Source organism: Serratia sp. CY83965 (assembly GCF_052166375.1).
Taxonomy (GTDB): domain Bacteria; phylum Pseudomonadota; class Gammaproteobacteria; order Enterobacterales; family Enterobacteriaceae; genus Serratia; species Serratia marcescens.
In genome coordinates, this window is the sequence record NZ_JBJNOV010000010.1 from 113,758 (window position 1) to 171,163 (window position 57,406).

At 61.4% G+C, this 57,406-nt stretch carries 49 protein-coding genes and 1 riboswitch (1 of these 50 cut by a window edge); of the genes, 25 read left to right on the plus strand and 24 right to left on the minus strand.

Features of this window, described 5'->3' with window-relative positions; all coding sequences use genetic code 11:
- Window positions 1-239: 239 nt before the first annotated feature.
- From ACJ8PL_RS18395 to ACJ8PL_RS18430, 8 genes are all read left to right on the plus strand, one after another.
- The gene (locus ACJ8PL_RS18395) at window positions 240-1,556 is read left to right on the plus strand and encodes a M20 family metallo-hydrolase (protein ID WP_016930115.1); all 1,317 of its coding nucleotides are present in this window, start codon (window positions 240-242) and stop codon (window positions 1,554-1,556) included.
- Complete coding sequence (locus tag ACJ8PL_RS18400) at window positions 1,553-3,004, plus strand: M20 family metallopeptidase (RefSeq protein WP_115436530.1); 1,452 nt, start codon at window positions 1,553-1,555, stop codon at window positions 3,002-3,004. The genes ACJ8PL_RS18395 and ACJ8PL_RS18400 overlap by 4 nt, the downstream gene beginning before the upstream one ends.
- A 100-nt stretch (window positions 3,005-3,104) precedes the next feature.
- Window positions 3,105-4,631: a p-aminobenzoyl-glutamate transporter gene (abgT, locus tag ACJ8PL_RS18405; RefSeq protein ID WP_028127596.1), complete on the plus strand. Its 1,527-nt coding sequence runs from the start codon at window positions 3,105-3,107 to the stop codon at window positions 4,629-4,631.
- 178 nt (window positions 4,632-4,809) lie between these two features.
- Window positions 4,810-5,736, plus strand: a complete 927-nt coding sequence (locus ACJ8PL_RS18410; RefSeq protein WP_110147417.1) for an aminoimidazole riboside kinase — start codon at window positions 4,810-4,812, stop codon at window positions 5,734-5,736.
- 194 nt (window positions 5,737-5,930) lie between these two features.
- Window positions 5,931-7,340 (plus strand): carbohydrate porin, encoded by a 1,410-nt coding sequence (locus ACJ8PL_RS18415; RefSeq protein ID WP_049299938.1) that lies wholly within the window; start codon window positions 5,931-5,933, stop codon window positions 7,338-7,340.
- Window positions 7,341-7,403: 63 nt separating this feature from the next.
- A complete protein-coding gene (locus ACJ8PL_RS18420; RefSeq protein ID WP_033639379.1) occupies window positions 7,404-8,774 on the plus strand; it encodes a sucrose-specific PTS transporter subunit IIBC in 1,371 nt (456 codons plus the stop codon).
- Entirely contained in the window at window positions 8,774-10,249 is a 1,476-nt protein-coding gene (locus tag ACJ8PL_RS18425; protein ID WP_442531333.1) for a glycoside hydrolase family 32 protein, read from the plus strand. Before ACJ8PL_RS18420 ends, ACJ8PL_RS18425 begins: the two co-directional genes overlap by 1 nt.
- A 21-nt stretch (window positions 10,250-10,270) precedes the next feature.
- Window positions 10,271-11,314 (plus strand): LacI family DNA-binding transcriptional regulator, encoded by a 1,044-nt coding sequence (locus ACJ8PL_RS18430; protein WP_016930122.1) that lies wholly within the window; start codon window positions 10,271-10,273, stop codon window positions 11,312-11,314.
- Window positions 11,315-11,369: 55 nt separating this feature from the next.
- Here the strand turns inward: ACJ8PL_RS18430 and exbD are convergent, their stop codons facing one another.
- Both exbD and exbB read right to left on the minus strand, forming a co-directional pair.
- Window positions 11,370-11,792, minus strand: a complete 423-nt coding sequence (gene exbD / locus ACJ8PL_RS18435) for a TonB system transport protein ExbD (protein WP_004937307.1) — start codon at window positions 11,790-11,792, stop codon at window positions 11,370-11,372.
- 3 nt (window positions 11,793-11,795) lie between these two features.
- Window positions 11,796-12,776 carry a tol-pal system-associated acyl-CoA thioesterase gene (exbB, locus tag ACJ8PL_RS18440; RefSeq protein WP_072270933.1) on the minus strand — a complete coding sequence of 327 codons (981 nt, stop codon included), beginning with the start codon at window positions 12,774-12,776 and terminating at the stop codon, window positions 11,796-11,798.
- Between the two features lie 431 nt (window positions 12,777-13,207).
- Here exbB and metC point away from each other — a divergent pair, with 431 nt between their 5' ends.
- Both metC and ACJ8PL_RS18450 read left to right on the plus strand, forming a co-directional pair.
- The gene (gene metC / locus ACJ8PL_RS18445) at window positions 13,208-14,404 is read left to right on the plus strand and encodes a cystathionine beta-lyase (protein WP_016930124.1); all 1,197 of its coding nucleotides are present in this window, start codon (window positions 13,208-13,210) and stop codon (window positions 14,402-14,404) included.
- A gap of 145 nt (window positions 14,405-14,549) precedes the next feature.
- A complete protein-coding gene (locus ACJ8PL_RS18450) occupies window positions 14,550-15,212 on the plus strand; it encodes a DedA family protein (RefSeq protein WP_004937300.1) in 663 nt (220 codons plus the stop codon).
- Between the two features lie 10 nt (window positions 15,213-15,222).
- Here the strand turns inward: ACJ8PL_RS18450 and ACJ8PL_RS18455 are convergent, their stop codons facing one another.
- The gene (locus ACJ8PL_RS18455; RefSeq protein ID WP_016930125.1) at window positions 15,223-16,143 is read right to left on the minus strand and encodes a LysR family transcriptional regulator; all 921 of its coding nucleotides are present in this window, start codon (window positions 16,141-16,143) and stop codon (window positions 15,223-15,225) included.
- A gap of 108 nt (window positions 16,144-16,251) precedes the next feature.
- Between ACJ8PL_RS18455 and ACJ8PL_RS18460 the strand changes: the two genes are divergently transcribed.
- Window positions 16,252-17,280 (plus strand): zinc-dependent alcohol dehydrogenase family protein, encoded by a 1,029-nt coding sequence (locus ACJ8PL_RS18460; RefSeq protein WP_079450160.1) that lies wholly within the window; start codon window positions 16,252-16,254, stop codon window positions 17,278-17,280.
- 7 nt (window positions 17,281-17,287) lie between these two features.
- Here ACJ8PL_RS18460 and ACJ8PL_RS18465 read toward each other — a convergent pair whose 3' ends face one another.
- Window positions 17,288-18,175, minus strand: a complete 888-nt coding sequence (locus ACJ8PL_RS18465; RefSeq protein WP_156866316.1) for an AraC family transcriptional regulator — start codon at window positions 18,173-18,175, stop codon at window positions 17,288-17,290.
- 226 nt (window positions 18,176-18,401) lie between these two features.
- Between ACJ8PL_RS18465 and yqhD the strand changes: the two genes are divergently transcribed.
- From yqhD to ACJ8PL_RS18480, 3 genes are all read left to right on the plus strand, one after another.
- Window positions 18,402-19,565 (plus strand): alcohol dehydrogenase, encoded by a 1,164-nt coding sequence (yqhD, locus tag ACJ8PL_RS18470; RefSeq protein ID WP_016930127.1) that lies wholly within the window; start codon window positions 18,402-18,404, stop codon window positions 19,563-19,565.
- Window positions 19,566-19,850: 285 nt separating this feature from the next.
- The gene (gene dkgA, locus ACJ8PL_RS18475; protein WP_060445081.1) at window positions 19,851-20,675 is read left to right on the plus strand and encodes a 2,5-didehydrogluconate reductase DkgA; all 825 of its coding nucleotides are present in this window, start codon (window positions 19,851-19,853) and stop codon (window positions 20,673-20,675) included.
- 142 nt (window positions 20,676-20,817) lie between these two features.
- The gene (locus tag ACJ8PL_RS18480; RefSeq protein WP_016930129.1) at window positions 20,818-21,423 is read left to right on the plus strand and encodes a transglycosylase SLT domain-containing protein; all 606 of its coding nucleotides are present in this window, start codon (window positions 20,818-20,820) and stop codon (window positions 21,421-21,423) included.
- A gap of 63 nt (window positions 21,424-21,486) precedes the next feature.
- On the opposite strand, the gene ACJ8PL_RS18485 is transcribed toward ACJ8PL_RS18480, so the two are convergent.
- Together ACJ8PL_RS18485 and ACJ8PL_RS18490 are read right to left on the minus strand one after the other, a co-directional pair.
- A complete protein-coding gene (locus ACJ8PL_RS18485) occupies window positions 21,487-23,655 on the minus strand; it encodes a YgiQ family radical SAM protein (protein ID WP_004937285.1) in 2,169 nt (722 codons plus the stop codon).
- Window positions 23,656-23,735: 80 nt separating this feature from the next.
- Window positions 23,736-24,470, minus strand: coding sequence for a GntR family transcriptional regulator (locus ACJ8PL_RS18490; protein WP_284065585.1), 735 nt, complete (start codon window positions 24,468-24,470; stop codon window positions 23,736-23,738).
- Between the two features lie 657 nt (window positions 24,471-25,127).
- Between ACJ8PL_RS18490 and ACJ8PL_RS18495 the strand changes: the two genes are divergently transcribed.
- Window positions 25,128-26,525, plus strand: coding sequence for a purine-cytosine permease family protein (locus ACJ8PL_RS18495; RefSeq protein WP_004937281.1), 1,398 nt, complete (start codon window positions 25,128-25,130; stop codon window positions 26,523-26,525).
- Complete coding sequence (locus ACJ8PL_RS18500; protein WP_234213175.1) at window positions 26,522-27,454, plus strand: PfkB family carbohydrate kinase; 933 nt, start codon at window positions 26,522-26,524, stop codon at window positions 27,452-27,454. The genes ACJ8PL_RS18495 and ACJ8PL_RS18500 overlap by 4 nt, the downstream gene beginning before the upstream one ends.
- A gap of 33 nt (window positions 27,455-27,487) precedes the next feature.
- On the opposite strand, the gene ACJ8PL_RS18505 is transcribed toward ACJ8PL_RS18500, so the two are convergent.
- Together ACJ8PL_RS18505 and xapA are read right to left on the minus strand one after the other, a co-directional pair.
- A complete protein-coding gene (locus ACJ8PL_RS18505) occupies window positions 27,488-28,738 on the minus strand; it encodes a nucleoside permease (protein WP_028128309.1) in 1,251 nt (416 codons plus the stop codon).
- 81 nt (window positions 28,739-28,819) lie between these two features.
- A complete protein-coding gene (xapA, locus tag ACJ8PL_RS18510; RefSeq protein ID WP_079450159.1) occupies window positions 28,820-29,641 on the minus strand; it encodes a xanthosine phosphorylase in 822 nt (273 codons plus the stop codon).
- Between the two features lie 137 nt (window positions 29,642-29,778).
- Between xapA and ACJ8PL_RS18515 the strand changes: the two genes are divergently transcribed.
- Window positions 29,779-30,690, plus strand: a complete 912-nt coding sequence (locus ACJ8PL_RS18515; RefSeq protein ID WP_049278926.1) for a LysR family transcriptional regulator — start codon at window positions 29,779-29,781, stop codon at window positions 30,688-30,690.
- A 17-nt stretch (window positions 30,691-30,707) separates the two neighbouring features.
- Here the strand turns inward: ACJ8PL_RS18515 and ftsP are convergent, their stop codons facing one another.
- From ftsP to parC, 3 genes are all read right to left on the minus strand, one after another.
- On the minus strand, window positions 30,708-32,123 hold the full coding sequence (gene ftsP / locus ACJ8PL_RS18520; protein ID WP_004937270.1) for a cell division protein FtsP: 1,416 nt from the start codon (window positions 32,121-32,123) through the stop codon (window positions 30,708-30,710).
- A gap of 132 nt (window positions 32,124-32,255) precedes the next feature.
- On the minus strand, window positions 32,256-32,990 hold the full coding sequence (locus ACJ8PL_RS18525; RefSeq protein WP_004937266.1) for a 1-acylglycerol-3-phosphate O-acyltransferase: 735 nt from the start codon (window positions 32,988-32,990) through the stop codon (window positions 32,256-32,258).
- A gap of 246 nt (window positions 32,991-33,236) precedes the next feature.
- Entirely contained in the window at window positions 33,237-35,510 is a 2,274-nt protein-coding gene (gene parC / locus ACJ8PL_RS18530; RefSeq protein WP_016930135.1) for a DNA topoisomerase IV subunit A, read from the minus strand.
- Between the two features lie 325 nt (window positions 35,511-35,835).
- Between parC and ACJ8PL_RS18535 the strand changes: the two genes are divergently transcribed.
- Window positions 35,836-36,417 carry an NAD(P)H-dependent oxidoreductase gene (locus ACJ8PL_RS18535; RefSeq protein ID WP_016930136.1) on the plus strand — a complete coding sequence of 194 codons (582 nt, stop codon included), beginning with the start codon at window positions 35,836-35,838 and terminating at the stop codon, window positions 36,415-36,417.
- Window positions 36,418-36,450: 33 nt separating this feature from the next.
- On the plus strand, window positions 36,451-36,759 hold the full coding sequence (locus ACJ8PL_RS18540) for a putative quinol monooxygenase (protein WP_004937258.1): 309 nt from the start codon (window positions 36,451-36,453) through the stop codon (window positions 36,757-36,759).
- Window positions 36,760-36,767: 8 nt separating this feature from the next.
- On the opposite strand, the gene ACJ8PL_RS18545 is transcribed toward ACJ8PL_RS18540, so the two are convergent.
- The 6 genes from ACJ8PL_RS18545 to nudF all read right to left on the minus strand — a co-directional run bounded on the left by ACJ8PL_RS18545 (window position 36,768) and on the right by nudF (window position 42,185).
- Window positions 36,768-37,664 carry a LysR substrate-binding domain-containing protein gene (locus ACJ8PL_RS18545; protein ID WP_016930138.1) on the minus strand — a complete coding sequence of 299 codons (897 nt, stop codon included), beginning with the start codon at window positions 37,662-37,664 and terminating at the stop codon, window positions 36,768-36,770.
- An 82-nt stretch (window positions 37,665-37,746) separates the two neighbouring features.
- A complete protein-coding gene (gene parE, locus ACJ8PL_RS18550) occupies window positions 37,747-39,642 on the minus strand; it encodes a DNA topoisomerase IV subunit B (protein WP_025304305.1) in 1,896 nt (631 codons plus the stop codon).
- A gap of 46 nt (window positions 39,643-39,688) precedes the next feature.
- Window positions 39,689-40,273: an esterase YqiA gene (gene yqiA / locus ACJ8PL_RS18555; RefSeq protein ID WP_015379081.1), complete on the minus strand. Its 585-nt coding sequence runs from the start codon at window positions 40,271-40,273 to the stop codon at window positions 39,689-39,691.
- On the minus strand, window positions 40,273-41,100 hold the full coding sequence (gene cpdA / locus ACJ8PL_RS18560) for a 3',5'-cyclic-AMP phosphodiesterase (protein ID WP_004937250.1): 828 nt from the start codon (window positions 41,098-41,100) through the stop codon (window positions 40,273-40,275). The genes yqiA and cpdA overlap by 1 nt, the downstream gene beginning before the upstream one ends.
- Before the next feature lie 27 nt (window positions 41,101-41,127).
- Window positions 41,128-41,553, minus strand: a complete 426-nt coding sequence (locus ACJ8PL_RS18565; protein WP_004937244.1) for a DUF1249 family protein — start codon at window positions 41,551-41,553, stop codon at window positions 41,128-41,130.
- Window positions 41,553-42,185 carry an ADP-ribose diphosphatase gene (gene nudF, locus ACJ8PL_RS18570; protein WP_016930141.1) on the minus strand — a complete coding sequence of 211 codons (633 nt, stop codon included), beginning with the start codon at window positions 42,183-42,185 and terminating at the stop codon, window positions 41,553-41,555. The genes ACJ8PL_RS18565 and nudF overlap by 1 nt, the downstream gene beginning before the upstream one ends.
- 347 nt (window positions 42,186-42,532) lie before the next feature.
- Between nudF and hasF the strand changes: the two genes are divergently transcribed.
- Complete coding sequence (hasF, locus tag ACJ8PL_RS18575; protein ID WP_016930142.1) at window positions 42,533-44,032, plus strand: multidrug efflux transporter outer membrane subunit HasF; 1,500 nt, start codon at window positions 42,533-42,535, stop codon at window positions 44,030-44,032.
- Window positions 44,033-44,183: 151 nt separating this feature from the next.
- Complete coding sequence (gene dhaR / locus ACJ8PL_RS18580; protein WP_079450157.1) at window positions 44,184-46,133, plus strand: dihydroxyacetone kinase operon transcriptional regulator DhaR; 1,950 nt, start codon at window positions 44,184-44,186, stop codon at window positions 46,131-46,133.
- Here the strand turns inward: dhaR and dhaM are convergent.
- The 4 genes from dhaM to ACJ8PL_RS18600 are packed head-to-tail and all read right to left on the minus strand — an operon-like array spanning window position 46,130 to window position 50,436.
- Window positions 46,130-47,560, minus strand: coding sequence for a dihydroxyacetone kinase phosphoryl donor subunit DhaM (dhaM, locus tag ACJ8PL_RS18585; protein ID WP_079450156.1), 1,431 nt, complete (start codon window positions 47,558-47,560; stop codon window positions 46,130-46,132). The genes dhaR and dhaM overlap by 4 nt on opposite strands.
- A gap of 11 nt (window positions 47,561-47,571) precedes the next feature.
- Window positions 47,572-48,204 carry a dihydroxyacetone kinase subunit DhaL gene (dhaL, locus tag ACJ8PL_RS18590; protein ID WP_016930145.1) on the minus strand — a complete coding sequence of 211 codons (633 nt, stop codon included), beginning with the start codon at window positions 48,202-48,204 and terminating at the stop codon, window positions 47,572-47,574.
- A 9-nt stretch (window positions 48,205-48,213) separates the two neighbouring features.
- Complete coding sequence (gene dhaK / locus ACJ8PL_RS18595; protein ID WP_016930146.1) at window positions 48,214-49,284, minus strand: dihydroxyacetone kinase subunit DhaK; 1,071 nt, start codon at window positions 49,282-49,284, stop codon at window positions 48,214-48,216.
- Between the two features lie 51 nt (window positions 49,285-49,335).
- Window positions 49,336-50,436, minus strand: coding sequence for a glycerol dehydrogenase (locus ACJ8PL_RS18600; RefSeq protein WP_079450154.1), 1,101 nt, complete (start codon window positions 50,434-50,436; stop codon window positions 49,336-49,338).
- 352 nt (window positions 50,437-50,788) lie between these two features.
- On the opposite strand from ACJ8PL_RS18600, the gene ACJ8PL_RS18605 reads away from it, so the two are divergent.
- The gene (locus ACJ8PL_RS18605; protein WP_004937226.1) at window positions 50,789-51,451 is read left to right on the plus strand and encodes a DUF1190 family protein; all 663 of its coding nucleotides are present in this window, start codon (window positions 50,789-50,791) and stop codon (window positions 51,449-51,451) included.
- A 3-nt stretch (window positions 51,452-51,454) separates the two neighbouring features.
- Window positions 51,455-52,615, plus strand: a complete 1,161-nt coding sequence (locus ACJ8PL_RS18610; protein ID WP_016930148.1) for a glutathionylspermidine synthase family protein — start codon at window positions 51,455-51,457, stop codon at window positions 52,613-52,615.
- Between the two features lie 48 nt (window positions 52,616-52,663).
- Here the strand turns inward: ACJ8PL_RS18610 and ygiD are convergent, their stop codons facing one another.
- On the minus strand, window positions 52,664-53,446 hold the full coding sequence (gene ygiD / locus ACJ8PL_RS18615; RefSeq protein ID WP_097101371.1) for a 4,5-DOPA dioxygenase extradiol: 783 nt from the start codon (window positions 53,444-53,446) through the stop codon (window positions 52,664-52,666).
- A 322-nt stretch (window positions 53,447-53,768) separates the two neighbouring features.
- On the opposite strand from ygiD, the gene ACJ8PL_RS18620 reads away from it, so the two are divergent.
- Window positions 53,769-55,301 carry an alkaline phosphatase gene (locus tag ACJ8PL_RS18620; RefSeq protein ID WP_442531320.1) on the plus strand — a complete coding sequence of 511 codons (1,533 nt, stop codon included), beginning with the start codon at window positions 53,769-53,771 and terminating at the stop codon, window positions 55,299-55,301.
- A gap of 54 nt (window positions 55,302-55,355) precedes the next feature.
- On the opposite strand, the gene ribB is transcribed toward ACJ8PL_RS18620, so the two are convergent.
- Entirely contained in the window at window positions 55,356-56,009 is a 654-nt protein-coding gene (gene ribB / locus ACJ8PL_RS18625) for a 3,4-dihydroxy-2-butanone-4-phosphate synthase (protein ID WP_004937218.1), read from the minus strand.
- A 109-nt stretch (window positions 56,010-56,118) separates the two neighbouring features.
- A riboswitch (FMN riboswitch) is annotated at window positions 56,119-56,279 on the minus strand.
- A 145-nt stretch (window positions 56,280-56,424) separates the two neighbouring features.
- Here ribB and ubiK point away from each other — a divergent pair.
- Window positions 56,425-56,700: a ubiquinone biosynthesis accessory factor UbiK gene (gene ubiK / locus ACJ8PL_RS18630; protein ID WP_004937216.1), complete on the plus strand. Its 276-nt coding sequence runs from the start codon at window positions 56,425-56,427 to the stop codon at window positions 56,698-56,700.
- 51 nt (window positions 56,701-56,751) lie between these two features.
- On the opposite strand, the gene hldE is transcribed toward ubiK, so the two are convergent.
- On the minus strand, window positions 56,752-57,406 hold the 3' portion of the coding sequence (hldE, locus tag ACJ8PL_RS18635) for a bifunctional D-glycero-beta-D-manno-heptose-7-phosphate kinase/D-glycero-beta-D-manno-heptose 1-phosphate adenylyltransferase HldE (RefSeq protein ID WP_004937214.1). It continues 776 nt past the right edge of the window; the window shows 655 of its 1,431 coding nt (coding positions 777-1,431); its start codon lies off the right edge, out of view; it ends in the stop codon at window positions 56,752-56,754.

Below are 57,406 nucleotides of genomic sequence, written 5' to 3' on the forward strand. Positions count from 1 at the left end.
CAAGATATTGGCATCTTATTTAGCCAGATTCCATTGTGTACATTCGGAAAAAACATAATAAATAACCAAATTCTTATTTCGCTTAATTAAGCGCATTTTCTGCGCCAATAAGCGCCATTCACGGCAGTTAGTAACCAAACGCACCTTTTTCTTTGCAATAGCTTCACCGTCTGATTTCAGTTCAGAGCATAACTGCTGCCTGGAGCGATCCAGCGCGCGATAACTTATGAGATATCACTATGACTAATTCGCTTTCGATGTTGGTGGCCGATCTGTACCCGCAATTGCAGGCCTGGCGCCGCGACTTCCACCGCTATGCCGAATCCGGCTGGTTTGAGTTTCGCACCGCCACCCTGGTGGCGGAAGAACTCGATCGGCTGGGTTATCGTTTGCAGCTGGGCCGCGAGGTCATCAAGGCCGAGGCGCGCATGGGACTGCCCTCGTCCGATGAGCTGGAGGCGCAGGAACTGCGCGCCCGCAATCAGGGCGCGTTGGAAAAATGGTTGCCGCATTTTTCCGGCGGCTTCGCCGGCATCGTCGCTACGCTCGATACCGGCCGCCCCGGCCCGACTATCGCCTACCGCGTGGATATGGACGCCCTCGATCTCAACGAATTGCTGGAACCCGAGCACCTGCCGTTCCGTGAAGGATTCGCCTCTTGCAACAGCGGCATGATGCATGCATGCGGTCATGACGGCCATACCACCATCGGCCTGGGGCTGGCGCACGTGTTCAAAAGCCTGGAGTCCCAGCTTAGCGGCACCGTCAAACTGATCTTCCAGCCGGCGGAAGAAGGCACGCGCGGCGCAAAATCGATGGTGGAGGCCGGCGTGGTGGACGACGTCGATTTCTTCACCGCGGTGCATATCGGCACCGGCGTGCCGGCCGGCGAGCTGGTGTGCGGCAGCGACAGCTTTATGGCCACCAGCAAGCTGGACGTTACCTTTCGCGGCGTCGCCTCCCACGCCGGCGCCAAGCCGGAAGACGGTCGCAACGCGCTGCTGGCAGCGGCGCAGGCTGCGCTGGGGCTTTACGCCATCCCGCGCCACAGCGAAGGCAGCTCGCGCATCAATGTCGGCGTGCTACAGGCCGGCACCGGCCGCAACGTGATCGCCGATCGGGCGTTTATGAAGGTGGAGACGCGCGGCGCCACCAATGAGATCAACGCGTTCGTCTATCAACAGGCGCTGAACGCCATCGAAGGCGCAGCCAAAATGCACGGCGTCGCCTGCGACATCGCGCTGATGGGCGCGGCGCAGAGCAGCAAACCGACCCAACCGTGGGTGGATTACATCCGTCGCCAGGCGCAGCAGATAACCGAGCTGACCTCGGTGGTCGATCGCCGCGAACAGGCTGCGGGTTCGGAAGACGCCACCTACATGATGGAACGGGTGAAATCCCGCGGCGGCCAAGCCTCATATGTCATTTTCGGCACCGAGCTGAGCGCCGGACACCATAACGAGAAATTCGACTTCAACGAACAGGTGATGGCGGTGGCGGTGAAAACGCTGGCGTCGCTGGCGCTGAACCTGCCGACATTCGGGAGCGGAGCATGAGCAACTCAGAACTGCAGGCTTTTATCGACGACTACATTGACCAACGCCAGTCCCGCTTCAGCGCGCTGAGCGACGCGATTTGGGACCATCCGGAAACGCGCTTTAACGAGACCTATTCCGCCACGTTGCTGGCCGATGCGCTGGAACAGGAAGGCTTCTCGGTCGAGCGCGGCGTGGGCGACATCGAGACGGCGTTTATCGCCAGCTACGGCAGCGGTCACCCGGTTATCGCGCTGCTGGGCGAGTACGACGCGCTGGCCGGGCTGAGCCAGCGGTCCGGTTGCGCCACGCCGCAGCCGCTGGTGGAAAACGGCAACGGCCATGGCTGCGGCCACAATCTGCTGGGCACCGCGGCGCTGGCGGGCGCCTTCGCCGCCAAGGCGTGGATGCAGCAGAACCGGCTGACCGGCACCCTGCGCTTCTACGGCTGCCCGGGCGAAGAGGGGGGCTCCGGCAAAACCTTTATGGTGCGCGAAGGCCTGTTCGACGACGTCGACGCCGCCCTCACCTGGCACCCGGAAGGCTTCAGCGGCATGTTCAACACCAGTACGCTGGCCAACATTCAGGCGGCGTTTCACTTCAAGGGCGTCGCCGCCCATGCCGCCAACTCGCCGCACCTGGGGCGCAGCGCGCTGGACGCGGTGACGCTGATGAATACCGGCGCCAACTTCCTGCGCGAACATATTGTGCAAGAAGCGCGGCTGCACTATGCGGTCACCCACACCGGCGGCAGCTCCCCCAACGTGGTGCAGGCCGACGCCGAGGTGTTGTACCTGATCCGCGCACCGCAGCTCGACCAGGCGCAGGACATTTACCAACGGGTGATCAACATCGCCAAGGGCGCAGCGCTGATGACTGACACCCAGATGGAAGTGCGCTTCGACAAGGCCTGCTCCAACTATGTGCCAAACCGCAGTCTTGAACGCGCGATGTATCAAAACCTGTGTGATTTCGGTCTGCCCGAGTACAGCGACGCCGAACGCCGCTTCGCCGAGGAAATCCGCCAGACGCTGAGCCGCGACGATCTGCGCAACGCCAAACTCAACATTGCCCGCACCGGCGGTGCAGCCGGGCGCGAGTGGGTGCAACTGCTGGGAGATAAGGTGCTGATGGACGAGGTCGCTCCTTATGTGGAATCCGACGATCTGCTGTACGGCTCTACCGACGTTGGCGACGTGAGCTGGGTGGCGCCGACCGCCCAATGCTTTAGCCCCTGTTTCGCACTCGGCACTCCGCTGCACACCTGGCAACTGGTGGCGCAGGGCCGCACCGCTATCGCCCATAAGGGCATGTGCCTGGCCGGCAAGGTGATGGCGGCGACCGCCGTCGATCTGCTGAGCGACAGCGCCCTGCTGGCGCGCTGCCGCAGCGAGTTTGAGCGCCAGCGCGCCGAACAGCCGTACCGCTGCCCCATCCCGCAGGGGGTGAAGCCATCTCCATTGAAATAGCATGAACAGACAGGGCCCGGAACACCGGGCCACCGAGCATAATTATAAATAAATCAAATAATAACAATCACACAACAGAGCAAACACAGAGGGTAAAATCATGAGTGAGGCCACAACGCCAATCAATAAAAGCCCCGGACGCGTTTTTTACTGGGTGGAACGCATCGGCAATAAGATCCCCAATCCGTTTTTATTGTTCGTCTATTTGATCCTGGTGCTTATGCTGGCCACCGCGCTGTTTTCCTGGCTCGATGTGGCGGTGAAAAATCCGGCCACCGGCGAGCTCATCAAGGTGAATAACCTGATGAGCGTGGCGGGCATGCAGTGGATATTTCCCAATATCATCCATAATTTCAGCAGTTTTGCGCCGCTGGGGGCTATTTTGGCGCTGGTGATAGGCGCCGGCCTGGCGGAAAAGGTCGGCCTGCTGCAGGCGCTGATGTATAAAATGGCCTCGCGCGTCAGCGCCCGCTACGCCAGCTATATGGTGCTGTTTATCGCCTTCTTCAGTCATATATCGTCGGACGCCGCGCTGGTGGTGATGCCGCCGCTCGGCGCGCTGATGTTTGTAGCGGTGGGTCGCCACCCGATAGCCGGACTGCTGGCGGCGATCGCCGGCGTCGCCTCCGGTTTTACCGCCAATCTGTTGATCGTCACCACCGACGTATTGCTTTCCGGCATCAGCACCGAAGCCACCAAAGCGGTGGATGGCGCGGTTCACGTCAGCGTGATAGACAACTGGTACTTTATGGCCACCTCCGTGATCGTGCTGACCATCGCCGGCGCGCTGCTCACCGACAAGTTTATCGAGCCCCGTCTGCCGAAGTGGCAAGGCGGCGCCGAAGACAAAATCGCAGCGCTGACCCCGCTGCAGAACCGGGGGCTGATGATGAGCGGCATCGCCGCGCTGGTGTTTATCGCCATCATCGCCGCTCTGGTGGTGCCGGAGGCCGCGCCGCTGCGTGACCCGAACACCGGTTCGGTGATCCCTTCCCCGTTCATCAAGGGTATTGTGCCGATCATCATCCTGTTCTTCTTCACCGTCGCCATTACCTATGGCGTAGTCACCAAACAGATCCGGCGGCCGGACGATATTCCCCACCACTTGCTCGATCCGATGAAAAGCATGGCGGGTTTCATCGTGATGGTGTTTCCGCTGTCGCAGTTCGTGGCGTTCTTTAACTGGAGCAACATGGGCAAGTTTATGGCCGTCGGTCTGACCGATATGCTGGAAGCCGCCGGCATGAGCGGCGCACCGGCATTTCTCGGCCTGATGTTCCTCTCCGCCTTCCTGTGCATGTTCATCGCCAGCGGCTCGGCGATCTGGTCAATTTTGGCGCCGATCTTCGTGCCGATGTTTATGCTGCTCGGTTTCCACCCGGCGTTCGCCCAGATGATCTTTCGCATCGCCGACTCTGCAGTGCTGCCGCTGGCGCCGATGTCACCGTTCCTGCCGCTGTTCCTCGGCTTCCTGCAGCGCTACCGCAAAGACGCGCAGCTCGGCACCTATTACGTGCTGATCCTGCCCTATCCCGTGGTGTTCTTCAGCGTGTGGATTTTGCTGCTGCTGGTCTGGTATGCGCTAGGCTTGCCAATCGGTCCCGGCGTCTATCCGAAGCTGGGCTAAACGCCCCGCTATCTCGCCCCGCGCTGGTTCGCGGGGCAGATTCCCTCTTCCCCAAGCCCAGCAGAAAGATTGATCTTCCTCACTGACCAAGCGGCTCTGAGGATTATTTCATTGCCTTGCTAAACCGGTTCTTCTATTTTAGCTCACCATCTGACAACGACAAAAACAGGGATTAAGCATGATGAATCGCGTATGGGTGCTGGGCGACGCCGTGATCGACCTGATGCCGGAAAATGCCAACGGTTATCTCAAATGCCCCGGCGGCGCGCCGGCGAACGTGGCGGTGGGTATCGCCCGCTTGGGCGGCGACAGCGCCTTTATCGGCCGGGTGGGGCAAGACAGCTTCGGCGCCTTTCTGCAGCAGGTGCTGAGCGATGAAGGGGTGGATATCGGTCATATGCGACCGGATCCCGAACACCACACCTCCACGGTGGTGGTGGATCTCGATCAGCACGGTGAGCGCTCATTCACGTTTATGGTGCAGCCCAGCGCCGATCTGTTTTTGCAGCCCGACGATCTGCCGGCTTTCCTACGGGGCGAATGGCTGCACCTCTGCTCCATCGCGCTGTCGCAGGAGCCCAGCCGCAGCGCGGCCTTTACGGCGATGGAACGCATGCGGGCAGTCGGCGGCCGGGTCAGTTTCGATCCCAACATCCGCGAAGAGGTCTGGCGTCAGCCGGAAGCGCTGCGCCCCTGCCTACAAAAGGCGCTGCTGCTGGCGGATGTGGTGAAACTGTCGCGCGAAGAGCTGGCTTTCATCAGCCACCTTGACGATGTGGAGAACGGCATCCGCTGGATGATGCAAACCTATCCGCTGCGCCTGCTGCTGGTGACGCTGGGCGGCGACGGCGTCTGCGTACACGATGGGCATCGCCTGCGCCATTTCCGCGCGCCGTCGGTCGTGCCGGTCGATACCACCGGCGCCGGCGACGCGTTTGTCGCCGGGCTGTTAGCGGCGCTGGCGCGCCTTCACGCATTGCCGCAGGACGCGCAGTGGCCGGCGGTTATCGCCCAGGCTCAGGCCTGCGGCGCGCTGGCCACCACCGCCAAGGGCGCCATGACCGCCCTGCCTCACGCCGAAGAGCTGGCCGCTTTTCTGCGTTGATCCCCTGCATCCACGGCGATCCCCTGGGCGCCGTGGTCTTTTAACCCGCGATTTGCGCGCTCGATCACAATAGCTGAATCGGGTTAGCAAACTTGATTGCCAGTCCGCTCCTCGATCGTTATCTTTCGCCATGAAAAACCGGTTTAGCAATTTAGCAAAAAATAATAACAACCCTTCCCGGATGATAGACGATGATGAAAAAACTCAGCTATTTGGCGATAACAACAGGGCTTTTCCTCTCCACGTCTGCCGCTGCAGCCTCCGGCGACGGCGGCATCGAGGCGCGCCTCAACGCGCTGGAACAACGCCTGGCGCAGGCGGAACAGCGCGCCGCTCAGGCTGAAACTCGCGCCACCGCGGCGGAACGCCGGGCGCAACAGCTGGAACTGCGCACCGCCAGCACCGAAAGGCAAACCGCGCAGGTCGTGCAGCGCGCCGCCGCGCTTGAAACGCAATCCTCTCCGACCAGCGCGCTGAAACTGAACGGTTTCAACGATCTGAAACTGTACGGCGACGTGGAGTTCAATCTGGACGGCGCCAGCCGCAGCGGCCAGCTGACGTCGCTGAAAGGCAGCGACCACAAGGACTGGAAACCCGGCAACAAAGAGCGCTGGGACATCAATGGCCGCATTCTGGTCGGGCTGGACGGCTACCGCCGCAATCCGGACGGCAACTTCTCCGGCTTCAGCGTCCAGCCGCTGGCGGACATGAGCGGCAAAATGAACCTGGACGACGCCGCTTTCTTCTTCGGCAATGAAAAGAACTGGCAAACCAAAATCGGCCGCTTCGAAGCCTACGACATGTTCCCGCTGAATCAGGATACCTTCATTCAATACTCCGGCAATACCGCCAACGACCTGTACGCCGACGGCTTCGGCTATATCTACATGATGAAAGAAGGCCGCGGCCGCAGCAGCAGCGGCGGCAACCTGATGCTGAGCAAATACGCCGGGGATGTCTATTTCGAACTGAACACGCTGGTGGAAGACGGCACCTCGCTGTTCCAGGACAACAGCTACCACGGCAATGCGCTGGAAAATAAGAAAAACGTCGCCTATTTGCGCCCGGTGATCGCCTGGAAGAAAGACGCCTTCAGCATCGCGGCGGCGATGGAAAGCAACGTGGTGAATAACGCTTACGGCTATCAGGACAGTCAGGGCCGCTTCGTCGACCAATCCAAGCGCAACGGCTACGGCATGACGATGAGTTGGAACAACAGCGCCGCCAACCCGGATAACGGCGTGGTGGCCAACCTGAGCACCGCCTATCTGGATGCCTCAGGCGAGCAAGACTTCACCGCCGGCGTCAACGTGCTGTGGCGGCGCTTCGAACTGGGTTATATCTATGCCCATAACAATATCAAAGAGTTCAATACCGCCGGGATCGCCGCCGATATCCACAACCCGCTCAGCGAACCGGGCAACTACGACATCCACACCGTTCACGCGTCGTATCAGATACCTAACATTATGAATATGAAGAATTTCAACCTGTATTTAGGCGCCTATGTGTCGCTGCTGGAAGCCAACGCCGACAACAAGATCGCCAACGGCGACAACGACCAGCGTTACGGCATGCGCGCCAGATTCAAGTATTTCTTCTGACATCGATTCACGGCGCTGCGCCGCAAACTGCGCGGCGGCATTTTTATTTAGCAAGGGGACAACATGGACATTACCGCAACCGCCAACGCGCTGTTGCCGCTGCTCGGCGGTAAAGAGAACATCGCCAGCGCCGCCCACTGCGCCACGCGCCTGCGCCTGGTGCTGGTGGACGACAGCAAGGTGGACAAAGAGGCCATCGGCAAACTGGACGGCGTTAAAGGCTGCTTCAGCAACGCCGGTCAGATCCAGGTGATCTTCGGCACCGGACTGGTCAACAAGGTGCATGCGGAATTCATCAAGGCGGCGGGCGTCAGCGAATCCAGCAAGGCCGAAGCCGCCGATATCGCGGCGAAAAAGCTCAACCCGCTGCAGCGCATCGCGCGCCTGCTGTCGAACATCTTCGTGCCAATCATCCCGGCGATCGTCGCTTCCGGCCTGTTGATGGGGCTGCTCGGCATGGTGAAAACCTACGGCTGGGCCGATGCCAACAGCGCGCTGTTCATCATGCTGGATATGTTCAGCTCGGCGGCGTTCATTATCCTGCCGATTCTGATCGGTTTCACCGCCGCACGCGAATTCGGCGGCAATCCCTATCTGGGCGCCACGCTCGGCGGCATTTTGACGCATCCGGCGCTGACCAATGCCTGGGGCGTCGCCGGCGGGTTCCACACCATGAATTTCTTCGGTCTGGACATCGCCATGATCGGCTACCAGGGCACGGTATTTCCGGTGCTGCTGACGGTGTGGTTCATGAGCCTGTTGGAAAAACGTCTGCGTAAGGTGATCCCCAACGCGCTCGATCTGATCCTGACGCCGTTCCTGACGGTGGTGATCTCAGGCTTTGTCGCCCTGCTGTTTATCGGCCCCGCCGGCCGTGCGCTGGGCGACGGCATCTCCTTCGTGCTCAGCACGCTGATCGCTCATGCGGGGTGGTTCGCCGGGTTGCTGTTCGGCGGCCTCTATTCCGCTATCGTCATTACCGGCATCCACCACAGTTTCCACGCGGTAGAGGCCGGGCTGCTCGGCAACCCCACTATCGGCGTCAACTTCCTGCTGCCGATCTGGTCGATGGCCAACATCGCTCAGGGCGGCGCCTGCCTGGCGGTCTATTTCAAAACCCGCGACGCCAAAATCAAAGCCATTGCGGTGCCTTCGGCCTTTTCCGCCATGCTCGGCATCACCGAGGCGGCGCTGTTCGGCATCAATCTGCGCTTCGTGAAACCATTTCTGGCGGCGCTGGCGGGCGGCGCGCTCGGCGGGGCCTGGGTGGTGGCCAACCATGTCGGCATGAACGCGGTCGGGCTGACGGCGATCCCCGGCATGGCGATCGTGCAGGCCAGTTCTCTGGTCAGCTATATCATCGGTCTGGCGATCGCGTTTGGCAGCGCCTTTGTCCTCTCTCTGCTGCTGAAATACAAAACGGACGCGCAATGATGGAAGAACTCAGCTTAATCAAACAGGCAATGCGGGCGGTCATGAACGGCCAGCCGCTCGCGCTGCGCGATCCGCACCGCCCGGCCTGGCATCTGGCGCCCAGCGTTGGCCTGCTGAACGATCCCAACGGCTTTATCCAGCACAACGGCGTTTATCATCTGTTTTATCAGTGGAATCCGCTGGGTTGCGATCATCGCAACAAATGCTGGGGACACTGGCAGTCGGCCGATTTGCTGCGTTGGGAGCACCAGCCAATCGCCCTGGCGCCCAGCGCCTGTTACGACAGCCACGGCTGTTACTCCGGCTCGGCGGTGGCGGCGGAAGGCAAAATCACGCTGATCTACACCGGCAACGTGAAATTCCCAGACGGCTCACGCACCGCTTACCAATGCCTGGCTCAGGAAAGCGAACGGGGCGAATACCGCAAGCTCGGGCCGGTGCTGCCGCTGCCGGAGGGCTACAGCGGTCACGTACGCGATCCGAAAGTGTGGCGTCATCAAAATGACTGGTACATGGTGCTCGGCGCGCGTGACTTGCAGGATCGCGGTAAGGTGCTGCTGTTTCGTTCCAGCAATCTGCGTGACTGGCAATCGCTGGGCGAGATCGCCGGTTCCGGTCTGAACGGCTTAGAGGAATTCGGCTACATGTGGGAGTGCCCGGATCTGTTCACGCTGGACGGCGCTGATGTGTTGATCTGCTGCCCGCAGGGGCTGGCGCCGCAGCCGGAACACTATCTCAACCGTTATCAGGCCGGCTATCTGCTCGGCAAGCTGGATTACCGGCAGGCGGCCTTCAGCCACGGCGAATTCCGCGAGCTGGACGCCGGCTTCGAGTTCTACGCGCCGCAGACGACGCTGGCGGAAGATGGCCGCCGCCTGCTGTTCGGCTGGATGGGCGTGCCCGAGCAAGATGAAGAAGCCCATCCGACGCGCCGTTACGGCTGGATCCACACCATGACCTGCCCGCGCGAGCTGTCGCTGCGGCATGGCCGCCTCCACCAGCGCCCGGCGCGCGAGCTGCAACAGCTGCGCGGTGAGCGAGCAGGCTGGCAAGGCCGCCTCCACCAGCGCCCGGCGCGCGAGCTGCAACAGCTGCGCGGTGAGCGAGCAGGCTGGCAAGGCCGCGCCGATGACGCCCCCGCCTATGCGCTGGAGGCCGCGGAGTTGCAAATGACGCCGCAGGGCGCGTTCAGCGCAACCTTTGGCGACGCGATGACGCTGAACTGGGACGGCGAAAGGCTGCAGCTGACGCGCACTTCCCTGACCGACGGCCGGCCGGAGCACCGTTACTGGCGCGGCTCGGTCACGCATCTGCAACTGCTGTTCGATCGTTCCAGCGTGGAAATTTTCATCAACCGCGGCGAGGCGGTGATGAGCGCGCGCTACTTCCCGGCTGGTGAGCCGCAACTGCGGCTGTGCGGGAGCGCGCCGCTGGCGTTGGAATACTGGCCGCTGACGCCATGCATGCTAGAATGACGCATCCTCCGATGACTTCAGATGGCGTCAGTGAAAAAAAATAAACGCATTACCATCAGTGACATCGCCACGCTGGCCGGGGTGTCGAAATCGACCGCCAGCCTGGTGCTGAACGGCCGCAGCAAGGAATATCGGGTGTCCGACGACACCCGCGATCGCGTTCTGGCGCTGGCGCACGAACACCATTATCAGCCCAGCATTCACGCCCGCTCTTTGCGCTCCAACCGCAGCCACACGCTGGGGCTGGTAGTGCCGGAGATGACCAACTACGGCTTTGCGGTGATTTCGCGCGAGCTAGAAACGCTGTGCCGTGAAGCCGGTCTGCAGCTGCTGATCGCCTGCACCGATGAAAACCCGGCGCAGGAGATGATGGCGGTGAACAGTCTGGTGCAGCGGCAGGTGGATGGCTTGATCGTCGCCTCCAGCCAGTTGAACGACGCGGAATACCAGAAGATCAACGCCGGGCTGCCGGTGGTGCAGATGGACCGTCTGATCGCCGGCTCCGAACTGCCGCTGGTGATCACCGATTCGGTCAATTCGACTGCCGACCTGGTGGAAAAGGTCGCGCGCCAACATCCGGATGAGATCTATTTTCTCGGCGGGCAGCCGCGCATTTCGCCGACCCGCGATCGCCTCGCCGGCTTCCAGCTTGGCCTGGAGCGCGCCGGCATCACATGCAAACCGGAATGGATCATCAACGGCAACTATCACCCCAGCTCAGGTTACGAGATGTTTGCTCAGCTGTGCGCACAGCTGGGGCGTCCGCCTAAAGCGCTGTTTACCGCCGCCTGCGGCCTGCTGGAAGGCGTATTGCGTTATCTGACTCAGCATCAGCTGATGGAGAGCGACATTCACCTGTGCAGCTTCGACGATCACTACCTGTTCGACTGCATGACGCTGAAGATAGACACGGTCGCGCAAGACTGCCTGGCACTGGCGCAACATAGCTTCGACCAAGTCACCGCGCTTATCGACGAACGGCCGCTGGAACAGAGCGCGCTTTATCTGCCGGGCCGTATCCACTGGCGTCATGCCGGTTCCCGGGCTTTGTTAGCCGGGGAGTGATATCTCAGAATCAATAAAAAAGGGCGCCTGAGCGCCCTTTATCGTTTTGCTGCCGCTACTTGGCGGCGCCCTCCATGCCCACCAGCCCCACTTTCAGGTAGCCGGCTTTACGCAGGGTGTCCATCACGCTCATCAGCGTTTCATAGTCCACGCTCTTGTCCGCCTGGAAGAAGATGGTGGTTTCTTTGTTAGCCTGGGTACGTTGATCCAGCACCGAAGTCAGCTGATCGGCATTCACCGGCTGATCGCCGACGTAGAGCTGCTTGTCGGCCTTCACCGACAGGAACACCGGTTTTTCCGGCCGCGGCTGCGGCTTGGCGGAAGAAGCCGGCAGATCGACGCGGATATCTACCGTTGCCAGCGGCGCGGCCACCATAAAGATGATCAACAGCACCAACATGACGTCGATAAACGGCGTCACGTTGATTTCATGCAGTTCGCCGCTGTCGTCCAGATCTTCATTTAAGCGCATCGCCATGACTCACCCCGCCCGCAGTTGGTGCGCGTGCTGTGAGCGCTTGGCTTCCGCCGTCGCGGCCAGATCCAGATCGCGGCCCTGCAGCAGCATGACCTGCGCCGCCACGTCGCCCACCTGCGCACGGTGGCCGCTGATGACGCGGGCGAAGATGTTGTAGATAACGACGGCAGGGATCGCCGCCACCAGGCCCAGCGCGGTCGCCAGCAGCGCTTCCGCGATGCCCGGCGCCACAACCGCCAGGTTGGTGGTCTGCGAATGGGCAATGCCGATGAAGCTGTTCATGATGCCCCACACGGTGCCGAACAGGCCGACGAACGGCGAGATGGCGCCGATGGTGGCGAGGAAGCCGTTGCCGCGGCCCATGTTGCGGCTGTAGGCCGCCACGCGGCGCTCGAGGCGGAAGCCGGTGCGCTCTTTGATGCCGTTGTTGTCGTTGGATTCCGCAGACAGCTCCAGCTCGTTTTGCGCATCGTTCAGCAATACCGCGCTGACGCTCTCCGGGGCGAAGTTTTGCGCCAGCTCGGAGGCTTCATCCAGCGAGCGCGCTTCGGCCAGCGCCAACTGCTCGCGGCGCAGACGGCGCTTGGCGCGCAGCAGTTCGCTGCCTTTGGAGAACAGAATGGTCCAAGTCACGATCGAGGCCAGCACCAGGCCGATCATTACCGCTTTCACCACCGCGTCGGCGTGCTGGTACATGCCCCAAACGGACAGGTCCATGCCGCGGGTTTCCGGTGGCTGGATCGTTGGCGCCGGATTCACCGGCGTGATGCTCTCCGGCGCGGCGGCTGCCGCAGGTGCAGGCGCGGTGGTCGGCGCAACGCTTTCGGCAACGGCCGGATTGCTCGCCGGCGCGGCCTGCGCGCTGCCGGCCAGCCCCACGACCAGCACCATAGAAGCCATCAGGCTGCGGCCGAAGGCCTTGCCCCACTGCGCCCGGCCCTGGCCGAACGATCCTTGATTTAAATTCTTGCCAGCCGTTTTCACGCTGTGCCTCCACCCATTACCGATCAAAATTAAGGAATAATTCAGCGTGCGATCATATCAAACCAACCGGGGATTGATAGTAGTTCTCATTATTATTTACCAAATAAACGAGAAAATTTTAGCCAGCCCCGCCACAAAGCGCCAATCTGCGTCCGTTCACCGCCAACTGCCCCTTTTATAGGGTTATTTCGTTACTTTTCTCCCACAACGACGCAACAACGCCGCGCTGCCGAACGGCGTCTTGACCGATGAATGGGCTTCTCTCTCGCACCACGGCAGAAGGATGAGGCGAGAAATGCGCGCCCGACAGACAATTATAGCCGTTTCTATATCTGGAAGTTAAAACGTCTGGATGGCTATATTAACTCATGTTAACGTAAGGGCTATCGCAAACGGGCACGTGCAGAGCAACCAGAGGTGAGCCAGGTACCATGACGTCAAAACATATCGAAACCACGCTGATCGGCGCCGGCCGCAGCCAGCGTTACACCCAGGGCTCCGTCAATCCCGTCACGCAACGCGCCTCTTCTTTGGTCTTCGACTCCGTCGCTGCCAAAAAACACGCCACCGCGCAACGCGCCCACGGCGAGCTGTTTTACGGCCGACGCGGCACCCTGACCCACTTCGCCCTGCAGGATGCAATGGTGGAGCTGGAGGGCGGCGCCGGCTGCGTGCTGTACCCCTGCGGCGCGGCGGCGGTGGCCAATGCGATCCTGTCGTTCGTCGGCGCCGGCGATCACCTGCTGGTCACTGGTTCGGCGTACGAACCGACCCAGGATTTCTGCACCCATATCCTCGGCCGCATGAACGTCAGCACCACTTATTTCGATCCGCTGATCGGCGCCGATATCGCCACGTTGATCCAACCCAACACCCGCGTGGTGTTCCTGGAATCCCCCGGCTCCATCACCCTGGAAGTGCAGGACATTCCGGCGATGGTGCAGGCCATTCGCGCCGTGGCGCCGGAGGTGGTGATCATGATCGACAATACCTGGGCGGCGGGCGTGCTGTTCAAGGCGTTGGATTTCGACATCGATATCTCCATTCAGGCCGGCACCAAATACCTGATCGGCCATTCCGATTACATGCTCGGCACCGCCGTCGCCAACGCGCGCTGTTGGGATCAACTGCGCGAGTACTCCTATCTGATGGGGCAGATGGTGGATGCCGACACCGCCTACATGGCGAGCCGCGGCCTGCGTACCCTGAGCGTGCGCCTGAAGCAGCACGAACGCAGCAGCATTGAGGTCGCCAACTGGCTGGCCGAACGGCCGGAGGTGGCGACGGTCAATCACCCGGCCCTGCCCAGTTGCAAAGGCCACGCGTTCTATCGCCGCGACTTCAGCGGCTGCAACGGGCTGTTCTCCTTCGTGCTGAAAGAGCGGCTGGATGAGGCGCAGCTGGCCGCCTACCTGGACAACTTCAGCCACTTCAGCATGGCCTACTCCTGGGGCGGCTTCGAGTCGCTGATCCTGGCCAACCAGCCGGAAGAACTGGAAGCGATCCGCCCGGCGGGCGGCGTCGATTTTTCCGGCACGCTGGTGCGGTTGCATATCGGTCTGGAGAACGTCGAAGACCTGATCGCCGATCTGGCGGCCGGCTTCGATCGCCTCAACGGCGTGCGCTAAGGCGGATTCCGATAATTTTCTTCGTCTCGTTTAATGTCGGCTTAAGCTATTAGCGGTACACTAACCGGGTAACTGTCAGATACGGTAACCGCCGCATCCTGGAGAACGTGACCCCGGGCGCAACCGGCATGCAACAGGACATAAAATGGATGTATTACGAGAGATTATTCATGCGCTTTGGCAGCAGGACTTCATCGCCCTCGCCGATCCAAGCGTAATTTGGGTGGTTTACGCCGTACTTTTCACCACTCTGTTTTTGGAAAACGGACTGCTGCCCGCCTCCTTCCTTCCCGGTGACAGCCTGCTGCTGCTGTCGGGCGCGCTGATCGCCAAAGGCGTGATGGGCTTTGCCCCCACTCTGCTGATACTGACCGCCGCAGCCGGCCTCGGCTGCTGGCTGAGCTATATCCAGGGCCGCTGGCTGGGCCACACCGGCCTGGTGAAGAGCTGGCTGCTGCAACTGCCGGCACAGTACCACCAGCGCGCGCACAACCTGTTCAACCGCCACGGGCTGACGGCGCTGCTGATCGGCCGCTTCCTCGGTTTCGTGCGCACCCTGCTGCCGACCATGGCCGGCATTTCCGGGCTCAACAGCTCGCGCTTCCAGGTATTCAACTGGCTGAGCGCGGCGATCTGGGTCTGCGCGCTGGTCGGCCTCGGCTACGCGTTCAGCCAAATCCCTCTGGTGAAACGCTATGAAAGCCAGGTGATGACCGGCCTGATGCTGCTGCCGCTGTTGCTGCTGTTCGTCGGCCTGCTGGGCGCCATGCTGGTGATCTGGCGTAAAAAACGCGCCGCCTCTTCCTGAACCGGGCGCGCTACAGCGCCTTCTCGACCAACGCCAGACTGGCAGGCAGTTTGTTCACCAGCGTATCCACCGCCAGCCGCACCTTCAGCGGCAGGTGGGGCGTGTGCGGCCACACCGCATGCGCTTCAAAGGCGGCGCCCGGCCGATCGCGCAGCAAGCGCACCAGCGCCCCGCTCAACAACTGCTCACGCACCAGCCAGCACGGCAGCCAGGCAATGCCGAAACCCGCCGTGGCCGCATCCGCAATCGCCTGCAGGTCGTCCATTTGCAGCCGGTTATTCGGCATTACGTCCTGCGGCTTGCCGTCGCTATCCAATACCAACCAGCTGCGCCGCGCGCCGGCGCGCATATAGGTCACCGCCTCATGCTGCGCCAGTTGCTCGATGCTGAGCGGTTCGCCGCACCGCTGCAGATAGGCCGGCGAGGCGCACAGCGCCATGCGGTGATCGCCGATGCGGCGCGCCACCAAGCCGCTGCTGTTGGCCAGCGTACCGTTGCGAATCGCCATATCGAAGCCGTCCTCAATCAGGTCCACCACCCGATCGCTGAACGACAGTTCCAGCTCCAACCCAGGATGCTCGCGCGTCAGTTCGGTCAGCAGCGGCGCAATGCACATGCGGCCAAACAGCACCGGCATCGACACCCGCAGCCGGCCGCTGACCTGTCGTTTCCCCGACTCCAGCAGCGTTTCCGCGCCACGGATCTCCTCCAGCGCCCGCAGGCAGCGCTCATAAAACAGCGCACCGTCGTCGGTCAGGCTCTGGCTGCGCGTGGTGCGATGAAACAGCCGCACCCCCAGCCGCTGTTCCAGCCGGGCGATGGTTTTGCCGACCGCCGAACGCGAAAGATGCAGCCGACTGGCCGCCAACGCAAAACTGCCCGCCTCCACGGCGGTAACGAATACCGAAATGCCGCTCAACCGATCGCTCATGATTTGTCGCTCTGAAAGAAACAATCTGCGGAAATCTTATCGCCACTGGCGAACCTCTATCAACGATATTATCGGCAGGTCTGTTAATCGCTGACTTTGGAGAACATCATGACCAATACAATGCAACGCTGGACGATGAGCGCCCTGGGGCGTGAGCACCTACAGCTGAGCGCAAGCGCCATCCCACAGCCGGGGCCGCACGAAATCAGAGTGAAAGTGAAGGCTGTCTCACTCAATTACCGTGACAAACTGATGATTGAAAGCGGCATGGGGCTCACGCTGCCGCAGCCGTTCACGCCCGCCTCGGACATGGCCGGCGAGGTCGATGCCATCGGCCCCGGCGTCAGCCGCTTTCAGCCCGGCGCGCGCGTCATTTCCACCTTCAGCCCCGGTTGGCTCGACGGCGAGCAAAAACCCTACGGCGATGCGCGCCGGGTGCCTTATCACACCCTCGGCGGTTTTTATCAGGGCGTGCTGGCGGAATACGTGATAGTGCATGAAGATTGGCTGGTGGCGGCGCCGGCGTCGCTGGACGATGTTCAGGCCAGCACCTTGCCGTGCGCCGGGCTGACCGCCTGGTTCGCACTGGTGGAGCAAGGCAGGCTGCGCGCCGGCGACTCGGTATTGGTGCAAGGCACCGGCGGCGTGGCGCTGTTCGCGCTGCAGATCGCCAAAGCGCACGGCGCCGAGGTGTACGTCACTTCCGGCAGCGACGAAAAATTGGCGCGCGCCAAGGCGCTGGGCGCCGACCGCGGCATCAATCGCCTGCATGGCGACTGGGTGGAGAAGGTCTATCAGCTGACCCAGGATCGCGGCATCGACCATGTGGTGGATACCGTGGGCGGCACCAACCTCGGCAATTCGGTGCGCGCCGTGGCGGTGGGAGGACGCATCTCGGTAATAGGCATCCTGGAAGGCAACGAAATTTCCGCCCCCGCCGGCCCGCTGCTATTAAAATCCGCAGTGATTCAGGGCATCGGCGTCGGCCACCGCCGCGCGCTGGAAGACCTGGTGCGCGCCGTGGACGCCGTCAACCTGCAGCCGGTGATCGACCAGGTATACCGCTTCGATCAGCTGCCGCAGGCGCTGGATCACCTCGATCGCGGGCCATTCGGCAAGATCGTCTTAACCCCATAAATGCGGCTCAGCCCTCCAGCAACAGCGGGTTGGCCTCGCGCAGCCGGGCGACTTCATCGCTCGGCGTCATGCCGAACAGCCGTTTGAACTCGCGGCTGAACTGCGACGCGCTTTCGTAGCCGACGCGGATCGCCGCCGTGCTGGCCTTCAGACCGTCATGAACCATCAACAGTCGCGCCTTATGCAGCCGGTACGACTTCACGTACTGCAGCGGCGAGGTGTTGGTCACCGCCTTGAAGTTGTGGTGGAACGCCGAGACGCTCATGTTGACCTCGCTGGCCAACTGCTCGACGTTGATGCTGTCGGCATACTGATGTTCGATACGCCGCAGCGCCTTGGCGATCTGGCTGAAGTGGGTATGCCGATTGACCAACTCCTGCAGCGACGCGCCGCAGGCGCCGCGCAGCACATAATAGAGAATCTCCCGTACAATCTGCGGCCCAAGCACCCGGGCGTCGAGCGGATTGGCCATCACGTCGAGCAGACGCTCGGTGGCGCACAGCAACTCTTCCGTCATTTCCGCCAGGTTCACCCCGTTGCTCTCCGCGCGCGGTTGCATCAGGTAGTCGTCATCGCCGATGTCGATCAGCAAGTCCTGCAGCATTTGGGTATCGATATTGACCGCCAACCCAACCAGCGGCAGTTCCGGGCTGGCGAAGGTTTCGCATTCAAACGGCAGCGGCACCGTCATCAGCAGGTAGTTGCGCGGATCGTATTGGAACTTCTTATTGCCGCAATAGCCGACCTTGTGCCCCTGAAAAACAATGACGATCCCCGGTTCATACATCACCGGCTGACGCGGGCTGTGGCGATCGACATACAAAATCTTCACCCGCGGCACCGGCGACGGCGTGTAGCCGTTGCCGCTGGCGATAGCCATCGCCTGGCGCGCCATGCGGCTGCGCAGCGCATCGATTTCAATCACGGAAACACCCTCTTACAGTCAGAACGATTCGGCATAAATCATAATTTAAAACTCGCCATTTCTACAGCCAGTTGTAGAAATAGGCAAGAACCAAACAGGAATGTGCATTGTGCGTTGCCGCCCGGTTCCTGACAATACGGGCCAGACACCTTTGCGCCACTTTGGCGCCCGCCTGACAGAAAGAGAGAAATCAACCATGCACAACTTCATTCTGCATACCCCAACCAAAATCCTGTTCGGCAAGGACCAAATTGCCGACGTGGCCGGCCAAATCCCGGCGGACGCGCGCATCCTGATCACCTACGGTGGCGGCAGCGTAAAGAAAAACGGCGTGCTGGATCAGGTGCATAGCGCGCTGGCCGGCCGCGACGTGCGGGAGTTTTCCGGCATCGAGCCTAACCCGACCTACGAAACGCTGATGAAAGCGGTCGAGGTGGTGAAAGCGGAAAACATCGATTTCCTGCTGGCGGTCGGCGGCGGTTCGGTGGTTGACGGCACCAAGTTCATCGCCGCCGCCGCCCGTTATACGGCCAGCAACGACGCCTGGCACATTCTGCAGACCGTCGGCAGCCACATCGCCGACGCAGTGCCGATGGGCTGCGTGCTGACGCTGCCGGCCACCGGCTCCGAGTCCAACAGCGGCGCGGTGATCACCCGCAAAAGCAGCGGCGACAAGCAGCACTTCTTCTCGCCGCTGGTGCAGCCGCGCTTCGCCGTGCTGGATCCGGTGGTGACCTACTCGCTGCCGCCCCGCCAGATCGCTAACGGCGTGGTCGACGCCTTCGTGCACACCCTGGAGCAGTATCTGACCTACCCGGTCGACGCCAAGGTGCAGGATCGCTTCGCCGAAGGCCTGCTGTTGACCCTGCTGGAAGACGGCCCGCGCGCGCTGGCCGAGCCGGAGAACTATGCGGTGCGCGCCAACGTGATGTGGAGCGCCACCATGGCGCTGAACGGCCTGATCGGCGCCGGCGTGCCGCAGGACTGGGCGACCCACATGCTGGGCCACGAGCTGACCGCCATGCACGATCTCGACCACGCGCAAACGCTGGCCATCGTGCTGCCGGCGCTGCTGCACGAGAAGAAAGCGCAGAAGCGCGAAAAACTGCTGCAGTACGCTGAACGCGTCTGGGGCCTGCGCGAAGGCAGCGAAGACAGCCGGATCGACGGCGCCATCGCCGCCACCCGCGCCTTCTTCGAACAGATGGGCGTGCCGACCCGCATGGCGGATTATCAGCTCGACGGCAGCAGCATTCCGGCGCTGCTCGACAAGCTCCATCAGCACGGCATGACCGCCCTGGGCGAGCATCAGGACATCACCCTGGACGTCAGCCGCCGCATTTATGAAGCGGCGCGTTAATCGCAAAACGGCGATTTTTTGCTAGGCTTTAGTCTCCGCCAGCCATTTTTCGCCGCATCCTGCGCCCGGCCGATCACCGGGCGCAGCCGGGCGCTTCAGCGCCGCCGATCGTTTCGCACCACTCGTCTTACCGCTCATTCGCAGGGAGAGCGGGGAGAAAATGGCCCTCCCGCCACCGCTGAAATTAGGCTGGCAAACCCGGCAACCGCCCATTTTGCCAACTAGAATTTATCTATAGCCGTTTCGGCGCCGCAGGCGCCGCAATCCGTACACAAGGAGATGCGCATGACAACGCAACAACCCATCATCAAACTCCACGATGGTAATCTGATGCCGCAGTTGGGTCTCGGCGTTTGGCAGGCGAGTATTGAAGAGACCACCCGCGCGGTGAGCAAAGCGCTGGAGATCGGTTACCGCTCCATCGACACCGCCGCGATTTACAAGAACGAGGAAGGCGTCGGCGCCGCGCTGCAGTCCAGCTCGCTGCCGCGCAGCGACCTGTTCATCACCACCAAGCTGTGGAACGACGATCAGGGCGATCCGCTGGCGGCGCTGGAAAGCAGTCTGGAAAAGCTCAAGCTGGACTATGTGGATCTGTATCTGATCCACTGGCCGCGCCCGCAGCAGGATCAATACGTCTCCGCCTGGCGCGAGCTGATCAAGCTGCGCGAACAAGGCCTGGTGAAAAGCATCGGCGTATGCAACTTCCATACGCCGCACCTGCAGCGTCTGTTGGATGAAACCAACGTGGCGCCGGTCGTCAACCAGATCGAGCTGCACCCGCTGCTGCAACAGCGCCAGCTGCGCGCCTGGAACGCCACGCACCATATCGCCACCGAATCCTGGAGCCCGCTGGCGCAAGGCGGTGAAGGCGTGTTCGACCAGCCGCTGATCAAGGCGCTGGCCGAAAAATACGAGAAAACCCCGGCGCAGATTGTGGTGCGCTGGCACCTGGACAGCGGTCTTATCGTCATCCCGAAATCGGTCACGCCGTCGCGGATTCGCGAAAACTTCGAGGTGTTTGATTTCAAACTCGATAAAGATGAACTGGGCGAGATCGCCAAGCTGGATGTCGGCAACCGCCTCGGGCCGGATCCGGATACCCTGTAATCTCCCCCCAAGCCCTCTCCGGCCGGAGGGGGCTTTTCCTTCCCGCACATTGCTCCTTTGCGCCGCCTGACGTTATGATGACGACGCCGGAGGCTCCGCCCGCCGGTTAACGCCGTTAAAAAACAGACAAGCACGGAGCACCATGAAATTCTCTTTCTCACACGGGTCACGGCTGGGCATGCTTTGCGTCATGCTGGTGCTGGCGGGTTGCGCCGGCAAGAAACAGCGCGTCAGCTACGATCGCCACGCCTTCGATAGCGCCATCAAAGACGCCGCCAGCGAATACGGCGTAGACGCCAAGCTGATCACCGCCATGATCCAGGTGGAGTCCGGTTTCAACCCCGCCGCAGTGAGCAGATCCAATGCGATCGGCCTGATGCAGCTGAAAGCCGATACCGCCGGCTGCGACGCCTATCGCTACAAAGGCAAACGCGGTTGCCCGGACGATGACGATCTGCGGGATCCCGACACCAATATCGATCTCGGCGCCGCCTATCTGGCCACCTTGCAAAAACAACAGCTCAAAGGGATCGCCAATCCCGTCACGCTGCGCTACGCCACCATCATCGCCTACGTCAACGGCACCGGGGCACTGCTGCGCACCTTCTCCAGCAACCGTCAGCAGGCCATCGCGATGATTAACAACCTGTCGCCGGAGGCCTTTAACTGGCACGTGCGCAAATACCATCCCGCGCCGCAGGCGCCGCGCCATTTGATGAAAGTGGAAGCCGCGTACGAGCAGCTGTGACGCTCAACAGTGAAAAGGAGAACCCGGGGGTTCTCCTTTTTGTTTACGCATGCGGCGCGGCCGTTACGGCTTGGCTTTGCGAATCGGTTTGCGCGGCGGCCGGTTGGACGGCGTGCGCTGCCGATTGATATCGGTATGTTTGGTCAGCGCCGGCCGGGTATGGCGCTGCAGCCGTTTCGCTTCGCGCTGTTCGTCGATGCTCGGCGCCGGCACCAGACAATCGCGGCGGCTGCCGATCAGGTGCTTCAGGCCCATCTCTTCCAGCGCGGCGCGGATCAGCGCCCAGTTGGCCGGATCGTGGTAACGCAGCAGCGCCTTATGCAGGCGGCGCTGGCGATCGCCGCGCGGCACCACCACGTCTTCGCTCTTGTACCCCACCTTGCTCAGCGGGTTTTTGCCGCTGTAATACATGGTGGTGGAGTTGGCCATCGGCGAAGGATAGAAGTTCTGCACCTGATCGAGGCGGAAGCGGTTCTTCTTCAGCCACAGCGCCAGGTTCACCATGTCTTCATCGCGGGTGCCCGGGTGCGACGAGATAAAGTATGGGATCAGGTACTGCTCTTTGCCCGCCAGCTTCGAATAGTGATCAAACAGCTGCTTGAAGCGATCGTAACTGCCCATGCCCGGTTTCATCATCTTCGACAACGGGCCTTCTTCGGTGTGCTCCGGCGCGATCTTCAGGTAGCCGCCGACGTGGTGGGTCGCCAGTTCCTTGATATAGCGCGGATCTTCCACCGCCAGATCGTAACGTACCCCGGAAGCGATCAGGATCTTCTTGATGCCCTCCAGAGAACGCGCGCGGCGGTAAAGCTTGATGGTCGGCTCGTGGTTGGTATCCATATAGGTGCAGATCTCCGGATACACGCACGAGGCGCGGCGGCAGGTCTGCTCAGCGCGCGGGTTGGTGCAACGCAGCATATACATGTTGGCGGTCGGGCCGCCCAGATCGGAGATCACACCGGTAAAGCCCGGCACCTTGTCACGGATCTCTTCGATTTCGCGAACGATCGAATCTTCCGAACGGCTCTGGATGATGCGCCCTTCATGCTCGGTGATCGAACAGAACGAACAGCCGCCGTAGCAGCCGCGCATGATGTTCACCGAGAAACGGATCATGTCATAGGCCGGAATGCGATCCTGACCGTAGGACGGGTGCGGTACGCGTTGATAAGGCAGGGCGAAGACGCTGTCCATCTCCGGCGTGGTCAGCGGGATCGCCGGCGGGTTGATCCACACGTAGCGATCGCCGTGTTTTTGCATCAGCGCGCGGGCGCAGCCTGGGTTGGTTTCATGGTGCAAAATGCGCGAGGTGTGCGCATACAGCACCTTGTCGCCCTTCACTTTCTCGAAGGACGGCAGCAGCACGTAGGTCTTCTCCCACGGCTTCGGTTTGGCGGCGCGCACGGTGACAGGCTTGGCTTCCGGCTCTTTCGGCTTGGCGCCGTCGGCGCACGGCAGATCCTCGCCGTACGGGTTCGGAATAGGTTCGATGCGGCCCGGCTTGTCGAGGCGGGTGGAATCCACGCCGCTCCAGCCCGGCAGCGCTTCTTTGCGCATCACCGCGGTGTTGCGAATATCGTGGATATCGCCGATCTTCTCACCGGCGGCCAGACGGTGCGCCACTTCCACCAACGGACGCTCGCCGTTGCCGTAGATCAGCATGTCGGCTTTGGAGTCCACCAGCACCGAGCGGCGCACGGTATCCGACCAGTAATCGTAGTGGGCGATGCGACGCAGGCTGGCTTCGATGCCGCCCAGCACGATCGGCACGTCTTTATAGGCTTCTTTGCAGCGCTGGCTGTAGACCAGGGTGGCGCGATCCGGCCGCTTGCCGCCGACGTTGCCGGCGGTATAGGCATCGTCGTGGCGCAGTTTGCGATCAGCGGTGTAGCGGTTGATCATCGAGTCCATGTTGCCGGCGGTGATGCCGAAGAACAGGTTCGGTTTCCCCAACCGCATGAAGTCTTCTTTATTGCTCCAGTCCGGTTGCGCGATGATGCCGACGCGAAAGCCCTGCGCTTCCAGCATGCGGCCGATGATCGCCATGCCAAAGCTTGGGTGATCGACGTAGGCGTCGCCGCTGATGATGATCACGTCGCAGCTGTCCCAGCCCAGTTGATCCATCTCTGCCCGCGACATCGGTAAAAACGGCGCGGTGCCAAAACATTCGGCCCAATAGGGCTTATAGGAAAACAGTTCACGATCGGGTTGGATCAGGCTGGTGGTGCTCATTCTGCTGCTCTTTTTACAGGTTAATTAATCGCCGGGCGGCGATTATACGCACTAGCAGCAAAAAGAGCATGGTTATTTCGCTAACCGTTCACTTCGAATTCATAAACGTCGCTGCGGCACAAGATATCGCTGAACTCCAGCGCCTCACCCTGAGCGTTGCGGCTGGTTTGGATGATGTGCAACAACGGCGCGCCGCACGGCACGTTGAGCAGTTCGGCGACCTCATCGCTGCAGGACACCGCCTTCAACAGAAAGTGTTTATCTTCAGGCACGATGCCGCGCGATTGCCATAGCGCATACAGTGAATGCTCCAGCTGCGCCGGTTCGGGCAAGAAGCGCGGTGGTATATAGGTGGTTTCCAGCGAGACCGGGCTGCCGTTCAGCAAGCGTAACCGCCGCAGTTTGATCACTTCATCCCCCTCCGCCAGCCCCAGCGCCGCCGCGGCCTTGGCCGGCGCGCCGACTCGGGTGCGCAGCAGCCATCGATTGCTGACGCGGCTGCCGTGACGCAGCGCCTGAGCGGTGAAACCGCTGTCCTTATCGAGGGAATAACCAATGCGCATCGCCACGCGGGTGCCGACCCCCTGCTGCCGTGAAATCAGCCCTTTATCCTCCAGCAGCTTCATTGCCTTGCTGACGGTGACGCGCGACAGCGTCAGCCCCTCCGCCATCTGCCGTTCCGGCGGCAGAAATGCCTCCGCCGCCAACACCTGCTGCCTGATCGCGGTTTCTATCGCCGCCGCCAGCTGAATATAACGCGGCGCTACCGCCCCCTGCGCCAGATGGCCACGCAGCCAGGCCATAAAATCCGTCATTCGCCCGCCCTCTTGCTTATGCCATTCGTCTGAGTCTCATTGTTATCCTATCGCCTGTCCGGCGATAGGCACCTCACTTTAACTAAAATATCGCTAATGCTTTCAGAGTGGCATCACAATTTTTGCCTAATGGACTTTCATTGGATCTAGATCGCGCGTAATCTGTGCTTATTGATGTTGATACATCAATAGCACCAACACCAGGGACCCACTTTAAAAACAATAAAAAACCCGCTGCCAGCCCTAAAGGATACCCTTGATGGCCGGCAGCGGGCCTATACTGCCGGCGCAAACGGCCGATAATAAGCAACGGAGCTAATGGATAGCCTGCTCACGGCTCATCGCCGCATCACAGGATCCCATCGCGGAGGGCGAAGCGGATCGATGTCGGCAAATAGAAACGTTCCCGCTTCGCCAATCCCCGCTGCAGCCCCACTCTTTGACTACACTCATTGGCGCCGTGCGGCCGACGTGCCTCACCCGATAAGGCGGATACCGCCCTCATTTTGACAGACCCGGCGGCGTCAGCCGCTACACACTGCGCGGAATCGGCGTCTTCACCGACAGCGGGATAGCCGGCCTCAACCGCGCCAACGGAATCGATTTTCAGTCAACTGCGGCGGCCCTCGCGGCCCTGCGCAACAGGGATCATTTGCTATGACCGATATCAATCGCAATGAAGCATGGAAGGTAGAAAGCACCGGTATCGACCGGGTTCCGGACGCGGAACAGACCGGTAAGCCCATCGAGCTGTTTTGGATCTGGTCGGCGGCCAATATCGGTATTCTCGGCGTGGTGTACGGCGCCATCATCGTCGGCTTCGGCTTATCCTTTCTGCAATCGGTACTCGCCGCGCTGGTCGGCGTCGCCAGCTTCGTGCTGGTCGGCCTCACCAGCTTCGCCGGCAAGCGCGGGCGCACCTCTACGCTGACGCTCTCGCGGGTGATTTTCGGGCTGAAGGGCAACGTGGCGCCCACCCTGTTCAGTTGGATCAACCTGATGGGCTGGGAAGCGGTCAACGTGATCACCGGCACCCTGACGCTGGCGGCGCTGTTCGAGGCCTTCGGACTGGGAACCAGCCACCTGTTGACCGCGCTCAGCCTGCTGCTGTTCGGCGGGCTCACTGTCGTCGTCAGCCTGCTGGGGCAAAATACCGTGGTCTGGATGCAGAGCTGGTTCAGCCGCATCTTCGGCACCATGACGCTGATCGTGGTGCTCTATATCCTGTTCAACACCGAGTGGAGCCAGGTGCTGGCGCTGCCTTCCGGCAGCTGGTTGACCGGTTTCCTGCCGGCGGTATCGGTGATCGCCGCCGGCACCGGCATCAGCTGGGCAATCGCCGGCGCCGATTACAGCCGCTATCAAAGCCCGAGCTCGTCGAGCAAAGGCATTTTCGCCGCGGTGATGGGCGGTGCCTGTTTGCCGCTGATGCTGCTGATGCTGGCCGGTATTCTGCTTTCCGTGCAGCTCCCCGATCTGGCCAGCGCCGCCAACCCCATCGCGCTGATAGGCTCGGTGCTGCCCGCCTGGATGGCTATCCCTTATCTGCTGGCCGCCACCGCCGGCATCGTCACCATCGCGGTGCTCAGCCTGTATTCCGCCAGCCTTAACCTGCTGACCATCGGCGTGCAGGTCAAACAATGGCTGGCGGTATCGATCGACGCCGTGGTGGTGCTGGGCATCGCCCTCTATGTGCTGTTCATCTCCGGCGATTTCATGGGGCCGTTCATCTCCTTCCTGGTGTTCTGCGGGGTGTTTCTGGCGGCCTGGGAGGCGATTTTCCTGCTCGATTACCTGTGCCTGCGCCGCCGCCACGGGTATGATGGCAACGCTTTGTACGGCCTGCATGGCCAGAACCGCGGCGTGCGCAAAGCCCCGCTGTTTTGCTGGTTCCTCGGCGCCCTGTGCGGCCTGCTGGTCACCAAAACCGGTTTTATCGACGGCCCGCTGGCCAAAGGCTTGTTCGCCGACTCCAGCCTGGGGCTGTTTGTGTCGTTTGCGGTGAGTCTGATCGCTTACGGTCTGTACCTGACCCAACGCAGAGAACATCAATGAATGAGTGGGAAGCTGTAACACCTGTCCTGGTGATTGGGGGCGCGGTCGGCGATCTGGTGATGACGCTGCCGCGCCTGCCGATCCGCGGTGAAGATATCGAAGCCCTGCCGCAGGCGCGGCAAATCGGCGGTTGCGCGTTCAACGTGGCGCGCGCGCTGACGCGCCTTGAAGCGCCGGTGATCAACGGCATGCCGGTCGGCAACGGCGAGTGGGGCGCGGCGATCGAAGCCGCCATGGGCGAACTGGGGCTGGAGGTGCTGTTGCGCCACGGCCAGATGGACAACGGCTGGTGCCTGGCGCTGGTGGAGCCCGACGGCGAACGCACCTTTATCACGGTGTCCGGTTGCGAAAGCCAATGGAATAAAGCGCAGCTGGCGACCCTGCCGCTGACGGAACACACGCTGATCTACGCCAGCGGCTACGAGCTGGCGGGCGAAAACGGTGAAGCGCTGCGCGAGTGGCTGACGCGCATGCCGTTCGACCAACCGCGCCTGATCGATCCCGGCCCGCGCATCGCCCAGCTCAGCGAAGATTTCTTCGCCATGCTCAGCGACAGCCACACTCTGCTGACGCTCAACCGCGACGAAGTGGCCGCGCTGTGCGGCGCCGGCGACGCCGTGGAGGCCGCACAGCGCTATGCCGCCGCCCGTAATCTGACGCTGATCTGTCGCCTGGATCGCGACGGCGCGTGGATCTGCGACGGCCGCACGCCGCCGCTGCACATTCCGGCCTATCCGGTAGAGGTCGTTGACACCATCGGCGCGGGCGATGCCCACTGCGCCGGTTTGCTGGCGGGCCTGTCTGCCGGCTGGCCACTGCCGCGGGCGGTCGATCTGGCCAACCGGGTCGCCGCTTGCGTGGTGGCCAGCCTCGGCGCCGCCAATCCGCCGGACTGGCAGCAGCTGCAGCAGCGCTTCCCGCAGGCCTGACGTTTCAGGGCGCAGCCAGCTGCGCCCCCTGCCTTACTGCGCCGCCGCCGCGCTCTCCTGCGGCGGGTGGCGGTAGTTGAAGCTCAACGCGAACACGATCCCCAGCACCAGCGTATACAGCGCAAACACCAGCCAGATGCTCTGCCAGTCTTTCACGCCGTCATGGCTGAAGAAGTCCACCACCTCGCCGCTGGCGAGCGCCCCCAGATAGGCGCCCAAACCGTTGACCATGGTCATGAACAGCCCCTGCGCGCTGGCGCGGATGCGGTGATCGGCCTCTTTCTCGACGAAGATGGCGCCGGAGATATTGAAGAAGTCGAAGGCGCAGCCGTAGACAATCATCGACAGCAACAGCAGCACGAAACCAAAGCCGACCGGCGTGCCGTAAGCCAGGAACAGAAAGCGCAGCGTCCAGGCCGCCATGCTGATCAGCATCACCTGCTTGATGCCGTAACGGCGCAGGAAGAAGGGAATGGTGAGGATAAAGAACACTTCGGAGATCTGCGACAGCGACAGCAGCACCGCCGGATACCGGACGCTGAGGCTGTCCTGATACAGCGGATTGAGCGACAGATCGTGCAGGAACGGGTTGCCGAAGGTATTGGTTATCTGCAGCGCCGCGCCAAGCAACATGGCGAACAGGAAAAACAGCGCCATGCGCCGCTGGCGGAACAACACCAGCGCATCCAACCCCAGCACGCTCACCCAGCTTTTCGACTCGGCCGCGCGGTTGGTCGGGCAACGCGGCAGCGTCAGCGAATAGGCGGACAGCAGCAGCGACGCCGCAGAAGCCAGATACAGCTGCAGATTGCTGAGCTCGATGCGGCTGAAGCCGACCAACCACATCGCCAGAATGAATCCCACGGTGCCGTACACCCGCACCGGCGGAAAGTCCCTCACCGTGTCAAAGCCGTGCTTTTCGAGGCAAAAATAGGAAATGGCGTTGGAGAGCGCGATGGTCGGCATATAGACCATGGCATTGAACAGCATCACCCAGAACATCAGCATCGGTTGCTCGACCTGCGCCGCGCAGTACAGCGCCAGCGCCCCGAGCAGGTGGCACAGCGCATACAGATAGTTGGCCTTCATCCACCGATCGGCGATGATGCCCGCCAGCCCCGGCATGATCAGCGCGGCGATGCCTTTGGCGCTGTAGACCATCCCCACCTGCATGCCGCTGAAATGCAGCGTGTTGATCATGTAGGAACCCAGCGTCACCAGCCAGGCGCCCCAGATAAAGAACTGCAGGAAAATCATGACTTTTAATCGTGTTTTTATCGCCATCGCCATCACCTTGTTATTATGCTTTCAACGATGATTGGTGCGGCGGGCCCCCTGCAGCCCGCCGCCGGTTTGCTTGCGGTGTTACAGCGTTTTGAACAGCTCGCGGATCAGGCGCATGAAATCGTCCGCCGCCAGCGCCGCGCAGCTGAGCGTTTGTTCGTGGGAAAGAGGCGTATCCGACAGCCCTTCGGCGTAGTTGGTCATCGCGGACACCACTAGCACCTTGAGACCGCAGTGGCGCGCCGCCAGGACTTCCGGCACGATCGACATGCCCACCACGTCGCAGCCCAGGGTCTGCATCATGCGGATCTCCGCCGGCGTTTCGAAATTCGGCCCGGTGTAGGCGGCGAATACCCCTTCCGCCAGCGGAATGCCCGCGCTTTCGGCCACCGCCGCCAGCCCGGCGCGCAGATCGCGATCGTAGGCGTTCGCCAGGCTGAAGAAGCGCGGCCCGAAGCGATCGTCGTTGGCGCCGACCAGCGGCGATTCCGGCATGAAATTGATGTGATCGGTAATCGCCACCAGGCTGCCCGGCGCCACCGAACGGCGCAGCGAACCCGCGGCGTTGGTCGCCAGCAGGAATTCGCAGCCCAGCAGTTTGAAAGTGCGCACCGCGGTGGTCATCACCTGCATGCCACGCCCTTCATAGAAATGACCGCGCCCTTTCATGCACAATACCGGCACGCCCTCCAGCTTGCCGGCGACCAGCTGCCCGGCGTGGCCGGCGACGCCGCTCACCGGAAAGCCCGGCAGCTCCGCGTAATCGAGGGTGACGGTTTCGGTCATCACCTCCGCCAGGGCGCCAAGCCCGGAGCCGAGAATCAAGGCCGCTTTCGGCTGGAAACCCGGCAGGCGCGCGCGGACGATGTCGGCGCAGGTAAAAGCATCTTCTTGATTAAACATCGTATTCTCTCTTTCAGCGGGGGATAATAAGCCCCATAGTAGAGAGCGAGGCGCGGCCGAGACCAATACATTCTTGGCGGCCGATTTATTCCATTTACCTATAAGTTGAGCTGCGTCACAAGGAGGCGATACCCCGGATGAACCCGCCCCAAGCCCTGCCCGATCCCGGCCGGATTAACTTCCGCCTGCTGCACTATTTCCGCGTGGTGGCGGAAGAGATGAACTTCACCCAGGCGGCGCGGCGGCTGAATATGTCACAGCCGCCGCTCAGCAAGCACATCAAGGAGCTGGAGAGTCAGCTCGGGGTGGTGCTGTTCAAACGCACCACCCGCTCCATGACGCTGACGCCGGCCGGCCGTACGCTGCTGCGCAACGTCGAGCGGCTGTTGGATCAGGCCGACAGCGCATTGCATCAGGTGCAACAGATGGGGCGTGGCGAAGGCGGCCACATGGTGGTCGGCATGGTCGGCACCTCGGCCTGGGGCGGCCTGATCGCGGCGCTGCGGCGATTCAGCGAGCGGAGCGCCGGCGTCACCTGGTCGTTGAACGAGCTGACGCCCAGCCAGCAAATCGCCGCGCTGCAAAAGCGGCATATCGACATCGGGGTCTGGCGAGAGGCGCAGCAGCAGACGCTGCCGGGGTTAACCTGCCAACGGTTGGCAAGCGAGAGCATCGCCGTGGTGTTGCCGCTCGATCATCCGCTGGCGCAGCAGGAAAATATCCCGCTGGCGGCGCTGCAGAACGACAGCTTCATCGTGCTGCCGCCGCATGAGGCCAGCCTGGGGCTGTATCTGCACAATCTGTGTCTGCAGCAGGGATTTTTGCCGGACGTCGCTTATCAGGTCAACGAACCGCAGACCCTGCTGGCGCTGGTGGCGGAAGGCTGTGGCATCACGCTGCTGCCGGACAGCTACGGCCGCATCCCGTGGCCCGGCGTACGCTTTTGCTCGCTGCAACAGGCGCCGCCGGCGGATCTGTACGCGGTGTATCGCGCCGACAGCGTCACGCCGGTGGTGCAGGCCTTCCTGGAAATGCTGCGGGCGCCGTAAGCGGCCCGCAGCGCAGATTACATCGTCGGCTGCACCATCAGCTGGCCGGCGGTGCCGCGATCGGCCATCTCCAGCGTCTGGCTGTAATACAGGAACGGGAAGTGTTCGGAGGTAGGTTGGTTGAAATACACCAGCAGCTCGACGTCGCCATCGACCCAGACGGTGTCCTTCCAGCCGCGATCTTCCGCCATCGGCTGCGCGCCGTTGACGCGTTTGATCAGGAACTGCACGCCCTGAATATGGAACGCCTGCGGCGTATCCGCATGAATGTTCCAACGTTCCCAGGTGCCTTGCTGTGCCTGTACGTCGATGCGGTTCATGTCCCAAATCGCGCCGTTGATGCCGACGCCGCCGTCGCCTAGGCGGAAATCGCGGGTGCGGCTGGCGCTGCCGTCCAACAGCTGATCCGCCAGCAGGCGCATCGGCAGGTTGTCGGTCACCAGCGGCAGCAGGCCGGTCGGGCGCAGCGTCAGCACCTGGGTGGACACCAGAATGCTCGACGGCTCGAACAGGCCGCGCAGGCGATCCATGATGCCCGCCGCTTCACCGGCGGTGATGGTCACCTCTTCGCCCTTCGACATGTCGATCAGCACTTCCCGGCGTTCGCCAGGCGCCAACGACAGCTGCTGCACCGCGACCGGCGCAGGCAGGAAGCCCTGATCGCTGGCAATCACGTTGAACGGCCGCCCGTCGCTGAGCTGCAGGGTATAGCGGCGCGCGTTGGAGGCGTTAAGCAGGCGCAGACGCACCCAGCCGCGCGACACGTCGACATACGGGTTTTGCACGCCGTTGACCAACAGCGTATCGCCGACGAAACCGCCCTGCGACGGTGCATCGTATTGCGGTGTGCCGAAGTTATCGAAGCGTTTGTCCTGAATGATCAGCGGGAAATCGTCGACGCCGTAGTGGTTGGGCAGCGGCAGCGCTTTGCTGACGGCATCTTCCACCAGCCACAGCCCGGCCAGCCCGTTGTAAACGTGCGGCGCCATACGGTTCGGCGTGTTGGCATGGTACCAGCAGGTGGCCGCCGCCTGACGAATGGGCAGCACCGGCGACCAGTCGACGTTAGGCGACATCATGCGCGGCGCGCCGCCCATCAGCGTGCCTGGCACCTGCAGACCGCTGACGGTCATCGCTACCGGCTCCTGCAGGCGGTTGCTGTAGATCAGTTTGACGTCGTCACCGCTGTAAACCCGCACCGTCGGCCCCAGGTACATGCCATTGATGCCCCACACCGCCGCTTTGCGGTTATCCATAAACGCCCAATGGGCGCGCTGCAAGGTCAGGAACAGCGGCTGACCGCGGCGAGACTCCAGCAACGGGGGAATGGGTAACGGGGTCTGCGTTCCGCTCGCCTCAGCCCTCAGCGGCACGGCGCCCGCGCACAGCGCCAGGCCCGATGCCTGTAAAAACTGACGTCGACTGAGTGACATATTTTCTCCATGAAAAGCAATAACTAAACCGTGTGAAAAACCCAAACGCCCGCCAATCAAGATTAGCAGGCGTTCAGGCGTTAACGGCGCTGAACGCCAATTAAAACCCTATTCTTTGAAGCCGGTAGACTCTTATTTTTTGGCGGCGTTGCGCTGGGCGACTTCGGCGTCCAATTCGGCGATTTTCGCCTCCATCAGCTCACGGCAATGGGCCGCCAACTCACGCACGTTTTCTTTGCCGTATTTGCTGGTATCCACCGGCGCCAACATCTCGACGATCACATGACCGTTATTCCAGCGATTAAGATTTATATTACCGCTGGTGGTTGATACACAGATCGGCACAATCGGCACGCCGGCGGCGATGGCCGCGTGGAACGCGCCGGTTTTAAACGGCATCAGCCCGCGACCGCGGCTGCGGGTCCCTTCCGGGAACATCCAGATCGAAATGTCTTTCTTTTTGAACTGCTCCGCCACCTGGGCGATGGTGCCGTGCGCCTTGGCGCGATTATCACGATCTATCAGCAGATTACCGGTCAGCCAATACAGCGGGCCGAAAAACGGGATCCACACCAGACTTTTTTTACCGACGGTCACGGTGCGCGGCTGCACGATATTGGAGGCCGTCACCATGTCGTAGTTATTTTGGTGGTTGGCGATATAGATGCAGTTGCCATTGTTGGCCGCATCGGCCGGTACGCGGGTTTCAACCTTGATGCCGAACAGCGTCGACAGGCGGCCGAAAAGATGGCCGAAGGTCGCCACGTGGCGAGGGTTGCGCGGGCTGAACAAGCAATAAACAGAACCGAAAATACACACCAGAATACAGAAAAGAGTGGCGAGAACGGCACGCAAAATCAATAACATAACAACCTCATTAGCACACTGCCAACGCAGTTTACTTCGCTGCGCAGATTCCTTTACTCATTATTTGCCGGCCAGGCGGTAAGCACGCCGATGTCGCCTGCATTTCTCGCTATTTTCCTGCCAGGCGGCAGTACGCACAATAATTTTATGCGCAGAAATGTTAACTATTTGGAAAATAAACGCCAGCAAAAATAAATAAGGCGGCCACAGCATGCTGCGACCGCCCTTTAACGCCGGCGCCAACGCTTACTCTTCGCTGTCGCCTCCCGACGCCCGCACCGGCGCATCCACTTCGACGCGATCGATGCGCTGCAGGCCACGCGGCAGCTGGGTGCCCTTGCGGCCGCGCTCCGCGCGGAACTTCTGCAGATCCTCCGGACGCAGCGTCAGCTTGCGTTTGCCGACGTACAACGTGACGGACGCCTGCGGCGGCAGCACGAACAGCCAGGCCAGCTTGTCTTCACCGGCTGCGGCCTGCGCCGCCGGAATGGAGACGATCTTGTTGCCCTTGCCCTTCGACAGTTGCGGCAGATCGGCGACCGGGAACATCAACATGCGCCCGGCAGCGGTGATCGACAGCAGCATATCGTCTGCGCCGTGAATTTCCATCGGCGGCAGCGCTCTGGCGTTGTCCGGCAACGTGATCATCACCTTGCCGGCGCGGTTGCGCGCCACCAGATCGTTAAAGGTGCAAACGAAACCGTAACCGGCGTCGGACGCCATCAGCAGTTTTTGATCGTCGGCCGCCATCAGCACCTGCTCAATGGTGGCACCCGGCGGCGGCGTCAGCTTGCCGGTCAACGGTTCGCCCTGCCCACGCGCCGAAGGCAGCGTCATCGGATCGAGCGCATAGCTGCGCCCGGTAGAATCGATGAACACCACCGGCTGGTTGCTCTTGCCGCGCGCCGCGCCGCGGAAGCTGTCGCCGGCCTTGTAGCTCAACCCTGCCGGATCGATGTCGTGGCCCTTGGCGCTGCGCACCCAGCCCATTTCCGACAGCACGATGGTCACCGGCTCGGACGGCACGAAATCGTGCTCGCTCATCGCCTTGGCTTCCGCACGCTCGGTCAGCGGCGAACGGCGATCGTCGCCGTAGGTTTGCGCGTCGGCCTGGATCTCTTTCTTAATCAGCGTATTCAACTTGCGCTCGGACGCCAGCAGCGCCTGCAGTTGATCGCGCTCTTTCGCCAGCTCGTCCTGCTCACCGCGGATCTTGACCTCTTCCAGCTTGGCCAGGTGACGCAGTTTCAGCTCGAGGATCGCTTCCGCCTGGGTATCGGAGATGCCGAAACGCTGCATCAGCACCGGCTTCGGCTCATCCTCGCTGCGGATGATGTGGATCACCTCGTCGATATTGAGGAACGCCACCAGTAAACCTTCGAGGATATGCAAACGCTTGAGCACCTTCTCGAGGCGGTAGTTCAGGCGGCGGCGCACCGTATCGCGACGGTAGGCCAGCCATTCGGTGAGGATCTCCACCAGCCCTTTGACCTGCGGGCGGTTGTCCAGACCGATCATGTTCATGTTGATGCGGTAGCTGCGTTCCAGATCGGTGGTGGCGAACAGGTGATTCATCACCTGCTCCAGATCGATGCGGTTGGAACGCGGCACGATCACCAGACGCGTCGGGTTCTCGTGATCGGATTCATCGCGCAGATCCTCGACCATCGGCAGCTTCTTGGCGCGCATCTGGCTGGCGATCTGCTCCAGCACCTTGGCGCCGGAGACCTGATGCGGCAAGGCGGTGATCACCGCGCTGCCGTCCTCTTTCTTCCACACGGCGCGCATGCGCACCGAGCCGCGGCCGCTCTGGTAAATTTTGCGAATTTCATCGCGCGGGGTAATGATCTCGGCTTCGGTCGGGAAGTCCGGCCCCTGCACGAACTCGAGCAGGTCATCGAGCGAGGCGCCCGGCTTGTCGAGCAGCGCCACCGCAGCAGCGGCGACTTCGCGCACGTTGTGAGGCGGAATATCGGTCGCCATGCCGACCGCGATGCCGGTGGTGCCGTTCAGCAGGATGTTCGGCAGACGCGCCGGCAGCATCTTCGGCTCTTGCAGCGTGCCGTCAAAGTTCGGGATCCAGTCGACCGTGCCCTGGCCCAGTTCGGCCAGCAGGACCTCGGCGTATTTGGACAGGCGCGATTCGGTATAACGCATCGCCGCGAACGACTTGGGATCGTCCGGCGCGCCCCAGTTCCCCTGGCCGTCCACCAGCGGATAGCGATACGAGAACGGCTGCGCCATCAGCACCATGGCTTCATAACACGCGCTGTCGCCGTGCGGGTGGTATTTACCCAGCACGTCGCCCACGGTGCGGGCGGATTTCTTGAATTTGGCGCTGTTGGTCAGCCCCAGTTCAGACATGGCGTAGATGATGCGGCGTTGTACCGGCTTCAAACCGTCGCCAATGTACGGCAACGCCCGATCCATGATGACGTACATGGAATAGTTCAGATAGGCGTTTTCAGTGAATGTGTGCAGCGGTAAACGCTCTACACCGTCATGAGTCAGATCACTCATTACTCAATTATCCTCAGACCGTGGCTTGGCAATCCCTTGGACGACAAAAGGCATCGCTTGTCGATTCTGCCCGCGATAGTAACCCATCTGCGGGGTAGCTGTCACAGTTGGCGCAAGGATCGCCGCCGGCGGCCGGTTGCGCGATGCGGTTTATGCAAAATTTCGCTACCTGGCGGCCTCTTTATTGACTGGCAGTCAACACTGTTGTGCGCTGGATCGCATTTTTACTTGCCTGACTCACGATTACACTCGTCACCAGCGAGATGGTTTCCGCCTTTTCAGCGGGAAGCATGCCATATCTTAACTCTGACGGGAGCCGCGAAAGATGAGCAATATCCTGATTATCAACGCTAAAAAACAATTCGGCCATTCCAACGGCGAACTCAACCAAACCCTGAGCGACGTGGCGGAAGGCTTCCTGCGCGATCTGCAGCACGATGTGCAGGTCACCGTGGTCGACGACGGCTATGACATCGAAGCCGAAGTACAGAAATACCTGTGGGCCGACGCGGTCATCTATCAGATGCCGGGCTGGTGGATGGGCGAACCTTGGATCCTGAAAAAATACATCGATGAAGTGTTCACCGCCGGTCACGGCAGCCTGTATGCCAACGACGGTCGCTCTCGTTCTGACGAAAGCAAAAAATATGGCTCCGGCGGCCTGATCCAGGGCAAAAAATACCTGCTGAGCCTGACCTGGAACGCCCCGATGGAGGCCTTCACCGATCCCGATCAGTTCTTCCACGGTATCGGCGTCGACGGCGTTTACCTGCACTTCCACAAGGCCAACCAGTTCCTGGGAATGGAAGCGCTGCCGACCTTTATCTGCAATAACGTGATAAAACAACCGGATATCGAAGCGGATATCGCACGTTATCGCGAGCATTTGGCGAAAATTTTTGCTTAACTGACGCAGAACATTCTCATCAACGAGGCAGACATGATCACCGTAATCGCAGAAATCAAAGTGAAACCCGGCCACCGCGCCACCGTACTGCAAGCCATTGAAAAACTGGTGCCGCTGGTGCTGGCGGAAGACGGCTGCGGCGAATATACGCCGATGGTCGACAGCAATACCCAGGCACCCTGGCAGAAACGGTCGCCGGATTCGGTATTCATGCTGGAGAAATGGGAAAGCATGGCGCATCTGGAAAAACACCTGGCCATTGAGCACATGCTCAAACACCGCGAGACCATCAAGGACAGCGTGCTGGACACCGAGATATACATCCTGGAAAACGCCCTGTAAGCTCCGCCTTATAACGTCTGCGCGTCGATGTGCGCGCTGACGTAGTCAAGAAAACAGGTGATGCGCGCCGCCAATTGCGTATTGCGGTAATACACCGCATTGATCGGCTGGCGCACGTCCAGCGTCTCCTGCTCCAGCAACGTCACCAACTTGCCGGCTTCCCGATCGCGGCGGGTCATAAAGTCTGCCAGCTGTACGATCCCCTCGCCCCGCAGCGCCAATTGCCGCAACGTTTCCCCGCTGGACGCAGAGATAGTCGGCGTGATGGTGAAATGCGGCGCCTGGCGATAGCGCAACGGCCACTGGTTAAGCGACTCCGGCTGGGTAAAACCGAGCAGACAATGCCGATGCAACTCCTCCACGCTCTGCGGCGTGCCGTGCTGCTGCAGATAAACCGGGCTGGCGAGGATGCGCAGCCGGCTGGCTCCCAGCGCGCGCGCATGAATGGTCGAATCACGCAACGCACCGATGCGAATGGCGATATCCGTGCGTTTTTCCAGCAGATCGATAATCAGGTTGTCGGTGTTCAGCTCGAGCGAAATTTGCGGATAACGTTCTCTAAACCCCGCCACCAGCGGCACGATGACGTGCTCCATAAAAGGTGCGGCCGCATTGATCCGCAGCCGCCCGGCGGGCATTTGCCGGCGCACCGCCATTTGCTCTTCGGCATTTTCCACCGAGCTGATGATCGTACGCGCATGGTTCAGGAAGCTCAGCCCCTCTTCGGTCAGCTCCAAACGACGCGTCGTGCGGCGCATCAGGGTGGTATCGAGCTTATTCTCCAGGCGGCTGAGCGCGCGGCTGATGCCGGATGTTGTCTGGCCGAGCTGATCGGCGGCGGCGGTGATGGAACCGCTGTCGACCACCGAGGTGAACGCCAGCAATTCTTCAAGCGTGATCTTCATGCATTCCGGCCCAGGTTATCGGGCGCCGCATGAACGCCCTGCGGGAAAGCCGGCCCGGCGTTTCACCGGGCCAGGGTCAGGCTCAGACCGCCAATTCGGCCATGTCGCCCTTGTCTTGCAGCCAGTTGCGGCGATCTTCCGAACGCTTCTTGGCCAACAGCATGTCCATCACCGCCAGCGTCTGATCGACGTCATCCTCCGCCACCGTCAGTTGCACCAGACGGCGGGTGTTCGGATCGAGGGTGGTTTCGCGCAGCTGCAGCGGGTTCATCTCGCCCAGCCCTTTAAAGCGCTGCACGTTCGGCTTGCCCTTCTTGCGCTTCAGCTGTTCCAGCACGCCGGCTTTCTCTTCTTCATCCAGCGCGTAGAACACTTCTTTACCGAGATCGATGCGATACAGCGGCGGCATGGCGACATAGACGTGGCCGCCTTTCACCAGCGAACGGAAGTGGCGCACGAACAGCGCGCACAGCAGCGTGGCGATATGCAAGCCATCGGAATCCGCATCCGCCAGGATGCAGATTTTGCCGTAGCGCAATTGGCTGAGATCTTCGCTGTCCGGATCGATGCCGATCGCCACGGAAATGTCGTGCACTTCCTGCGAGGCCAGCACTTCGTCCGAGGACACTTCCCAGGTATTCAGGATCTTGCCCTTCAGCGGCATGATCGCCTGATACTCGCGATCGCGCGCCTGCTTGGCCGATCCGCCCGCCGAATCCCCTTCCACCAGGAACAGTTCGGTCATGGCCAGATCCTGCGAGGTGCAGTCCGCCAGCTTGCCCGGCAGCGCCGGCCCGCTGGTGAGCTTCTTGCGCACCACTTTCTTGGCCGCGCGCAGGCGGCGCTGGGCGCTGGAGATCGCCAGCTCGGCCAGCTGTTCCGCCGCCTGAACGTTCTGGTTCAGCCACAGGCTGAAGGCGTCTTTCACCACGCCGGAAACGAAGGCCGCGCACTGACGCGAGGAGAGACGCTCTTTGGTCTGCCCGGCAAACTGCGGATCCTGCATCTTCACCGACAGCACGTAGGCGCAACGATCCCAGATATCCTCCGCCGACAGCTTCACGCCGCGCGGCAGAATATTGCGGAATTCGCAGAACTCGCGCATCGCGTCCAGCAGCCCCTGACGCAGGCCGTTGACGTGAGTGCCGCCCTGCATGGTCGGGATCAGGTTGACGTAGCTTTCGGTCAGCAGCTCGCCGCCTTCCGGCAGCCACAGCAGCGCCCAGTCCACCGCTTCGGTGTCACCGGCGAAATTGCCGACGAACGGCGCTTCCGGCAGGGTTATCAGGCCGTTAACCGCTTCCATCAGGTAGTCGGTCAGGCCGTCCTGGTAGCACCAGCGCTGCTCGGTGTTGTTCACCTTGTCGATGAAATAGATCTCGACGCCGGGGCACAGCACCGCTTTGGCTTTCAGCAGGTGAGTCAGGCGCGATACCGAGAAACGCGGGCTGTCGAAGAACTGTTCGTCGGGCCAGAAGTGCACGCTGGTGCCGGTGTTGCGTTTGCCGCAGGTGCCGGTCACCGTAAGATCCTGCACTTTGTCGCCGTTTTCGAAGGCGATGCCGTAGACGTTGCCGTCGCGGCGCACGTTGACTTCCACCCGCTTCGACAGGGCGTTGACCACCGAGATGCCAACGCCGTGCAGGCCGCCGGAGAACTGGTAGTTTTTATTCGAGAATTTACCGCCGGCGTGCAGCCGGCACAGGATCAACTCAACCGCCGGCACGCCCTCTTCCGGGTGGATGTCCACCGGCATGCCGCGGCCGTCGTCGATCACTTCCAGCGACTGATCGGCGTGCAGGATCACGTCGATGCGCTTGGCGTGACCGGCCAACGCTTCGTCGACGCTGTTATCGATCACCTCTTGGCCGAGGTGGTTTGGGCGCGTCGTGTCGGTATACATGCCGGGACGACGGCGCACTGGTTCTAGACCGCTGAGTACTTCAATGGCATCAGCGTTATAGCTGGATTGAGTCATCGTTGATTATTTTTTCGTGGTTAAAGGGAGGTGCCGGAACGGTCCGTCAGACCGCGTTTAGCCCTAAAAAATCCACAATCTGGGGGAAGTAGTGCTCGAAACCGACGAAGGCGTGGTTTCCACCCGACTCCACCGTTTGCCGACACGCGGTGTAATACGCCACTGCCTGGCCGTAATCGAGAATTTCATCGCCCGTTTGCTGCAGCAGCCAGATTAAATCCGGCGACTCCAAAGGATCGATCTGCATCACTTTCAGATCGTAAACGTGCCGAGACTCTAACACATATTGCTGGCCGGTGTAGGGGTTCTCGTTGGCGCCGAGATAGTCGACCAGCAGCTCAAACGGCTTGACCGCCGGGTTGACCACCACCGCCGGCAGGGAAAAACACTGCGACAGCCAGGTGGCGTAATAGCCGCCCAGCGACGAGCCGACCAGCCCGAGCGTTTGCCCGGCGCGTTCCAGCACCAGATTTTCCAGCATCTCGGCGGCCTCCGCCGGAAAGGCCGGCAGCTGCGGTACCAGCATCTCGATATCGGGATGGTGTTCGGCCAGCCAGGCCTTGAAGGCCACCGCCTTAGCCGACTGCGGCGAGCTGTTGAAACCGTGCAGGTAGAGCAGTGTCGAAGGCATCAGTATCCATCCGAGTCCATATCGGGGCGGAAATCGTCGTTTTCCAGGCGGAACACCTGCGTCTCGACGCGACCGTCCGGCAGCAGATCGAGGTAGCGCCAGCCGGGGGAAACGTCGTCGATGGTGAAGTTCGTGCAGTGCGGCTTGAATTGCACGCAGGTGGACGGCGTCGCCAACAGGCGCCGACCCTGCCATTCCAAATCCAGATCCTGGTGAATGTGCCCGCACACCACGGTATTCACTTTCGGATAACGCAGCAGGATTGCGCCCAGCATATGCGGGTTGCGCAGGCTGTGCTGATCGAGCCAGGTGCAACCGGAAGGCAGCGGATGATGGTGCAGCAGCAGCAGCGTATAGCGCTCGGGGTGAGCCTGCAGGCAACGCTCCATCCACTCCAGCTGGTATTCGCTCAATTCGCCGTGCGGCACGCCGAACACCTGGCTGTCCAGCATCAGCACTTGCCAGTTATCACCCAACAGCACCTGTTTGGAAGGCGCAATGCCCGCGGCGGCCAACGCGTCGACCATCGCCGGTTGAAAATCGTGGTTGCCCGGCAGCCACACGCAGGGGGCCGGCAGTTGCGCGATGCCGGCGGCGAAGTGGCGGTACGCCTCTTGCGAATGATCCTGCGCCAAATCTCCCGTGGCGACGATCAAATCGACGTCGCGGCGCTGCGCCTGGATGGCGTCCAGCACCGCGTGATAGCTGCGATAGGTATTGATGCCGAGCAACGTCTCGTGTTCGCCGGCAAAAAGGTGGGTATCTGTTATTTGTAGAATCCTGACCGCGGCCCCACTCGCCACGGGCAGTTTAAACAGGCTTTCCAAATGGTGTCCTTTGTTATTTCAGTCTGTCTAACAAACCGGAACCGCCATCGCTCCATGCGCCAAACAGTAGCGCAGCCAATCAGCAAGAAACTGGTTAATTTGATGCTTTTCGTCGCGTTGATGCAACTTTTTATTAGGATAATCATAACGCGCTTTAAAGCGGTAGATCTGCTGACTGGAACACACTTCCGCAACCATGGCGTCATGGTACAACCGCACCGTCATCGCGGGCAGGCTCCAGTAGCTGACCGCCGGAAAGATCTGCTCGATCTCCACCAGCGACGTGTAACGCGTGGACTCAACGATGGTCAAACGATAGCCGGCGCCGTTCACCTGATAAGTCACCGTTTCGCCCGCTTCGTCGTTGCGCGGCAGCAAGCGGCGCAATTGCGCGAAGTTGGTTTCGCACAATCTCATCATTTCGGGGAAATCAGGGGTATAGCGCTGTTTCATTAGTTGGCCCACTCTTTTCTCAACGATTCATGGTGCAACGCCAGCCATTGCAATGCAATCACTGATGCGGCGTTATCGATCGCGCCTTCCTCAACCCAGCGGTAAGCCTGTTCGCGGCTGACCACATGGACGCGGATGTCTTCATGTTCTTCCGCCAGGCCGTGGATGCCCTCGGCGGTGCCGGCGTCCACTTCGCCGACCATGATCGACAAACGTTCGCTGGTGCCGCCGGGGCTGGCCAGGTAGCTCAGCACCGGTTTGCAGCGCCCGACCACCACGCCGGCCTCTTCCTGCGCTTCGCGGCGGCATACGTCCTCGACGCTTTCACCGGTTTCGATCATACCCGCCACCATTTCCAGCAGCCAGGGCGAATTACTGGTATCGACCGCGGCGATGCGCAGTTGTTCAACCAGCACAACCTCGTCGCGCACCGGATCGTAGGGCAGCAGCACCGCCGCATGGCCGCGTTCGAAAATTTCACGCGTGATTTCAGGGCTCATTTCACCATTGAACAACCGGTGGCGAAACCGGTATAAATTGAGTGAAAAAAAACCACGGTACAGCGTCTCGCGTGCAATAATTTCTACATCTTTTTTATCGAAAGTAACGGGCGACGGCTGCGAACGGTTCATGCGCGAATTCTCCTGCTTGAGTATGCCGATAAAATAAACGGTTTTGATGACAGAAACAGCGGGACTCTCCGCCGCGGCTTTATGTTAGGCTGTTTTTCGCCGCCGGATGCGGCACGTTTGTGCGCTCGCAGGTAATAGCGGGAAACAATCCGGATTGTCAGCCATAATATCAGCTGCAGTCGACCCGGGCAGTACGCCAAGGTAAATGGGCGGTCTGAAAGGTAAAAGTTACGTGAGATGGCACATTCAGCCACCTGATGCGTACCTCAGACTCTGCTAGAATCGGCAACTATTTCGTCTATCGTCAGCGCTAACATAGCAATATTGCTGCACAACAAGGAATGCAAATGAAGAAACTGCTCCCCCTTCTTATCGGACTGAGCCTGGGCGGCTTCAGTGCAATGAGCCAGGCAGAGAACCTGCTGCAGGTCTACAAACAGGCCAGGGAAAGTAACCCGGATCTGCGCAAAAGTGCAGCTGACCGCGACGCCGCATTCGAAAAGATCAACGAAGCGCGCAGCCCGTTGCTGCCGCAGCTCGGCCTGACCGCCGGTTACAACTACACCAGCGGGTATCGAGACAGCCGCGACACCCATAGCGATAGCACAAGCGGCTCGCTGGCGCTGACGCAAACCATCTTCGACATGTCGAAATGGCGCCAACTGACGCTGCAGGAAAAGACCGCCGGCATCTCCGACGTCACCTTCCAGACCGCTGAGCAACAGCTTATTCTCAACACGGCGACCGCTTACTTCAACGTGCTGAAAGCGATCGATACGCTGTCCTATACCCAGGCGCAGAAAGACGCGGTGTACCGCACGCTGGATCAAACCACCCAGCGCTTCAACGTGGGTCTGGTGGCGATCACCGACGTGCAGAACGCCCGCTCGAACTACGACACCGTGCTGGCGGCGGAAGTCTCCGCCCGCAACGATCTGGACAACGCGCTGGAAACGCTGCGTCAGGTCACCGGCACCTTCTACCCCGAGCTGGCCTCGCTGAACACCGATCGCTTCAGCACCCAACGCCCGGAAGCGGTGAACAACCTGCTGAAAGAAGCGGAAGCGCGCAACCTGAGCCTGCTGTCCGCCCGCCTGAGCCAGGATCTGGCGCGCGAACAGATCCGCGCCGCGCAGACCGGCTATATGCCGACAGTGGACTTCAGCGCCTCCACGGCGATCTCCAACAACAATTACGGCGGCTCACGCAACACCACGCGCGACGCAGACCTCGGTGAAAACAAAGTGGGTCTGAGCTTCAACCTGCCGCTGTACAGCGGCGGCGCGACCAATTCGCAGGTGAAACAAGCGCAGTACGGCTTCGTCGGCGCCAGCGAGCAGTTGGAAAGCTCACACCGCAGCGTGGTGCAGACCGTGCGTTCGTCGTTCAACAACGTTAACGCTTCGATCAGCAGCATCAACGCCTACAAACAGGCGGTGATCTCCGCGCAAAGCTCCCTGGACGCGATGGAAGCCGGTTATCAGGTCGGTACCCGCACCATCGTCGACGTGCTGGACGCCACCACCACGCTGTATAACGCCAAACGTCAGCTGTCCGACGCGCGTTATACCTATTTGATCAACCAACTGAACATCAAGTCGGCGCTCGGCACGCTGAACCAGAACGATCTGCTGCTGTTGAACGGCGCGTTGGGCAAACCGGTATCGACCGCGCCTGACGCCGTCGCACCGCAGAATCGCGCGCAGGACGCCTATGCGGACGGCTATCAGGACAATGCGCCGATGCAACAAACTGCGGCGCCGGCACCGGCGGCCACTCGCGCATCTGCGCCGGCCGTTACCACCAGCCAACCGGCTCGCAACAGCGGCAACCCATTCCGCAACTGATGCGCGCACGCTGACAAACACGGGGTCCGGCCTGCGCCGCGCCCCGTTTTTTTTGTCCCGATTTTCCCCGCTTCTGCCCGCCGCCTCACAGCCGCCGCCGCGTCAGGTGGTATCATCGTCACTCTCGTTTTCGCAGTCTGGATGAGGTTCGATGGACAACGATTCACGCTGGCAGCGTCTGATTAACGATGGCGAATTGCCGCCGCCGCTGCGCCCGACGCCGGCGGTGTACGCCTCCTGGCTGCGCTGCCGCAGCCTGATGCAACCCGATGTCTGGCAAGCACCGCACCGCGCTCAGGGCGCCACCTTCGAATCGATTTGCCGCCGCAAGAACGATCTGCTGACGCTCGGCCAGGCGGCGCTGGAAGACGCCTGCGAATACATGGAGCCGCGTCGCTGTCTGTTGATGATCTTCGACGAGAGCGGCTGCATGCTGTGGCGATGCGGCGACGCCCAAACCTGGGAGCTTTTGCAGCAATTGGGGTTCGCCCCCGGTGCCTACTGGGCCGAGGGGCAGATCGGCACCAATGCTCCGGCGCTGGCGGCGGCGGAAGGCCACCCGGTACGAGTGAGCGGTGAAGAGCACGTGCGCCGGGCGCTGCACGGTTGGTCATTCTGCGCGACGCCGGTCTACGACAACAGCGGCCGCCAGCGCGGCTCGATCGCGCTGGGCTGCCTGCTGGCCGACTGTGCCGCCGGCGATCTGTCGCTGACGCTGGCCATCGCCCGCGAAATCGGCAACTCGCTGAACGCCGACGGCCTGCTGGCGGAATCCAACCGCCATCTGAATCAACTTTACGGCCTGCTGGACGGCGTGGACGACGGCGTCATGGCCTGGGATCACCGCGGCTACCTGCAATACATCAACCAGCGCGCCGCCGGCCTGCTGAAGCTGGACGAACAGCAGAGCCAGGGCAAACCGCTGGCGCAGCTGTTGACGCTGCCCGCCCTGCTCAAGCGCGCCATCGCCGACCGGCAGCCGCTGCAACACGTCGAAGTCACCTTCGAAAGCCAGCGGCAGTTTATTGCCGCTTTGCTGACGCTAAAGCCGATTTTCGACGGCGATCGCTGCAGTTTCATCGCCCTGCTGCACCCGCTCGAGCGGCTGCGCCAGTACGTCAGCAGCCAGTTGGGGCGCGTCAGCCACAGTTTCGAGCAAATGCCCTCCGCCTCGCTGGAAATGCGGCGGCTGATCCGTTACGGCCAGCAGGCGGCCAAGGGCCAGCATCCGATCCTGCTGCGCGGAGAGGAAGGGGTTGGCAAAGAGCTGCTCAGCCAGGCTATCCACAACGCCGGCGAACGCGCCGCCGGGCCGTATATCGCCCTCAACTGCCAGCTGCTGCCGCAGGCGCAGGGGCTGCGTGAACTGTTGGGCAGCGACGCCAGCGAAGAAGAGGCGGGCCAGCTCAGCAAATTCGAATTGGCCAACGGCGGCACGCTGTATCTCGAACAGATCGAATACCTGCCGGCGGAGATGCAGTCGGCGCTGCTGCAGGTGCTGAAAACCGGCGTGGTGATCCGCCTCAATTCCAGCCGGGTGATCCCGGTCGATGTCCGAGTCATCGCCGGCAGCGCCGCCGACCTGCCGCTGCTGGTGCAGCAAAACCGCTTCCGCCGCCAGCTGTTTTACAGCCTGCAGGCGTTCGAGATCCAGATCCCGCCGCTGCGCCAGCGGCTGAGCGATATTCCGCTGCTGGTCAAACACCATCTGCGCACGCTGGAGCAGCATTTTCAGTGTCGCTTCCGGGTGGATGACGAGGTGATGGCCCAGTTGGCGCTTTATCTGTGGCCGGGCAACGATTTGGAACTGAAAGGGGTGGTGGAGCGCGCGGCGATGATTTGCCACGGCCACCACATCCAGTTGGCGGATCTGCCGGCGCACCTGCTCGGCCAGCCGTCGCTGCTGGAAAGCGATCCGCAGCCCGGCGCGCCGCTGTTGACGCTGACGGACATGGAACGCCAGGCGATCCTGCGCGCGGCGACCGTCAGCCGCGGCCAGGTGACGGAGATGGCGCAGCTGCTGGGCATCGGCCGCACCACGCTGTGGCGGAAGATCAAACAGCACGGGATCGACATCCGCCAGTTCAAGCTGCGCGCTTAGTGGCTGAGCTGCAATACCCCGCGCGCGGCGTCCAGCATCGCCTTCTGTCCGCTGCGGGTTTTGCTCAGGCAATCCTGCATGCCGACCACCATCGGAATGCCCATCGCCTTCGCCAGAATGGCGCTGTGCGACAGGGCATTGCCGCCGCTCAGACAGATGCCGAGCACCAGCCGGCGATCGAGCATCACCACCTCCGAAGGCATCAGTTCGTCCATCACCAATATTGACGGTTCTGCGAGCGCAATAACCGGCAGCGGCAGCCTCTGTAGATGGCACAGCGTGCGGCGCAGCATGTCGCGCACGTCCAATTCGCGCGCCCGCATGTAGTCGTCATCCAGCTCGCGGTACTCTTCGGCGATCGCCTCCAGCACCTGCCGCCAGGCCTGCTCGGCGCTGCACAGCTGTTGCGCGATGCGGGTGTAAGCCGCCTGCTGCAGATCCGGATCGTCCAGCAGCATGCTGTGGGCGCCGAAGATCGCCGCCTGCGGCTTGCCGATCAGCGTGCCGGTGCGTTCCGCCAGCCGGTTCAGATCGCTCAGCGTGTGCTGTAACGCCTCCCGCAGGCGTTGCTGTTCGCCCAGCACCTCGTCCGCGCCGATACGCCGATCGGCGGTTGGCGGCCAGAAGCTGTGGGCCTGAAACACCGGCCCGCTGGTGACGCTTTCCGCCACCGGGATACCGTGCAGCGAAGGCTGCTGCCGCTCGGAGACCGTCTCGCCAAAATGTTGTTCCGCCAGCGCTTTGAATGCCGCCAGCGCCTCGTCCGCCTGCGCGCCGTCGGCGATCAGGCGAACGGTGTCGCCGTGACGCACCTGCAGCAGCGCCAGCTGATTGAGACTGCGCGGATCGACGCACTGCCCCTGCTTCTCCAGCACCAGCTCGGCCTTGAACGGCGCCAGCGTCTCGACCAGCCGCGCCGCCGGGCGCGCATGCAGCCCATGCGGGTTCTGCACCGTCCAGGTTGCGCTTTTGCCCTGCGCCAGCGGCAAGGCCACGCTTTTCGCCGTCGGTGAAGCCTCGCCCAGCTGTGCCTGTTTGGCCTGCAGCGCCCCCTGCGCCTCCGCCACCACCTGCTCCAGCGAGGCGCCGGAGTTGGCGGCCACCACCGCCGCCAGCGTGCCTTCAACCAGCGGCGCCGAACACAGCCGCACTTTGGCGGCCAGATCCGGATCCAGCAGATCGAGTGCGGTTTCGGCACTGAGCAGCGCGCTGCCCAGATCCATCAGCACCAGAACGCCGTCGCCGTCGGCGACCGCTTCGATCGCCTCCATCACTTTGACCGCGTCGGTGCCGATCGGGTGCTGCTCGTCATCCACGCCCGCCGCCAGCGCCAGTTTGCAGCCGTCGCCGCGCATCATCTGCCGCGCCAACTGCTCAACGCCGCGCGCCAGCAACGCGCTGTGCGAAACCACCACGATATTAATCATCTCGCCTCCTGCTAACTGCCGGCGACCTCGGCCAGCGTTTTCATCATCAACATCACCGAAGTGGCGCCGGGATCCTGGTGGCCAATGCTGCGCTCGCCCAGGTAACTGGCCCGCCCTTTGCGCGCCTGCATGGTGATGGTGCTCTCCACCGCCCGCTCGGCGCTGTCGGCGGCGCGCTGCAGCGCCTCCGCCACGCTCAGGTTCTGCTGCGCGGACTGGCCGAGACTGTCCACCACCGGCCACCAGACGTCGCACATGGTCTTGTCGCCCGGCTCCGCCTTGCCGCGCATCACCACGCCTTCCACCCCTTCCTGCATCACCTGATGCAGCTCCGCCAGATCCAGGCTCTGCTTGGCGTTCGCCGCCTGCGCCGCGCGGATGAAGAAGGTGCCGAACAGCGGACCGCTGGCGCCCCCCACGCTCGACAGCAGCGTCATGCCGGTGTTTTTCAGGATAAAGCCGATATCCTTGTCCGCCACCGACGGCAGCTTTTCCACCACCTTGTTGAAACCGCGATTCATGTTCAAACCGTGGTCGGCATCGCCGATCTCGGTGTCCAGCTGGGTCAGAAAATCGCGCTCCCGGCTGAACACCTCGCCGCAACGCATCAGCCAATCGACAACCTGTTGTTTGGTCAACGCCATGATTCCTCCTCAGCAACCCCAACGCAGCGCAGGCGTTTTCACCGGCGCATCCCACAAGGACAACAGCTCGTCGTCCACGTTCAACAACGTGATGGACACCCCCTGCATATCCAGCGAGGTGCAATAAGAACCCACCAGGTTGCGTTCAATGATGATGCCCGCCTCGGCGCAGCGCTCCGCCAGCCGATGGTACACGCCATACAACTCAGACAATGGCGTGGCGCCCAGATTGTTGACCAGCGCGATCACCCGATCGCCGCGCGTCAGCGGCTGCTTGGTCTGCATCTCGTCGCGCCACTCGCCCTGCTGACGATCCCAGACGCGGATCGCGCGCTGATAATGGCCGTGGTCGATCAACGTATGGAACATGTCGTCCACCGCCGCGTTGAGCGTGGTGAACGGGCGGCGCGCAATGCCCGGCTCGCCGTGAATGCCGACGCCGAACTCCATTTCGTTCTCCGCCAGGGTGAACGACGGCTTGCCGGCGGCCGGCACGGTACAGGCGCCCAGCGCGATGCCGATTGAATGCCCGTGGTTGTTGATGCGATGCCCCAGCGTCACCACGCCGTCCAGATCGTCGCCGCGCGCCGCGGCGGCGCCCAGCAGTTTCTCCATCAGCACGGTGTTAGCCACCCCGCGCCGCCCGGCGGTAAACAGGCTGTCTTTGACCGCCACGTCGTCATCCACCAGCACCGTCGCCACCGCGACGCCGCTGTCGTGCAGCAGCTCGGTGGCGGTTTCGAAGTTGAGCACGTCGCCGGTGTAGTTCTTGATCAGCAGCAGCACCCCGGCGCCGCCGTCGATCGCCTGACCGCACTCGTACATTTTATCCGGCGTCGGCGAGGTGAAAATCTCGCCCGGACAGGCGCCGTCGAGCATCCCTTCACCGACGAAGCCGCAGTGCATCGGCTCATGGCCGCTGCCGCCGCCGGACAAGATCGCCACCTTGCCCGCCACCGGCGCGTCGGCGCGGGTCACGAACACCGGATCCGCATGCACCAGCAGCTCGGGATGGGCCTCCGCCAGCCCCTGCAATTGCTCTTCCAACACCGACTCGACCTGATTAATCAGTTTTTTCACGATGGTTTCCTCTGTAAGAACAGGGGCGCGGCGCACCGCGCCCCAACGGTATCAATGACGCTGCAACCAGGCGGCGCCCAGCCTATCCGCCGTCAGGATCGCCGCCTGCACGCCCGCAGGGGTGACCTTGAACGGCATGTTGTGAATGGTTTCACCCGCGGCGCAGCTGGCCTCGGCCACCGCCATCATCTTCGCCGCCGCATCGCCGGTGACGCCCATCTGCGCCAACGTGATCGGCAGGCCGATGTCATGACAAAACACCAGCACGGTTTCAATCTGCGCCATCGGGCTGTTCTGCAGCATCAGTTGCGCCAGGGTGCCGAACGCCACTTTCTCGCCGTGATACAGGTGGTGACACTCCTCCAGCACGGTGAAACCGTTGTGAATGGCGTGCGCCGCCGCCAGCCCGCTGCTCTCGAAGCCGATGCCGCTCAGATACGTATTGGCCTCAATGATGCGTTCCACCGCTTCCGTCACCACGCCGGCCTCGACCGCCAGCTTGGCCTTCACCCCTTCGGCCAGCAGCGTGTCGTAGCACAGCCGCGCCAGACTGAGCGCCGCCAGTGTCGATTTGCCGCCGGCCATGCTGGTGGCCTGGGCGTCGAAACAGGCCTGCGCTTCGAAATAGGTGGAGAGCGCGTCGCCCATGCCGGCCACCAGCAGGCGCACCGGCGCGTTGGCGATGATGGCGCTGTCCATCACCACCATGTCCGGGTTGCGCGGGTAGATCAGGTATTCGGCGAATTCGCCCTGTTCGGTGTAGATAACCGACAGCGCGCTGGTCGGCGCATCGGTGGAGGCGATGGTGGGAATGAGCACCACCGGCAGCCGTTGGTAGTGGGCGACGGCCTTGGCGGTGTCGAGCGTTTTGCCGCCGCCGACGCCGATCACCCCGCGGCAGCCATGGGTCTGCAGCTCGCAGCCAAGCCGGTCTATCTCTTTACGGCAGCACTCGCCGTTGAAGCGGGCCGCATGATGTTTCACGCCGTGCTGCCGCAGGCTGCCCATCAGGGTGTCGCCCGCCAGCTGCATCACGAAGTCGTCGGCGATCACGAAATAATGGTCGGCGAGGGATTTGGCGTATTCGCCGACGGCGGCCAGCGCATTGGCGCCCTGAATGTATTTGCCTGGTGACTGGATGATTCTCAACATAACCGGATCCTTGTAGGGAGTTGGCGATGGTACGTTCAGATATCAGGTGATGACGCGCCGACTTCGCCGCCGGCTTGTTGTTGTGCTTCGACTATGAGCGCCTGCCGCCCACCTGGCGAGCCACGCGATTTTTGTTCCATTATGGAACATCATCATAGCGACAACGTTTCATGATGAAACGCCAACGCGCGTTTTTTCGCCGCGAAAGCGAACTGGCGCACACCCCAACGTATAACTGCGTAAAGAGTCGATTCTGCGGGCGTTTCAGCTTTAATTTTGACCATGTTTCCCCTATCCTTAGCGCCACTACTGGGAAAGGGCGAAAACAGCCCGCATGATGGGATTGATAACGATGAAACGGACAAAAAACATCAACCAAGAGACGTTCCGCAAATCCTGGCGCAGCTACCGTGTCGCGCCCGTGGCTTTGGCGATCAGCGCCGTCTTTATGCTGGCCGGCTGCGAGAAGAGCGATGAAACGGTCTCCCTGTATCAGAATGCCGATGACTGTTCGCGCGCCAATCCTTCGATGAGCGAGCAGTGCACCACCGCCTACAACAATGCCCTGAAAGAAGCCGCGAAAACCGCGCCGAAATACGCCACTCGCGAAGACTGCGTCGCCGAGTTCGGCGAAGCGCAGTGTACCCAGGCTCCGGCACAGGCCGGCATGGCGGCGGAATCACAAAGCAGCGGCAGCTTCTGGATGCCGCTGATGGCGGGCTACATGATGGGCCGCCTGATGGGCGGTTCCGGCTTCGCGCAGCAGCCGCTGTTCACCTCCAAGAACGCCGCCAGCCCGGCGAACGGCAAGTTTGTCGACGCCAGCGGCAAGAGCTACGGCCCGGCCACCGCCGGCGGCCGCACCATGACGGTGCCGAAAACCGCCATGGCGCCGAAGCCTGCGGTCACCAATACCGTGACCCGCGGTGGTTTCGGCGAGACCGTGGCCAAGCAGACCAGCATGCAGCGCAGCAGCGCCACTTCCAACTCCGGCTCTCGCAGCATGGGCGGTTGATGCATGAAACGTATTGCTATTACCGAGCGCCCGGACTGGCGTGAAAAAGCGACCGAGTTCGGTTTTCGTTTCCACACCATGTACGGCGAGCCGTACTGGTGTGAAGACGCCTATTACCAGTTCACGCTGGCGCAGATTGAAGAGATCGAAAGCGCCACCGCCGAGCTGCATCAGATGTGCCTGCAGGTGGTGGAAAAAGTGGTCGGCAGCGACGAGCTGATGGCCAAGTTCTGCATCCCGAAACACACCTGGGAGTTCGTGCGCAGCTCCTGGCGCACCAACCAGCCGTCGCTGTATTCGCGTCTCGATCTGGCCTACGACGGCGTCAACCCGCCGAAGCTGCTGGAGAACAACGCCGATACGCCGACCTCGCTGTATGAAGCGGCCTTCTTCCAGTGGCTGTGGCTGGAAGACCAGATCAATGCCGGCAAGCTGGATCCGCAATCGGATCAGTACAACAGCCTGCAGGAGAAGCTGATCGAGCGTTTCGGCGAGCTGAAAGCGCACCACGGCTTCGGCCTGCTGCACCTGGCGTGCTGCCAGGACAGCGAAGAAGATCGCGGCACGGTGCAATATCTGCAGGACTGCGCGCAGGAAGCCGGTCTGCCGACCGAATTCCTGTTCATGGAAGAGATTGGCCTTGGCGAGAAAGGCCAGTTCACCGATCTGCAGGATCAGGTGATCGGTAACCTGTTCAAGCTATACCCGTGGGAATTCATGCTGCGCGAGATGTTCTCCACCAAGCTGGAAGACGCCGGCGTGCGTTGGCTGGAGCCGGCCTGGAAGAGCATCATCTCCAACAAGGCGCTGCTGCCGCTGCTGTGGGAAATGTTCCCGAACCACCCTAACCTGCTGCCGGCTTATTTCGCGCAAGACGATCATCCGCCGATGGATCATTACGTCACCAAACCGCTGTTCTCGCGGGAAGGCGCCAATATCCAGATCGTCGAAAACGGTCAGGAAGTGGCGCGCGTCGATGGGCCGTACGGTGAAGAAGGCATGATCGTGCAGCAGTTCCATCCGCTGCCGAAGTTCGAAGACAGCTACACGCTGATCGGCAGCTGGCTGGTGAACGATCAACCCTGCGGCATCGGCCTGCGCGAAGATCGCGAACTGATCACGCAGGATCTGTCGCGCTTCTATCCGCACACTATTCTCGGCTGATCGCCCCGCTGAAAGCAAAAACGCCAGTCTCTGACTGGCGTTCTTTCTTTACCCCACCTGTACCGACAGCATGCTCAGCGCCCCCATTTCGATACCGTCGATCGGCACGCTGATGGTCTCTTTTCCATCCCAACCGCCAAGCACATACAGCAACGGCAGATAGTGTTCCGGCGTCGGATTCGACAACGCCGCGCCCTCATGGCGCATGAAATCCACCAGCGGGTGATTATCGCCCCGATAACGCAGGTTATCCCGGACAAAGTTATTGAACGATTCCGCCCATGGGTAGGCGCTGGTGTCGCCCTGCCATTTCACCATGCGCAGGTTGTGCACCACGTTGCCGCTGGCGACGATCATCACGCCCTCATCCCGCAGCGCCGCGAGTTTGCGGCCCAGCTCATAGTGGTAAGCCGCCGGCTGCGTGCCGTCGACGCTGAGCTGCACCACTGGGATATCGGCATTGGGATACATCTTGATCAATACGCCCCAGGTGCCGTGATCCAACCCCCACTCGCCGAGATCAGCCGTTACCGGCACTGGCGCCAGAATGTGCTGCAGCTGCGCGGCCAGCGCGGGAGAGCCTGGCGCCGGATAACGGGTATCAAACAGCGCCTGCGGGAACCCGCCAAAGTCGTGAATGGTTTTGGGTTTTTCCATCGCGGTGACCGCAGTGCCGCGGGTATACCAATGCGCGGAAACCGCCACGATCGCCTTCGGGCGCGGCAATGAATCACCCAACGCACGCCATGCCCGGGTGTAACGGTTGTCTTCCAGCACGTTCATCGGGCTACCGTGGCCAAGAAACAGTGCCGGCATACGAGAGGTGTTCATAGAGGGATCCTTAGTTCAAATTGTGCTATGCCGCTACATTACGCGCTTTGCCGCAGCAACACAGCCGGATAACCGTGATGAAGATATTCAATAAATTTGAATTAAAAGTAGAGAAATACGCCGGTCAACAGAAAGATAAAAAAATCATATCTTTCAATAAAATAATAAGATCAGTGAATACCATGACATTACTGCCACACAGATCCAATTTGTGAACAATTTATGTATTTTTTGTTAACAAAATCTATACACTCCTCCTCTGCCGACGGGAGCAGGCAACGCCGTCGCGCGATAGGAATTACGTCTCACCAAGGAGGAATTCATGTTCAGACTCACACTGGCAACCCGCCTGGCGCTTTCCATGTTCTTACTCGCCGGCTGGACGGCAACCACCGGCGCGGCGGACAACGCGCAACTGACGCAGCGCGAAGATCCTTACTTCCTTCAGGCGCAAACTCAGCTGCAACAGCGACTGAAACAAACCCCAAACACCAACCGCGCCAAAAACGTCATTCTGGTCGTCGGTGACGGCATGGGGTTTTCCACCGTGACCGCCGCCCGCATTTTTGAAGGGCAGCAGCGCGGCGTGGACGGCGAATCCAACGTGTTGGCCTGGGAGGCCTTCCCCTATCTGGCGGCGGCCAAAACCTACTCCGCCGACGCCCAAATCACCGACTCTGCGCCCAGCGCGGTGGCGATGACCACCGGCGTCAAAACCATCAACGATCTGATGGGTCTCGATCATACGGCTACCCTCAACAACTGCGAGGATCAGCAAACCAAGGCCGTCACCACGCTGTGGGAGATGGCCGCAACGCTCGGCATGTCCACCGGCGCCGTGACGACCGCCACCATTACCCACGCCACGCCGGGCGCCACCTATGCCCATATCGCCAATCGCGACTGGGAGTCTGACGCCAAAATGCCGGCAAATGCCCTGGCCGCAGGCTGCCGCGACATCGCGCGCCAGTTGGTGGAAATGAAGTACGGCAACGGCCTGAACGTAGCGATGGGCGGCGGGCGCGCCAACTTCCTGCCCGACAGCGTGAGCGATCCGGAATACCCCGGCAAGAAAGGTGCCAGAAAGGACGGCCGCGACCTGACGCAGGCCTGGCTGCAACGCTACGGCGAGCGCGGACAATACGTCTGGAATCAGGCGCAGTTCAACAAAATCGAACCGGGCAACGTCGACCATCTGCTGGCTCTGTTCGAGCCGTCGCACATGAACTTCGAGCACAACCGGCGACAAGACGCGGCGGGAGAACCCTCACTGGCGGAAATGGCCGGCAAGGCCATCGATATTCTGTCCAGGAATCCTGAGGGTTATCTGCTGTTGGTGGAGGGTGGGCGCGTCGATCATGGCAGCCATAACGGCAACGCCTACCGCACGCTGAGCGACGCGGTCGCCCTGAACGAAGCGGTGAAAACCATCGTCGATAAGGTCGATCTGGACGACACGCTGGTGATAGTGACCGGCGATCACAGCCACACGCTGACCATCGCCGGCTATGCCAAGCGCGGCAATCCTATCCTCGGCATTTCCGTCGGCGTCGACGGCAAACCTCGGCTGGGCAGCGACGGCAAGCCCTACACCACCCTCGGTTTCGCCAATGGCCCCGGCGGCGCGATCCCGCTGACCGAGCGCCCGGCATTGACCATGGAGCAAACCACCGCGCCCGACTTTATTCAGCCGGCGCTGGTGCCGCTGAACAGCGAGACGCACGGCGGGGAAGATCTCGGCATCTACGCCATCGGCCCCTGGGCGCATCTGTTCCAGGGCACGGTGGAGGAGAACTACACCTTCCACGTGATGAATTACGCCAGCCGCATCGGCGAACGCCTGTCAAAACGGTAGCCACAAAAAAAGCCGCTTTACGCGGCTTTTTTTATCGTTGAAAGCGGCCGGCTATCAGCTGGCTTTTTTCTCGTGCGCCTGGCGGTAGGCCACCAGATCTTCGATGGTCAGCACCACCATGTCGTGCTGTTTGGCGAAGGTGATCACTTCAGGCGCGTGCGCCATGCTGCCATCGTCGTTGGTCAGTTCACACAGCACGCCGGCTGGTTTGAAACCGGCCATGGAAACCAGATCGATGGTCGCTTCGGTGTGGCCGCGACGGCTCAACACACCGCCCGGCTGCGCGCGCAGCGGGAACACGTGGCCCGGGCGGTTCAGGTCGCTCGGCTTGGCGCTGTCTGCCACCGCCGCACGGATGGTGGTCAGGCGATCGGAAGCGGAAACCCCGGTGGTCACGCCCTGCGCCGCTTCGATGGTCACGGTGAAGGCGGTCTGGAACTGGCTGGAGTTATTGGTCACCATCATCGGCAGCTCAAGCTGCTGACGGCGTTCTTCGGTGATGCACAAGCACACGATACCGCTGCCGTGGCGAATGGTCAGCGCCATCTGCTCAACGGTCATGGTTTCCGCGGCGAAGATCATGTCACCTTCGTTTTCACGGTTTTCATCATCGAGCACCATTACGCCGCGCCCGTTGCGCAGTGCGTCGATCGCGCGTTCAACGCGTTCTGTTGGCGTGCCGAAGTCTGAAAGTAGCGTCTGATTCATGGTAAAAAACCTCATTAAAAATTATGGATTACCAGAACCAGGGCGATCTTGAGGAGTAGCTAGCAGTAGCTAAAAAAATAACGCAAGCGGGCGCATGCCCGGCAGATACCGTTACTCTCTCCCATCCGGACTATAACCGTCGGCCCCGGAATTACACCGGATCTGCTGACCTCTAACCGGCCTTTACAGGCTGGCTGAGCGCTCGCGGGCTTTCACCGTAGAAGGTGATTTACCGCCGGTGGGGACTTTCACCCCGCCCTGAGAATAAGCAAGATGACTATAACGCTAATGGGTAGGCAGGGCAATTGGCAAAAGCACAATTCGGCCACGTACGGCGAATGCGCTTAATGGTTTATCCGACGGGCAACTCGCATTACACTAAGCGGCAGCTATTAAACTCTGAAAGGGATACGCCATGATTGACCCGAAAAAAATCGAACAAATCGCACGCCAGGTTCATGAGTCCATGCCTAAAGGCGTTCGTGAATTCGGGGAAGACGTTGAGAAAAAAATCCGTCAGGTGCTGCAGTCGCAGCTGACCCGTCTGGATTTGGTTAACCGCGAAGAGTTCGACGTGCAGACTCAGGTGCTGTTGCGCACCCGCGAGAAGCTGGCGCTGTTGGAGCAGCGCATGGCCGAGCTGGAAAGCAAGCTGAGCGCGGCGCCGGCCGCCAAGCAGGAAGACGAATAATTCCCGCCAAGGGCGCGCACCGCGCGCCCTTGTACTTTACGTCGCCCGGCGTTAGCCGCGCCCGTCTTTGATCGCTTTGATGATGTTGGTGGTCGACAGGCCGTCTTCAAAGTTCAGCACTTTGACATCGCCGCCGTTGGCCCACACCTCCGCACTGCCGGCAATCTCTTCCGGCTTGTAATCGCCGCCTTTCACCAGCAGATCCGGCAAGATGTCGGCGATCAAGCGCTGCGGCGTGTCCTCTTCGAACGGCACCACCCAATCCACCGCTTCCAGCGCGCCCAGCACGATCATGCGGTTCTCCAGCGCGTTGACCGGGCGTTTTTCCCCTTTCAGGCGTTTGGTCGACGCATCGCTGTTCACCGCAACGATCAGGCGATCGCCCAGCTTGCGGGCGTTGGCCAGATAAGAGACGTGGCCGGCATGCAGAATGTCGAAGATGCCGTTGGTCATCACCACTTTCTCGCCGCGCTGACGCGCCTGCGCCACGGCGTTTTTCAACTGCGCTTCGGTCATCACGCCAAAGCCGGTTTCGGCGCGGCCGCGCACCGCGTTTTCCAGCTCGATGGGCGACACGGTAGACGTACCGAGCTTACCCACCACCACGCCGGCGGCGGCGTTAGCAAGGAAGCAGGACTCTTCCAGCGAGTTGCCGGCGGCCAGCGAGGCGGCCAATACGCCGATCACGGTGTCGCCGGCGCCGGTC

Bases quoted from the DNA above. Each gene is read 5' to 3' on its own strand.
- ACJ8PL_RS18395 (WP_016930115.1), top strand. From the start codon at position 240: ATGACTAATTCGCTTTCGATGTTGGTGGCCGATCTGTACCCGCAATTG.
- ACJ8PL_RS18400 (WP_115436530.1), top strand. From the start codon at position 1,553: ATGAGCAACTCAGAACTGCAGGCTTTTATCGACGACTACATTGACCAA.
- abgT (WP_028127596.1), top strand. From the start codon at position 3,105: ATGAGTGAGGCCACAACGCCAATCAATAAAAGCCCCGGACGCGTTTTT.
- ACJ8PL_RS18410 (WP_110147417.1), top strand. From the start codon at position 4,810: ATGATGAATCGCGTATGGGTGCTGGGCGACGCCGTGATCGACCTGATG.
- ACJ8PL_RS18415 (WP_049299938.1), top strand. From the start codon at position 5,931: ATGAAAAAACTCAGCTATTTGGCGATAACAACAGGGCTTTTCCTCTCC.
- ACJ8PL_RS18420 (WP_033639379.1), top strand. From the start codon at position 7,404: ATGGACATTACCGCAACCGCCAACGCGCTGTTGCCGCTGCTCGGCGGT.
- ACJ8PL_RS18425 (WP_442531333.1), top strand. From the start codon at position 8,774: ATGGAAGAACTCAGCTTAATCAAACAGGCAATGCGGGCGGTCATGAAC.
- ACJ8PL_RS18430 (WP_016930122.1), top strand. From the start codon at position 10,271: ATGGCGTCAGTGAAAAAAAATAAACGCATTACCATCAGTGACATCGCC.
- exbD (WP_004937307.1), bottom strand. From the start codon at position 11,792: ATGGCGATGCGCTTAAATGAAGATCTGGACGACAGCGGCGAACTGCAT.
- metC (WP_016930124.1), top strand. From the start codon at position 13,208: ATGACGTCAAAACATATCGAAACCACGCTGATCGGCGCCGGCCGCAGC.
- ACJ8PL_RS18450 (WP_004937300.1), top strand. From the start codon at position 14,550: ATGGATGTATTACGAGAGATTATTCATGCGCTTTGGCAGCAGGACTTC.
- ACJ8PL_RS18455 (WP_016930125.1), bottom strand. From the start codon at position 16,143: ATGAGCGATCGGTTGAGCGGCATTTCGGTATTCGTTACCGCCGTGGAG.
- ACJ8PL_RS18460 (WP_079450160.1), top strand. From the start codon at position 16,252: ATGACCAATACAATGCAACGCTGGACGATGAGCGCCCTGGGGCGTGAG.
- ACJ8PL_RS18465 (WP_156866316.1), bottom strand. From the start codon at position 18,175: ATGGCGCGCCAGGCGATGGCTATCGCCAGCGGCAACGGCTACACGCCG.
- yqhD (WP_016930127.1), top strand. From the start codon at position 18,402: ATGCACAACTTCATTCTGCATACCCCAACCAAAATCCTGTTCGGCAAG.
- dkgA (WP_060445081.1), top strand. From the start codon at position 19,851: ATGACAACGCAACAACCCATCATCAAACTCCACGATGGTAATCTGATG.
- ACJ8PL_RS18480 (WP_016930129.1), top strand. From the start codon at position 20,818: ATGAAATTCTCTTTCTCACACGGGTCACGGCTGGGCATGCTTTGCGTC.
- ACJ8PL_RS18485 (WP_004937285.1), bottom strand. From the start codon at position 23,655: ATGAGCACCACCAGCCTGATCCAACCCGATCGTGAACTGTTTTCCTAT.
- ACJ8PL_RS18490 (WP_284065585.1), bottom strand. From the start codon at position 24,470: ATGACGGATTTTATGGCCTGGCTGCGTGGCCATCTGGCGCAGGGGGCG.
- ACJ8PL_RS18495 (WP_004937281.1), top strand. From the start codon at position 25,128: ATGACCGATATCAATCGCAATGAAGCATGGAAGGTAGAAAGCACCGGT.
- ACJ8PL_RS18500 (WP_234213175.1), top strand. From the start codon at position 26,522: ATGAATGAGTGGGAAGCTGTAACACCTGTCCTGGTGATTGGGGGCGCG.
- ACJ8PL_RS18505 (WP_028128309.1), bottom strand. From the start codon at position 28,738: ATGGCGATAAAAACACGATTAAAAGTCATGATTTTCCTGCAGTTCTTT.
- xapA (WP_079450159.1), bottom strand. From the start codon at position 29,641: ATGTTTAATCAAGAAGATGCTTTTACCTGCGCCGACATCGTCCGCGCG.
- ACJ8PL_RS18515 (WP_049278926.1), top strand. From the start codon at position 29,779: ATGAACCCGCCCCAAGCCCTGCCCGATCCCGGCCGGATTAACTTCCGC.
- ftsP (WP_004937270.1), bottom strand. From the start codon at position 32,123: ATGTCACTCAGTCGACGTCAGTTTTTACAGGCATCGGGCCTGGCGCTG.
- ACJ8PL_RS18525 (WP_004937266.1), bottom strand. From the start codon at position 32,990: ATGTTATTGATTTTGCGTGCCGTTCTCGCCACTCTTTTCTGTATTCTG.
- parC (WP_016930135.1), bottom strand. From the start codon at position 35,510: ATGAGTGATCTGACTCATGACGGTGTAGAGCGTTTACCGCTGCACACA.
- ACJ8PL_RS18535 (WP_016930136.1), top strand. From the start codon at position 35,836: ATGAGCAATATCCTGATTATCAACGCTAAAAAACAATTCGGCCATTCC.
- ACJ8PL_RS18540 (WP_004937258.1), top strand. From the start codon at position 36,451: ATGATCACCGTAATCGCAGAAATCAAAGTGAAACCCGGCCACCGCGCC.
- ACJ8PL_RS18545 (WP_016930138.1), bottom strand. From the start codon at position 37,664: ATGAAGATCACGCTTGAAGAATTGCTGGCGTTCACCTCGGTGGTCGAC.
- parE (WP_025304305.1), bottom strand. From the start codon at position 39,642: ATGACTCAATCCAGCTATAACGCTGATGCCATTGAAGTACTCAGCGGT.
- yqiA (WP_015379081.1), bottom strand. From the start codon at position 40,273: ATGCCTTCGACACTGCTCTACCTGCACGGTTTCAACAGCTCGCCGCAG.
- ACJ8PL_RS18565 (WP_004937244.1), bottom strand. From the start codon at position 41,553: ATGAAACAGCGCTATACCCCTGATTTCCCCGAAATGATGAGATTGTGC.
- nudF (WP_016930141.1), bottom strand. From the start codon at position 42,185: ATGAACCGTTCGCAGCCGTCGCCCGTTACTTTCGATAAAAAAGATGTA.
- hasF (WP_016930142.1), top strand. From the start codon at position 42,533: ATGAAGAAACTGCTCCCCCTTCTTATCGGACTGAGCCTGGGCGGCTTC.
- dhaR (WP_079450157.1), top strand. From the start codon at position 44,184: ATGGACAACGATTCACGCTGGCAGCGTCTGATTAACGATGGCGAATTG.
- dhaM (WP_079450156.1), bottom strand. From the start codon at position 47,560: ATGATTAATATCGTGGTGGTTTCGCACAGCGCGTTGCTGGCGCGCGGC.
- dhaL (WP_016930145.1), bottom strand. From the start codon at position 48,204: ATGGCGTTGACCAAACAACAGGTTGTCGATTGGCTGATGCGTTGCGGC.
- ACJ8PL_RS18600 (WP_079450154.1), bottom strand. From the start codon at position 50,436: ATGTTGAGAATCATCCAGTCACCAGGCAAATACATTCAGGGCGCCAAT.
- ACJ8PL_RS18605 (WP_004937226.1), top strand. From the start codon at position 50,789: ATGAAACGGACAAAAAACATCAACCAAGAGACGTTCCGCAAATCCTGG.
- ACJ8PL_RS18610 (WP_016930148.1), top strand. From the start codon at position 51,455: ATGAAACGTATTGCTATTACCGAGCGCCCGGACTGGCGTGAAAAAGCG.
- ygiD (WP_097101371.1), bottom strand. From the start codon at position 53,446: ATGAACACCTCTCGTATGCCGGCACTGTTTCTTGGCCACGGTAGCCCG.
- ACJ8PL_RS18620 (WP_442531320.1), top strand. From the start codon at position 53,769: ATGTTCAGACTCACACTGGCAACCCGCCTGGCGCTTTCCATGTTCTTA.
- ribB (WP_004937218.1), bottom strand. From the start codon at position 56,009: ATGAATCAGACGCTACTTTCAGACTTCGGCACGCCAACAGAACGCGTT.
- ubiK (WP_004937216.1), top strand. From the start codon at position 56,425: ATGATTGACCCGAAAAAAATCGAACAAATCGCACGCCAGGTTCATGAG.